This window comes from Mucilaginibacter sp. PPCGB 2223, from assembly GCF_001705515.1.
Taxonomy (GTDB): domain Bacteria; phylum Bacteroidota; class Bacteroidia; order Sphingobacteriales; family Sphingobacteriaceae; genus Mucilaginibacter.
On sequence record NZ_MDJS01000003.1, the window covers coordinates 461,371 to 519,041 of the forward strand.

Below are 57,671 nucleotides of genomic sequence, written 5' to 3' on the forward strand. Positions count from 1 at the left end.
ACCAAGATGATGAAATGCCTGTGCAATTTCGGGCCTGGCGATATATGCGTAGGCAGAATAGCACATCATAATCGCCACGATAGTTGTCGTTGTCCAATAAGTTATTTTTATCGGTTTCATTTTATTTATTGTGATTTTGATGTAAAACTATCTACATTTACTATCAAAAGGATACTACTATACTTTTAAATACCAGTATCCTTTTTAATACCAGCTAACTTTAAGATACCTTGTTATGCCTGTCATATTCGAAAAAGTAAGTCCGCCCGCCGAGACAAAACCAGTGGCATGCAACCCTGAAAACTGTGCAGAAAGTCTCAGGGCTGTGAAAGACGCTTTATATGTATTGAGCGGCAAATGGAAATTCCCGCTGATCATCGCGTTATCCGAAGGCCCGCAACGCTTCAAGGATATACAGCGTGCCCTGGGCGACATCACCCCCAAGATACTTGCTAAAGAATTGAAAGAGCTCGAAATGAACGAGTTTGTTGAGCGAAAAGTGGTTTCGACGCGCCCGGTTGTTGTTACCTATGAGTTAACCACCTACAGCCGCACTTTGGATAGTGTACTGAACGAATTGAAAAAATGGGGGCAGCAGCACCGCGGACGCATTGTTGCCGGTATGCGAAAAAAATAGCACAACACAACGATTTGCTGCTCATGCCAGTATCCTGATCGGCTGCCCTGCGACAGCACAATTATGCCGGGGCATTAGGTTAAGCACTCGGAAACATAGGCCCGCTGCAAAGCGGGTATATCAGGCTAAAGACGGGTGTCCTGTCAAGTTTGGGTTAAGGCAACACTTTCTCGCCGAAGTTGTCTTCAAGGTCCTTATCTACCTTTTTAAGGTTTGTTGAAACTATTTTAAAGCCAATGATAAAAATCAAAGCCAGCACAACGGCAATGGTAATACCCGACGATGAACTAAGTGTATCGCCGGTTGAAGCGTTGGCATTAATGGTGTACAAGCAACCAATAATGGCCAGGCCCGCTATTAATCGTATGGTAAAGTTTTTTGTCATATACTGCGTATACGGCATATTTTGAGCATTGTTTCATTAATTTTCAAATAATCATACCAGTGAAATTAATGTTGTAAAGATTAAATATATGCGATTATTTTATAGATATTTATCATGTCCGAAGTCATATAAAATAATATGCATTTCAGCCGGTCGGAAATAAAAACCTCGCAAAACACCTCTAAAGCAGTTGCTAATAACAGCGGAAGTGCAGGTAGAAGTATGCCTGCCGTACCGGTATTGCAGCAAAAACCTGCGCAAAAAACTGAAGGTGAACAGCAGGAAAATCAGGCAGAAACTGAAGGGCAGCCTTTGCAATTGAAAGAAGACTCTTTTGCAGGGGAGGGCGTAGTACAACGGGAAGTGGTTAACAAAAAGAATGATGGTACTGAGTTAGGCGCTGTTGCGGAAGAGTTTTTTAACCATGTTAACGAACTGGCGCAAAATGCTTACAAATTTGCAGTGAATGCCCCGGGTCTTGGCCCTTATGCAGGGTTAGATGGCTACACTGAACTGTGGAAAGAAAAATGGGACATGCATCTGGCTGGCTTACCGGTACCATTAATGGCTGCTACATTCGGTTACGTGGTCGAATCGCTGGTGAGCAATGTCCTGGGGCCGTTCAGACCAACTCCACCCGGCGGATATACTATCTATTACCAGGTTGTTGTAGGTGGCACAAGACCCGATCTTGTGTTGAGGAAATCGGATACCGGGGAAGACGTAGCCTGGATAGACCTGACCGCTGCCGAAAGCGGCGGGCATATATTTGATAAAGATAACTGGGATAAAAAAGTACCGCGTTATGCCGAGGTTGTTTACCCGTCACTATCCCCGGGGACGCTAATGCTCATGCGCGCAAACCGGGACAACGTATCGGCGGGATTAACGCAGGAAGAGTTTGAGGAACAAAAGAAACAAGTTGAAGAGGCTTATGCATTAAAGAAGGCGCAATGGATGGAAATGGGAAAAAATTATCAGTATGGCGTATTAAAAAATCAAATCCCGGCGGCCCCGATGCTGCTCGAAATCAGGCCCGATCTTAAACAAAATTTTATAAAAGATAGGTTACAGCAGGATTTTGGCGTGGAGGAAATCAATATCGGTCTAATCCCAAGTATCCTTTCGGCAATGGGTGTTCTTTCGGGCCCCTGGGGTTTTGGCCTCGGCACAAGTTCGAGCAGAGCTGCAGGCGAGGTATGGCTAACCGAACATGACCCCGCTCCGCCAACAATACCGGAAAATGAAACAGGTATCGTAGAAGAAAATATAAACTGATTATCTACGATGCCCTGCGCTTGTTCAGCTCATCGCGTATTTTGGCTGCTTTTTCGTACGATTCTTCGGCCAGGGCCTCGTTCAGTTTCGTTTTCAGTTCCTCGTTACTCAACGATGCATAATTGTTTCCCTGCTGGACGGTAGCTTTATCGTCGCCGGGCTCATTCAGGTTTTCAAGGTAAACAAAATCGTTCCCTTCTATCACGATACCAGCGCTCGACAGGATAAACTCATAGGTATAGATCGGGCACTCAAACCGCACGGCCATCGCAATGGCATCGGATGTGCGGGCATCTATCTCAACCACTTTTTTACCATCTGAACATACCAGCTTGGCATAAAAAATACCGTCGACAAGGTTATAGATGATGATCTCCTGGATATTGATATGATAAGCCTGGGCAAAGCTTTTGAACAGATCGTGCGTGAGGGGGCGGCTCGGGGTCATCTTCTCTATCTCGATAGCGATGGCCTGGGCCTCAAAACTGCCGATGATGATGGGTAAGCGCCTGCGCCCGTTAACCTCGCCCAACACCAGGGCATAAGCGCCCGATTGTGTCTGGCTGTATGACAAACCTACAATATCGAGCTTGATCTTTTTCATATTATTACCCATCTCGTCGAAGCGAATTTACGGTTTTAAGCCGATGCTTTATAACTTTTTACTGCTTCAATTAATTTAGGTACCACTTCAAAAGCATCGCCCACAATACCATAATCGGCTACTTTAAAGAACGGCGCTTCGGGGTCTTTGTTGATCACCACGATCACTTTCGATGAACTGATGCCCGCCAGGTGCTGTATAGCACCCGAAATACCTATTGCAATATATAAATTAGGGCTCACCGCAATACCGGTTTGGCCAACGTGCTCACTGTGTGGGCGCCACCCGGCATCCGATACCGGTTTTGAACAAGCTGTAGCGGCGCCCAACAGGCCGGCCAGTTCTTCTATCATCCCCCAGTTCTCGGGGCCCTTCAGGCCGCGGCCACCCGATACCACGATCTCGGCATCCGGTAATGAAACCTTATCGGTAGCTTTTACGATATCTTTGATGATGGTTTTCAGATCGCTGCTTTTTACTTCGGGCTTAAAATCTTCAACCGTTCCGGCAGCGGCAGTTTCAGCCACTTTGTATGAGTTCGGCGTAAGCGAGATCACTTTATTATCCGATGTCAACTCCACAACGGCAAATGCCTTGCCCGAAAAAGCTGTTTTCTTTACCGTGAACTTACCGCCGTTTTGCTCAGGCAGGCTGACAGCGCCATCGGCAACGCCGGCGTTTAATTTAACGCCAATGCGCGGCGCCAGGCCTTTTCCCGAAAAAGAGTTCGAAAGCACCACAACATTCGCGCTTTCCTTTTTAGCAGCCTCGGCAATTACCGAAGCGTAGGCCTGGTTAACAAATGCTTTCAACTGATCGCTGCTTACGTTTAAAACTTTATCGGCGCCGTATTTGCCTAAGGCAGCTAATTCGTCATTAGCTACATTACCAATAGATAAAGCAACAAGGCTGGTGTTATTTTGAGCAGCTATGGCTTTGGCGTACGAAACCGCTTCGAAAGTTGATTTCTTGAATTTGCCGTCGGCATTCTCAGCATATATTAAAACTGACATGTGTTTAGTATTGAGATTTGCGTATTGAGTATTGCGACCCTCTACTGTTTTGTATCTATGTTAATAAATCGCAGGTATTAGACTGTGCCGGTATCGCATTACGCAATACGCACATCGCTATACCCTATATCACCCTCGCTTCGCTGTGTAGCAATTCTACCAGCCTGCCTTCCTCACCGGCAGGCACCAGTTTTACCTGGCCGCGGGGGGCGGGTGTTTCGTAACTTATAATTTCGGATAACGGTTTTACATCGGCAGGCTCAACCACTTTTAATGGTTTGGTACGTGCCGACATAATACCGCGCATGTTTTGTATTTTGGGCTCGGCTGCACCTTCGGCAGTGCCTGCCACCAGCGGAAACGGAATCGTCAGCACTTCTTTGCCGCCTTCTATCTCACGCTCAACAGTTGCGGTTGTGCCATCAACATCCAGTTTTTTGATGATCGAAACCGATGGGATATCCAAAAATTCGCCCACCATACCGGCAACCTTCGCGCCGTTATAGTCTATCGATTCGCGACCTGTCAGTATCAGGTCGAACACGTTTTCTTTAACGTATTGGGCTACCTGGTAAGCCACAAAATAAGCGTCGTGAGGTTTGGCGTTAACACGAACGGCATCATCGGCACCGATGGCCAGCGCCTTGCGGATGGTAGGCTCGGTAGCGGCTTCGCCAACGTTTATTACAGTAACGGTACCCTTACCGCCATCGGCGAGCTCAACGGCTCGTGCCAAAGCAATTTCATCGTAAGGATTGAGTATAAACTGAACTCCGGCTGTATTAAATTGCGTGTTATTATCGGTAAAAGTTATTTTTGTCGTCGTATCGGGTACGTTACTAATACAAACTAATATCTTCATGAGCTATAAATTGGTTTTATCAAAACGAAAAAATCCCGATAAGGTTTATCAGCTATTGCGGGGAGAAAAGCGACGGGCCTTATCAAAATTTAACGTGCCACAAATTTAGATTAAAAAGTACAGAGATTAAAATGCAGAATACACGATTAGAAAAGCTTTTGGAGTTTTTTAAGAACGAGCCTGATGATGAGTTTTTAAAATATGCGCTCGCCACCGAATATCTGCGCATCAATGATACCGAAAAAGCCCTTTTTTATTATGAGGACCTTTACCATAACCACCCGAAATATGTAGGCAACTACTACCACCTGGGTAAATTGTACGAGGCATTAAACCGCGCCGATGATGCGATTACCGTTTACGAAAAGGGTATGCTGGCCGCCAAAGAAGCCCGCGACAACCATGCCCTGGGCGAATTGCAAGCTGTGTATATGGAACTGAAGGGTTTTGATGATGATGACGATGATTATTAAATGTGCAGATATGTGAATGTGCAGATGGGCAAATGACAAATAACTACATAGCGATAGGTTTGAAATCCATCGCTATAGCAAAAATGATACGATGACGGATCAACATATTGCCTCTCAAAAAACGCCTCCTTCAGTGGGGGTGGGGGCTCGTCGGTTTTTGTTTCTTCGCGATGTGATACTCTATACGCTCACCTCTTTTGGCGGGCCACAGGCGCATATTGCCGTTTTGATGCGCGAGTTTGTGGAGAAACGCGGCTATATCAAGGAAGACGAACTGATGGAACTTAATGCGCTTACGCAGATATTACCCGGCCCGTCATCTACCCAAACGCTGGTGGGCATTGCCTGGAAGGTGGGCGGCCTGTGGCTGGCCATCATCACTTTTTTGATCTGGCTGCTGCCTTCAGCAACCATCATGTGCATGGCGGCCATCAGCTTTAAAATGTTTGCCGCCCGCGAACGATTTGTCGAAATATTACGCTTTATACAACCCATGGCCATTGGCATTGTAGCCTACGCTACCTATACCTTTGCCTATAAATTTTTAAAAACCAGGGTAAGCAGTATGCTGGCCATCGGCTCGCTCATCACTACGCTTATCCTGCAAAACCCTTACGCCTTCCCTATTTTGATCATGATGGGCGGCATCATTTCATCGGCAATGGAAACCCAGCCGCAGGAAAACGAGATCCGCGTAAGCCTCTTCGCCAACGTGAACCCTAAAAAGGTAGGCTACTTTATCGGTATCCTGTTATTTTTCGCTGCATTGGGCGCTTTAATCAACCGCACTTCTCCTTTCAGTTTGCCTATCCGGCTATTCGAAAACTTTTACCGAAACGGCATCCTCATTTTTGGCGGCGGGCAGGTATTGGTACCGCTCATGTACACCGAGTTTGTCGAGGTAAAACATTACCTGGGCGCATCCGAGTTCCTTTCGGGATATGCTTTGCAGCAAGCCCTGCCCGGACCGACCTTTTCGTTCACCTCGTTTGTAGGCGGCATGAGTATGGGCAACCAGGGCTACGGCATAGGCGGGCAAATTGCAGGGGCCATTGTGGCCGTTATCGGGATCAACCTGCCGGGTTTGATCCTCATCCTGTTCATCGTCCCTTTCTGGAACGATCTGCGCAAGATAACCCGTATTAAAAACTCGTTCAGCGGTATTAATGCGGTGGCAGTTGGTTTTATGGCCACGGCCCTCATCCTGCTTACCCGCCCAATGGGCTTTAACTTGTTGGCTATAGGTGTAGCTATAAGCACATTCCTGCTCCTCAAATTCACCAAAATAAAAACGCCTTTTATAATTATTATCGGTGTTGTGTTGGGGTTGATATTTTAACGCTCTCTAAACTAACTACATAATATTTTTTATAGCTTTATATAAGTTATGAAAAGCAGCATCCAGCGCCGGCTACCTGATCATCAGCAAATTGATCCGGGCAACACCCGTTCAAAGGGTATAAGCCTCCCCGCCGTTCCGGCGCTCCAAAGGGCTGCTGCTGCCGAGGAAGTACCCCTGCAAAAAAAATCCAAACCTGTTGTGCAGCGGGTAAAGGTTGGTGATCCGAGTCATAGTTCGATATTTTTAGCAGTAACACACTTCCCTACCGATATTTATCACACAGCCAAAGCTGTACTCGACGAATTAAAAGCAGCCGGTACCGATTTTACCGATGCCACCGCCATAGTAGCTGCCGTTAATGCCGATGCTCGGGTTGTGGCAGCGAGGGCCGGATCGGTTGAGATCAGTACCCTAAGCGATGGCAAAAAATTACGACAGCGACATATAGACGCAGGCACCTGGGCCGAGATCACTCCCGCAAGGGATGATCACGCTTATGAATTAACCACGGTAATTGATGAAATTACTTACAAATTCCATGTCCACCCGCCGCCGTTTCCCGGCCGCGATGGAATACCGGGCCAGATCATGAAAGCCGGCAGAATGACGAATACACAAACATCATCAGCCACCATTACAGCGATATTTACCAAACATGGCCGACCGGCTGGTTGGTAATTGCGCAAAACCGGTTCGCAATAATATGGCAATACCAATAACCCGCACTGCATTTATTTTAGTTTGCAGCGTGTTTTAAAGATTTTTTTGCACAATAGTTTCTTTTTCCCAAAAAATCTTTACTTTCCGTTTTCAATAGCAAACATTTAAAACCAGATATTGTATGAACATCAAGCTTCGCCTTATAGTAATGAACTTTCTTCAATTTTTTATATGGGGAGCCTGGCTGCTTACTGTTGGGGCATACTGGTTTCAGAATAAAGGATGGTCGGGAGCGCAATTCGGGGCAATATTCTCAACCATGGGTATCTCGGCTATTTTTATGCCCGCTTTAACCGGCATTATTGCCGATAAATATATTAATGCCGAAAAGCTTTATGGCATTATGCACATTTTGGGTGCAATAACCCTGGCGTGCATACCGATGGTCACTAATCCTTCGGCATTTTTCTGGGTAATATTGCTTAATATGATCTTCTACATGCCAACCTTGTCGCTTTCGATAACAGTTGGATACTCGGCTCTAAAAAGTGCCGGCGGCGACGTGGTTAAAGATTATCCGCCTATCCGTACGTTCGGAACTATAGGCTTTATTGCTGCCTTATGGACGGTGAGCCTTACCCATAATGAGACTTCGGCAAACCAGTTTTACATTGCATCGGCCGTAGCTTTGCTGCTCGGCATATTCGCGTTCGGTTTACCAAAATGCCCGCCAATGTTAACAGGAGGCCAAAACAAATCGTTTGCCGAAAAATTTGGCTTAAACGCCTTCTCGTTATTTAAGAGTTCCCGCTTTGCTATATTTTTTATGTTCTCGTTGCTTTTGGGTGCCGCACTGCAGCTAACCAATGCTTATGGCGATACCTTTCTGCACGATTTTCAAAACGTACCGGCCTATAAAAACCTGATAGCGGTAAAATATCCGGCCATTATTATGTCCATCTCACAGGTATCCGAAACCTTGTTCATTTTGGCCATACCTTTCTTTTTACGCAGGTTCGGTATCAAATATGTCATGCTGTTCAGTATGCTGGCATGGGTGCTGCGCTTTGGGCTGTTTGCCTTTGGTAACCCCGACGATGGCTTATGGATGATCATCGCATCGTGTATAGTTTACGGCATGGCGTTCGATTTCTTCAATATTTCGGGCTCGCTGTTTGTCGAAACCCAGGCAGCTCCCGAAATACGAGGAAGCGCACAAGGTATGTTTATGATGATGGTAAACGGCTTTGGCGCATTTTTCGGTAGCATAGGCAGCGGCTTGCTGATCGACAATTTTTTTACCCACAACGGACAAAAAGACTGGCACGGCATCTGGCTGGCATTTGCGGCCTATGCTTTAACAATTGCCATAATATTCCCTTTTGCTTTTAAATACAAACACAATTTAGCATTGGCTCACACTATACGGGATGCACACCCGCCGATGAAGGGCGGTCTTGATTCGCCGCTACCCTAATAAAAAAGCCAGTAAACTGGCTTTTTTATTTATGACAGAGCCGTCCGCAAAAAAACTATCTCTTTATCAAACTACCCTTGCCGGTTGAGGCATTTTTATTATTTTAGGCCAGTACAACTACCTGACCGAAAGCTCTATCACACGCCGATGAAACACCATCACCGACATGAAAACGATTGCCTGAACTGCGGCGCCGAACTGCAGGGACATTATTGCCACGATTGCGGGCAGGAAAACCTGACCCTCAAAGAGCCTTTCTGGCATTTCCTGGGGCATAGCATCAGCCATTATTTTCATTTCGACGAAAAATTTTTCAATACCCTGGTGCCCCTGCTCACCAAACCCGGCCAGCTTACCCTGGCTTACCTGGATGGCAAACGTACCAAGTACCTGCAGCCGGTTAGCATGTATATCTTCGTATCAATTTTTTATTTCCTCGTGGTACCTCACCTGCAGCATAAAGCAGATAAGGACGAAGATGATGATCAAATTGTAGCCACCGCAAAAGTAACCCCGGGAAAAGCAGACTCATTAAAGAAAGCCAAAGATGCGATTATGCAAGCTCCCATGCCCGAAATCGCCCGAAAAGAAGCGCTTAAAGGCATGGACAGGGCCATAGCCAAAGCCCGGAACAAAAGCTTTGAGGCGTTGCCTTTTGCCCGTCAAACAGTGGTGCTTGATAGTTTAAAAGCCGTTAATAAAGCCCACCCAAGCGATAGTTTGCAGGAAGCCGTCGACGATCATACCGAAACTTATATTGCCCGCGAGGACAGCACTTATGCATCGTACCTGAAAAGGCAGGCAAAATTACCCGAAGATGAACGCGACGGCTTTTGGGACCGTTACAAAAAACGCCGCGATATCGATATCAAACAACGTACAGGTAAAGACTGGAGCCTGGATAAAGAGATTGAGCATTACCAGCCGAAGCTCTATTTTATCCTGATGCCTTTATTCGCATTTTTTATTATGCTCAACTTCCGTAAAAATCACCGGTATTATGTGGAGCATATTGTTTTCACCATTCATTTTTTTACGGCCTTCTTTATCTTCGAAATTGTAGCAGTACCCATCAACCATTTTATTTTTAACGACTCGGAGTTATTTAGCCTTTTATCTTATGCTGTAGTTATTTGGTACGCATATACTGCCTTACGAACATTTTACCAACGACCACCATGGCTCACCATCCGCAAAATGGTTACATTGGGTATTTGCCTTTCTATCGCTTTCGGAATCAGCTACGAGATCATTCGCCAAGTTGTTTATATGCTTGCTTAATTCCTTTTCGAAAAATTAAATGTAAATTGAACTGCCATTAACGTTTAATGAAAAAGCACTATCGCACCGAAAACAACTGCCTCAATTGCGGCAACACCTTCGAAGGGCATTTCTGCAACAACTGCGGGCAGGAGAACCTGGAGTTAAAGGAAGATTTCGGCCACCTGATGGTGCATGCTGTTGGCGATTATTTTCATTTCGACGAGAAGTTTTTTCATACCCTTAAACCACTGCTTTTTGAGCCGGGCAAGCTCACCGTTGACTACATGGCCGGTAAACGTACCCAGTACCTGCACCCCATCCGCATGTATATCTTCATCAGCCTGGTTTATTTTATCCTGCTGTTTAACAACAACAGTAAGGAAAACCGGGTCGAGCAAAAACATGCCACAACCGAGCATGTGGTCGATAGTGTAAACCGGGCCATTAACGATTATCATGGCTTAACACCTGCACAGAAAAAAGCCTTACAACAAAAAACAAGCGGGTTTAATATCAATAAAAAAATACGGGCAAACGATAAAAACACTGCATCGATAGGCTCGTTCGGGAGTATTGTATTCGACGACGACAGTACCGCTACTTATGAGCAATACCTGCAAAAGCAACAAAAATTACCCGTAAATAAACGCGACGGTTTTATCGACCGTTATCTCAATAAAAAATACTACGAATGGAAAGCACGGGGCCAAACGCCCAACGAGGCCATTTTGGAAGGTTTTAAGCATAATTTTCCGAAAATGATGTTTCTGCTGTTGCCGCTCTTTGCATGGTTTTTAAAGGTCACGTTCCGTAAAAACCACAAATACTACGTGGAACATCTCATCTATTCGTTCCACCTGCATTGTTTCGTATTCCTGTTTCTGATATTTATTATGCTTATTAAGATGCTGCTGCCCGATAGCTGGCTTTCGGTAAGGGGCCTCCTGGATCTGTTTTCATTTGTTACCATCATCTGGTATGTTTACCGCTCGCTGCGTATCATTTACCAGCGCAGCCGGTTCCGCACCATTACCAAGATCATCAGCATATCCATTGCCTACTGGGCAAGCTTCATGGTGTGTATAGTTTTTGTGTTTATACTATCGGCTATGCTTGCCTGATATCTTCCGGCCTGACACTGTAATTTTTCCGACAGCCACTTTTGCCCGTCGAATCTCGTGGATATACTCCGGCAATTGTTCTTTGAGAAGCATATTCCAATCAGTTTGTTTCACGTCTTGATTCTCGCTTCCTGATTCATGCTTCTATTTCAAAGCAGCCAGTTCTTCCCGTGTGATCTTAAAAACCGAACCATGCCTGATGCCTTTCGGCAGACTGATCTGATCGCTGATATCGGTCCAGTTCTTCAGGTCGGTCGAGATAATTGCGCCGTATTTATGCTGGGTATATTTATCAAAGTATACTATCCATTGGTTGCCGATCTTTAGCGTGGTCGGCCCTTCGGCCCAGTAATTACCGGTAATGGCGGCGCTGGGTTTACTGTACGGTCCGGTCAGTTTATCAGCATAGGCAATGCGCAAGTTTTTCTCTACGGGCAGCTTGGTCTCGTTCTTAAAAAACATCACAAACCGTTTGCCATCTTTAACTATCGTGGCGTCGATACAGTTAAAACCCGGGTCGTACAGCACTTTGGTATCGGTAAAGGTTTTAAAGTTTTTAGTGAGCTGATAATAAATGCGGTGATTGTATTTTTTGCCTTCGGCGGATGTATCAGCCTGCGGGAAACGGCCGGGTATCGTAGTCGACCAGTAGATCATATACTCCTTACTTCCAGGATCATAGGTAATTTCGGGCGCCCAGCAGTTTTGCGCTGTAGGTTCTTTATCCATCACCATCAGTTGCTGCTGCTCGCTCCAATGAACCAGATCCTTTGAACTTGCATAGCCAATCCCGCGATCGGTCCAACTATCCGTCCACACCATATGAAACAGACTATCGGCACCGCGGATGATACATGGGTCACGCATGATCTTATCCCTGGACACCATCGGCTTCAGGAAAGAACTATCGCCTTTTAGCGCCTGCCATTTATACCCATCCTCGCTGTAGGCTAAATGCAAACCGTCCTGCCCGTTATTTTTAAAGTAGCAAAACAGGTATACATCTTTTTGCTGCGCATAAGTGCTTATCGCGATAAGCAGAGCAGCGATGGTTAGAAGTGCTCGTTTCATTATTAATATTTCATGTCATTGCGAGGCACGAAGCAACCGCACACAGGCGGGTTCGATCTGCACAGCAAGAGATTGCTTCGTACCCCGCAATGACATATTTTATAAATTATTTCTTTCGGACTTTCTGACTTCGGACTCACGACTACAACTTTGTCAACTCACTCCCGGCCAGCAAAAAGCACCCCAAACCATAATCCTCAAAATCGGGGATATTGGTATAACTCACCGGCTGGCTGTCTTTAGGCTCTTTACCTGTGCCCTGCACAAAGCCCAAAAAGCCCTCCGGGTGCAGCGAGTTGGCAATCATCGCGTTCCAGGCTTTGGTTACGATGGGTTTGTAGGTCTTTTTATCCAGCAAGCCGTTATTCATGCCCCAGGCCATACCGTACACAAACAACGAAGTACCGGTCAACTCCTTGCCACCAAAATGGGTCGGGTCCTTTAAGCTCACATTCCAGTAGCCGTCTTCGCGTTGCAGCGGAGCAATGGCTTTGGTCATTTCCATATAGGTTTTCAGATACTCATCGCGATGCGGTGCGTTTTTCGGGATGATCGACAGCACGCGCACTAAAGCAGCATAAACCCAGCCATTACCACGGCTCCAATAGCAATTGGCACCATTCGGCTCTTTATACGGCGGCACGAAGGCTTTGTCCCTCCACCACAAATGCTCGGTAGTATTATATAAGCCACCGCCTTCAACCGTTTTGGTATGGTTGTACATGGCGTACATTTTTTCGAAATATTTCGGGTCGTCCTTATAGATCACACCCAACTTGGCAAAAACCGGCATACCCATTTGTATCGCATCTATCCATGTCCAGGCACCGTCGCCATCGTTAGCGATGATCAGGTCCATACATTTTTTAATGCTTTCAATGCGGTCAGGTTTTGGGTCCAGGTTGTACAGATCAATATAGGTCTGCCCGCAGCAGTAGTTATCGGCATCCTTGGTATCGATGCTGCCGCGCGGGCGCCAGTTATGTTTTTCGCCCCAGTCTATCGCGTAATCCAAAAATTTCTTTTGCGGATCTACACCGTACAGCGCCATCAAACCTTCGTAATAAACAGCGCGCGTCCACAGTTCGCTGGTACGGGTAACCGGCACCCCTGCAGGGTTTTTAACGGTCACAGTAGCTCCCGGGTCGGGCCATTTATTCATAAAATAAGCGTTGGCCAGCTCCATATCGGCAATGATCTTTTTTTTGGCAGGCAGTTGCTGCGCTTTCGCGGACAACCCTGCCACGATCATCAAAACGGCTAATGCTAACGCGTTTAATTTTAAGGCATATCTGTTCATTGTTCTTTTTGTTTGGTTATTAATCGGCTCATGCTGTAGGGCAGCAAATCTGGTTACGATTTTAGGTCTAATTATCCATATCTGCGTCCTGTAGCATCCTGCAATTTACGGCATTTTTTGCAGACCCTCCCACTTAACTTTCCACTGCCCGTTTTTGGGGAAGCCCGGATTTTTTACCTGACAGCCATCCCAGCCGGCGCACATCATGGCTACAGCCGCCAGCAAACCACCATTCCCCGGTAAATATAAAGTCAGCCGTTTATCCTGGTAATTGTGCCCGTTGGATAGATAGGTATTGGTCATGATTGGCATAAACAAGGCGTCGATCGCTTTTTCGGGCATGTTTAAACGTGTGGCCGTCATCGCCGTCATCGGGAAATCCCAGCCCCAGGTTTTCGGCCAGTCCCACACCTTCCATATCAGGTTTAAAGTATTGCGCATCACGGTAGTATCCATCATCGGCGTATAAGGCAGCATGCCGTAGGCAGCCAGGGTCGACGGATGATCAGTAATATCCTTGGGATTAGTGTACGAATCAGGCGCACTCTCGGCCTCCAGGTAAACACCATCCTTCTGCGGCAGCGGCGACAGCTTATTAATCACATCATCCCATTGCTTATCGCGACCCATTTTCAGCCTTTCGCGCCATTGCTGGGCCACATTCAGCGCCCAATGCCAATAGGTCAATTCATAAGGAGGATTAAAAGTAGTAGCCTGGTTATGTACCTCCTGCGATGGTATCATCCCCGGCCCTAAAACATACCGTCCTTTGGCTTTATCAAAATAAGCGTACGATGCCATAAACTCCGCAGTAGCAAAAACCTGCTCCTTATATTTCCGCAAGGTCTCCAGGGTGGGGTGCGCACGGTAATCCAGCTCGGCAAAATAAATAAAATGCGGCTGCTGCCAGATGAGAAACGCTCCGACAGATGAGGGACTTTCGTTACCGTCCGGGTCCGTCATTTTTTGCCAGCGGGCGCCTTTAAAACCCTGCCTTTGCGCAATGCCTTTAGCCCTTTCCTCAACCCTGCCGCTATACCATCTCATACTGTTTTCCAGCAAGTCTGGCCTGCCCCACAGCGCGAAGTGGATGCCATGCCACCAATGCATTTCCAAATGCGGTTTGCCATACCAGCTGTTATAGGTCAAACCGGTTTCCTGCGGTGGATAGTTACCTGAGCATTGTATTTTGGTGAGATATTGCGAGGTAACGATCCTTCGTTCCAGTTCACCGGCACGTTTATCCTTACTTCCCGAAAGGTCGACCGCTCCGCCGCGCATCCAGAATTTCGGCCATTCGGCAATGCTGTTGCTTTGCGTTTCCGAAAAACCCGGTTCGATAAGCAGCTTTTTTATCGGGTAACGCTGCTTAAACATGCAGCTGAATTGAAAAGTGGTTGCTTCCTTACCGGGAGATAAGATAAACTCATGGGATGCTTTACCTTTTTGCATAATTGCCTTGTCATCCCATTTAAAATGAGTTTCATACACTTCCGAATCTAACTGATGTATAACATTGGCATTATGGTTATCGGTATATTCAATTTCCGATCTATGCTTTTCTGGATGGTGGTAATCCACGCCCATATCGGCAAACTCATTGGTCGGGAAGGGAAACTTCAGCCTGATCTTTAACCTGCCCTCGCTAAGTAATGGCGAACTTACTTTTACAGCGATAACATCCTTTTGCTGATGACAATAGGTCAATACCTTTACAGGGACACCCTCCACCGTAAAATTGCTGACAATTTCCCCCCGCCACATGTTCAGCTCCTGATGGATGTTTTTAATATCGGATATTGCAGCTATCGAACAATCTTTTTTAATGATCTCGAACCCCAAATTGCTCAATTGCAGGCGGTGCGCATTCTGGCGGAACCAATCCGATGCTTCTTTATTTCGCTTAGGCGTATTAACCTGCACCGAATAACTGATCGGCCTGCCATTGATATTATAAGTTTTTAAGCTTTCTTCAAACTTATAACCAACTGTATCGATAAAGCTATGCCAGCCCCATTCGCTCTGCGTACCCAGCGGTACGCCCTTGGCATAATATTCCGGGAAAGTTTGCAAACCGGTAATATCCACCGTAAAGGCAAACCTGCCGTTACCTACAGATAACGAACCCAGCGAATCGGCTTGGGTATTGATAATGGTATGTCTTTCAACTAAAGCCTTACGGTCAATTTTTTGTGCCTGGCTTGTAAAATGCAAAAGCCCCGCTATCATTGCCAGGCAAAGTTTTTGATATTTCATTTAAGATATGATGGTGATGACATCCGTGTGAGTTAATGAGTCGATGGCTCATAGTCGATAGACCATAGTTATCAGCATTGCTTCTATGGTCTATCGGCTATGGACTACTTCAGGTATTTCTTCAAATCACTGTCCGTCAAACTCTTAATCCCCTGCACAACCGCAAAAGCATTAAATTTGGCGCCGCCTTCGTTGGTATGCAGCGTTTCGGGAGCGGTAAAGTATTTGGCCGTTACCGCTTCCGGACCTTCCTTATCATAATCATCGGCAATGATATCATTCAGCGGTAAAAACGATGCGCCGCCTTGCACGGCAGCCTGTTTAGCCAGCGTACCATAATCACTGGCACCATTAGCGCGTCGTACTTTACCGTCTTTAAAATTGTTTCGTGGTATCAGCGAGCAAACAATGGCTGTTCCGCCCTTGGCTTTGGTATCGCTAATGAATTTGCGGATATACCAGCCATAGCTGTGCACCACTTCGTCCTGGTGGGTTAACATGTTATGGATGCTTACGCTGGTATCGCTGTTATTTCTAAACGTTCCGCGGGCGCGGGCCGTATCGTTTATCGCGCTGCCATCATTAGCACCAAATTGCATCATTACATAATCGCCAGGTTTAATTTTAGCTAAAACTACAGGCCATAGCTTAGGGTTAGTCATAAAAGTGCGGCTGCTGGTACCACCCAGCGCATCGTCTTCAACAACTATGCGTGTGGTATCAAAATAATCGCCCAAAAAGTGCCCCCAGCCCCACTGACCCAAAGCGCCTTTGTGCTGCCCGTCATCACGGCCGTTCTTCACCGTCGAATCGCCGATCAAAAACAAGGTCGGCTTATTTTGCGGCTTAAAAGCGACTGCCAGCAGTGCAATTGCCGTTACTGATAAAATGTATTTTTTCATTGCTTAATATTTATGTCATTGCGAGGTACGAAGCAATCGCACAGAAGCAGCGGACATACATCATCGGCCCTGTAAGGTTCGCGATTGCTTCGTACCTCGCAATGACATGATTTTCTATTCTCTTGATTCCTGACTCTTGATTCTTGACGCTATTTTTTAATGTAGTTATTCAACGTGATATCCGGCTGCATCTTCAGGCCTTCGATAACCGATTGGGCGTTGATATCCGCTCCCTTTTTATTGGTATGCGTATGCTCATGCGGGAAAAGCGCATAAACAGAGTCGTGAGGCATCTGATCATATTTCGCCGCTGTAATGCTGTTCATGTCAATAAAAGCCACGCCTTCCTGGTCGGCAATTTGTTTGGCCCATAAGCCATAATCTTTATCCGCACGGATAATTTTGCCATCCTTGTCCCACTCGCGGCGCGGTATCATCGATAAGATGATCGGCGTAGCGCCTTTAGCCTTGGTATCGCGCACAAACTTGCGCAGGTACCAGCCATAGCTGTGCACAACTTCCTGTGTGCCGTCCTTCCAGGTTAATACTACCGAATCCTGACCTGTACCTTTAAACACGCCACGGTACCCTGCTCTGGTCGTATCCGGTTTTGCACCTTCGTTGTGCCCAAATACCATAATCACGTAATCGCCGGGCTTAAGGCTGCTGTTAACTTTATCCCAACGGCCCTCTTTCACAAAAGTGCGTGTGCTGCGGCCGGCAGTGGCGGCATTAACCAGGCTGATCCTGTCCAGGTCGAGATATTGCCCGATCAGCGAACCCCAGCCCCACATATCCTTATCGTTATTATGCGTCGTCGAATCGCCGATCAGGTAAAGCGTCGGCTTTTGCTGATACCTGAAGGCCATCGCTATCACTGCAATGGTGCAGATGGAAATAATGTACTTTTTCATTGTTCTTTTTTCTTGACTCTTGATTCTATCTGCTTCCCACTTCAACCTCAACCGTACCATCCCCTAATCCCGGCGATGTAGCTTTGACTGTTATTTTGCCCGAACGTGCATTGCCTTTTATAATAGCAATACATTTGCCTTTATAGCTATGCCTTACCGGCGATGTATATACATCCTGGTTGCCCAGGTCGGCATTGTCGGTAACTGCAATTACACCGGCACCATCAGCGCTGAAAGTGATGATCTTATCTGCCTGCGGGCAGGGCACGCCGTTGGCATCAACCACGGTGGCGGTTATATAGCTGAGATCGTCCCAACTGTTGGCAATTTTTGCTTTATCAGCAGTTAATATGATCTTAGCCGGTTCGCCTGCGGTTTTCAGCTCTTCGCTGGTAACCTCTCTGCCTTTATTGCGGCCAACAACTTTGATGATTCCCTTAGCAAAGGTCAGCCCGAAATCAACAGGCGCATCGTTCGCATTTTTAGGTTTCACGCCAATCGATTTTCCATTTAAAAACAGCTCCACCTCGTCGCAGTTGGTATAAATCTGTACACGGGCATCGTCGTAAGTATCAAAGTCGGTCGGCGTCCAGTCGGCTACCATAGGACCAACGCCGGCATTTTCCTGGTGGCGGACAATGTGCACCACCGGTTTATCGCTCCACCAGCTTTCGCGCTGTAAGGATAGCGGCCTCGTGCCCATTGTACGGTCGAACACGCCTTGCCCGTTCACCACGTTCGGCCAGTCGGCTTCGCCCAGGTAATCCACGCCTACCCATAAAAATTGTCCGGCCATATACGGGTTATCGCGCAAAGCCAGCCAGGCTTGTTGCGTATGCCCATTCTCTGTACCTATAACTTTCAGGTTAGGATGTGCGGTATGCTCGGCAACCAACTCGTTTTCGCGATAGTTCTGGCCAACCACATCCATCTTCTCAACAAAACCATTGCTGTAAACTTTCGACACATTCGGACGGAACAAGGCCATAGTCACTTCGCGTGTGCCATCGTATTTATGCACGGTATTTTGCAGGTCGGCATATTTTCTAAAACCTGTCGAATCGTTCAGGTTATCATGTATTTCGTTACCCACGCTGTAAATCACAATCGACGGGTGGTTGCGGTCGCGCATTACCTGGTCGCGGGTATCGATCAAACCCCACTCCTTAAAAAAGCGGTTGTATCCGCCTTCACCGTGCTGCTTATTGGCTTCCCAGGTGTCCAGGTTCTCGTCCATCACCAAAAAGCCCATTTTATCGCAAAGGTCCAAAAACTCAGGCGCGACCGGGTTGTGTGAGGTACGGATACCGTTCACGCCGATATTCTTTAATATTTCCAAACGGCGCTCCCAGGCACGCAGCGGTACTGCCGCACCCAAAGCGCCCGCATCATGGTGCAAACAAACACCTTTGATCATTACTTTTTTACCGTTCAGCAAAAAGCCCTGGTCGGCGGTGAATCTGATATCGCGAATGCCGAATGGAGTCGATTGTTTATCGATGGTATTGTAATTGACATTAACAAACGTTTGAGCTTTATATAAAAACGGCTTATTTACATCCCAAAGCGTAGGTTTAGGTACGACAATATCCTGCTCAAAAGTGAAGCTCTTGCCTGCGGCAATTTGCTGCGTACTTTCGGCCGAAAACCCCGACGAACCGTCCTGGCCAACCACACTGGTTTGCAAAACCACTTTTTGTGTTTTATTATCCGAGTTTACCACCGTAGTTTTTACATGTACTGTCGCTTTCGCGGATGATACCTGCGGCGTGGTAACGAATACGCCCCAATTGTCCACATGTACCAGATCGGTTAAAATTAAATGCACATGGCGGTAAATACCTGCGCCGGTATAATAGCGTGATGCAGGTTGAGTGGCATTATCCGCACGAACGGCGATCACGTTGCCTTCTTTACCAAAATTTACATGCCCGGTCATATCATACTCAAAACTGATATAGCCATACGGGCGCTTACCCAGGTGATAGCCATTGATCCACACATCACTATTGGCCATTACGCCATCAAACTCAATGTAAACTTTCTTTTTGGCGTCGGCCTCGTTAAGGGTAAAGTGCTTGCGGTACCAGCCTATGCCCGAAGGCATATAACCACCGCCACGGCCGGTTGGGTTATTTTGGTTGGCACTGCCTAAAATGCTCCAATCGTGCGGCACATCCACCGCTTTCCATTTCGAGTCATCGAAACCGGTTTTATCCGCGCCGCTGGCATCGCTCTGTTCGAAGACCCAGCCCCTGTCGAATAACTGGGTTTGTCGTTGTGCACGGGCGGTATTCAACGCTAAGGCTGCTGTAATTAATAATAGTATTTGTTTGGTCTTCATATCTTATAAAACTATGTCATTTGCACATCTGCACATTTACGCATTTGCACATTCATTATGGCTTCCTCGGCTTAGGTTTCAACTCATCCGGGCTATCCTTAGTATAAGTATTGAACGGCTCCTTAGTCGGCGTCTCAAAAATATCTTTTACCACGGCCAGGTCAACGCTATACGCCGGGTTGAACTTGTCGCTTGCCATATAATTCTGCAAACTCGCAAACAACTGTTTAGCGGCCGGATGGTTACCCTCAATAGCTGGCGACAGATCAGCGCTCGAAACTATCAGCTTACCCTTGCCTACTTTAGCCTCAAACACCAAAGCCAAACGCCGGTTCAAAAACCAGGTATCGATCGGCTGGATGATCGGCTTAAATCCTTTCGGGAAATCTTCGAGCAGCATCACCTGCGCTTTATTCACGATATCGAACCATTGCAGATCGCTGTGGTAATCGGTCGGGAAATCGGCAAAGGCGGCACTCTTCGGGTCGCACAAAATACCCAGCGTATGCGGCGGGCGCATTTTAAACCACGATGTGTTCCAAAAAACCGGTGTAAAATATTCAACCACTTCTTTGCCTTTAACAACTTTTCCCGCTGCGTTCAAAAACACTTTACCGCCATTGTTCAGCACATCTTCGGCTTGTTTATCCAGCGTAGTGGTATAATAAACGTCTGTTTTAGGTGTGGCCTGCGCCGATGGGTACACCCAGAAATCCCAGTCGTTGGCATATTTGGTACCGTCAACGGTTACTTCAAGGTTCAGTTTGGATGCTTTGGTAACCCCGCTTAGCGCGAAACTGATATTACTTACCGGCAGGCAATTGCCAATCGGGTACTCTTTGTTATCCGTTTTTCCATCGGCCAGTACTTTGCCTTGTTCATCACGTATCTTCCAACTGATTTGCGCTTTCAGTGGAGCCGCTCCGTAATTATATAATTCAGTGCTTGCAGTAAAAGTCTCGTTATTATTGTAAACAAACTTAGGTATCCGCGCCAACGGTACCACCGAGTTACAAAAGCGGCTGAACTGCTGCGGCGTGATATAACCCTTCTCATCCCAAAAGGCACTCAATACGCCTACCAGCGCCGTTCCCTGGCCAGGATAATCATTCAGCGACAACATCTGGAAACCGCCCATACCCGGTGTGCGCAATTCTTTTTCAATCTCCATCTTATAGCACAAAGCCTGCAATTTGCCCGACGCCATCAAAAACTGTTCTCCCTGGTCGGCCATGCTATGGTCGGCCAGGTCTTCCTGGAATAATTCAAAGTTTTTGGCTTTATAAACGCCGGTGTATTTTTTGATCTCCTTAAAATCCGGGAATACACACCACTGCCCCATCTCGTGCACCACAAAAGGTACATTGAAAGCTTCTATCCCGCTGCGAAAGTCATCCATCGATTCGGGCAGCCCTTTCCAGCTTAAACCGCGCACCGCGCCGGCACGGACCATATACTCATTCTCTTTAATCACCGGCCAACTGCCGCCAACAGCAGCGCCAGTATATATCCGGCGGCTATCTTTAGCCTTCCAATAATTTACAAACTTGCCCAAATACTCTTCCTGCCTGCCGCGGGGTTCGTTACCGTAAGCCATCATACAAAACGAGGCATAATTACCGTAAGCCTTGGCCATGCGGTTGGTCTCATCGTAAATAAACTGATCGATCGGTTTTTTATCGCCGATAGACGTACCGTGATTGGCCCAGCTCGGCCCTTCAACATGCAGGTAAAAACCGGCTTTATCGGCCGCAATAAAAGCGGCTTCGGGCGGGCACCACGAGTGGAAACGCATGTGGTTTAAGCCGTGCTCCTTACATATTCTGAAAATCCTGTCCCAGGCTGCAACATCCATGGCAGGATATCCTGTTAGCGGGAACTCGCAGTTGTTTACCGTGCCGCGTAAAAACACCGGCCGGCCATTTATCTGCAATTGCTTGCCCACGGCTTTAAACTCACGCATGCCAAACTGCACCTGCTTTACCGCATTGCTGCCTTTGGTACTTATTTTTACGGTGAGCATGTATAAGGCCGGGTTAAACTCGTCCCACGTTAAAATTTTATTACCCATCGGCAGGTCGACATCCAGTTCAGCACGCCCTTCGGCAATCAGCAGGTTTTTGGTTACCGGTGCAATCTGGATAAGCTCGCTTGTATTGAAGCTTTTTGCCGATAAGGTTACCGTGCTCACTACCGGCTTATTGATGTTCTGGTAACCTATGGAGAGTTTGATATGTGCAACCTTCTTTTTGAGATCAGGATAAACCTGCAAATCGTTAAAATAGATATCCGATTCTTTAGTAAGCGTTATTTTGCCCACCACCCCATTCCAGTTGCCCTGGGTATGATCCGTCAAACTATGCGAGTCCTGCCCAACGTTGATATCCTTTATCCGGTTATCGATGCGTAAAGTGATGGTATGTTTCCCCGGAACAATACCTGCACCAAGGTAAAAATTCTGGGAAACAACCATCGTGTTCTGAATATCCATCTGTATACCGTCGAACCAAACCGTAGTCTCCGTATGCGGGCGCTCCAGATTAAGCATCAGGGTGCACCCTTTCCAGTTTGCCGGGATGATCACATCTTTTTGATACCATGCCGCGCCCACGTAATGTTTGGGCGGCGTTAGCCAGAAAGGTATTTTGATATTGCCCGGTTGCCGGTATTTAGCCAGGCGCGGATTGTAATACCACGAACTATCATAAATGCTGCCCGTCCATTTGGTTTTGAGTGTAATGTCGTTCCCTTTCAGGTTCCCGGCCATTGAGCCGGGCAGGTGTATATGATCGTTGAGCGTTTTACCAAACCATTTTTCGGCCACGCCTTTATCCAGTGAGTCGATCTGGAAGCGCCACTCACCGGCCAGCGATATCTGGTTCGGATCGTCTTTTTGAAAACCGGATAACAAAATTGTTACGCCGAAGGCCAGTAATACGGTACTTATTATCCGTGCTAAATGAGCACTAAATTTCGGGTTCCGATGTTTCATTAGCCTCTGTTTGTTTTAAACAAGTTATGGTAATTAAACCGCAGGCCGGGTATATTCAATAAAAAAGTGCTAAAACGATCTGATACAGGTTTTTTACAGGGCATAATTTATAATTGGTTTGTTGGCAGCAGCGCGGGGCCTGCTAAATATTCAACTATTTTAGTACTTCTATTTTTGATGGGCAACCTGTGGTGTCCTGCTTTTGGGTTAAAAAATTGCCTATATTCACCATTTCAAAAATAGCGATGCACCAACCCACCACACAACCCACTGAGCCACAATTTAAAGCAAAATATGGTATTGATGCCCCCGGCGTGATCCGTAACCTATTTTTTGGTGGAATTGCTTTTGCGGCGATCCCGATTTTCTTTCCGCTGGTTAAAATAGGCAATGTGGACATTGATACCCATGGTTTGTACTGGAGTGCCGGTGGCTGTGCGCTGGGCGGCGTGCTCATGTTACTGTATTCCCTGTTTGGTAAATTTAAACACCGCGACCGTATGCTGCGCCTTGCGGGCGAATGGGCGGGCGACGAGCAGGTTTTGGATGTGGGTACCGGTCGGGGTTTGTTGATGATAGGCGCGGCAAAAAAGTTGACCACCGGCAAAGCTACAGGAATCGACATTTGGAATGCTGAGGACCTGAGCGGCAACAACGTACAACATGCCATGAACAACATCATTGCCGAAGGCGTTTACGCAAAGACCGAGATATTAAACGAGAATGCAATGAATATGAGCTTCGCAGATAATTCGTTCGATGTGATACTCACCAACCAGGTCATCCACAATATTTATAATAAAGAAGGCCGCAAAAAAGCCTGCCTCGAAATTGCCCGCGTTTTAAAACCCGGTGGCGTTGCCGTGATATCCGATTTCAGGCACATGAAGGAGTATAAAAAAACCTTTGATGAACTTGGCCTCGAAACCAGAATGCACCCGGCCGATTATTTAACTACTTTTCCGGCGCTGGATATCCTGCTAGTACACAAGTAGTTATTCGCGTGCCAGCGTTATGCTCATTAAGCCTATCACCACATCGTTGGCAATGGTTTTCAGGGTGATACTTTTTAAGGTTTTCGATGGATTTAACGGCATATCCAGCACCGTTGCGGCACCGCCGTCGATATACTGTATCTTACCATTAAACCGGGCTTTCGATTGTTCGGCAGAAAATATCTCCCCGGTTTTAAGGTGAATACGTATAGGCCGCACCTGCTTCAACGAGAATGCAAATCCGTCGTCATAATAATCTTTCTCTATCGGCCACCAGGTTTCGGGGTTGCGCAGTTGCAGTATATCCCGGGTGCCGTCGGTATAGTTAACCACTAAAGCGCCGTTTTCCATCTGGCTCTGCATCGGGTTGGTCGATCCCGCCATCAAAAACCAGGCGTGGCTGGCCTTGTCTTGCAGTGGTATTGATTTTTCGTGCGGGTAATTATCCCATTGCGAGGTGAACATAATATTGTTTGCCGTGGTGGTTCCCGGCGTGGCGAAGGTGATACCTTGCGGTAACGTAATCACGTTTTTATCCCCGGCAAGTTTTCGTAACCCGCTATCATCAATCACATGTGTTTCGTTATAACCAGTCCACTCGCCCACGCCCTGCCACGGTAGCTGCAAGGTAGTCGCCTGTGGCCTCGGGCTTAAATACCTGTTCTTAAATATCTGGGTAACCTTATCGTTAAAGAATGCGGACAGGTCAATATTCTCCAGTTTGCCATGCGTTGTAACATCCCAGTCAGCAATAGCCCCGGTTTCCGTTTTACCGTCCGGCAGAGTGATATTTACCGCGTTGGTCCCGGTTACCAGTTTACCTTTAGGAATGATTATCAGATCTGATGTTTTGCCTTGCGGGATATTTACAGTAGGGGTAAAACCATTCACATCAACTGTAACCTGTAGTTCTGCATCGGTATTATTGCGTAACCTGAAAGCATCATTGTTTTCCTTAGGTCCGTTGGCCGGTATTATCGTCATCGGCTCTTCAACCTTAAAACACAGTGGCATCCACCAGTTTAACGCACCCTGGCTTAATTGCACAAAAGCAGTATGTTCGCCTTCACTATTATTTATTTTTGCTGTGACGGTACCCTTGGTGGTTTTGACATTGCTTAACACCTGTTGCGGGTCGTATACGCTAATTACAGTTGCTCCTTTAATATTTTCGTTCAGCACACCGCCAATGGCATAAGTTTTTTCGGCCGATGGCAACGCCGGTTTCTCGCCCTGCCATTCTATCATAATGACATACTTTTCGGCGGCAGGAGCATCAATTTCAATTACCGGTTTCCCGACAGCTTGCGGCAGGTTTTTCCATACTACCGGTTTACCGTTTACAGTTGCGTTTTTAGGTTGCCCCTGTGCAAGCGTTTCAAATTTGAGGTTCAGCCTTTTCGGGAAGCTTTGCACCAGCGTATAGGTATCCACCCATCCGTTTCGTTTAAAATCGAAGCTGATGTCAGGCGTACTGAACGAGGCATAATTCCATTCGCCCGGTAATCCCGGCCGTATAGTGAAGCTGTTATGCAAAGCATCAGGCACAACACCGAACAACCCTTCAACCAAAGCCCTCGAGAACATACCTATCCCGTCGGCAAAATCGCGGTAACGCTCCCTATCGCTGTAATACGATATCTGCACAAAATTACCCGGACTGCCACCCAGATACATCGAGGCCAGTATTTCGCTCTTGAACAGTTTAAAAGCCTCGTCGGTGCGGCCGGCCTGGTAGTTAGCCAGTATTGCGTGCATCGATTCGCCTAAAGCCACATCATTCAGCGACCAGGTATAAGGCATCCAGTTCGTGGTCGAAATGGTATAATAACCCTTATCATCCAGCCCTTTCGCCCTTACGGGGATATGCGGTATCTCGTTATCAATGTAGCGCACACTTTGATACGCCTGGAAAAGGTTCATCGTTTCCGAATCCATACTGTGGTAGATGGTCCATATCCCGGGCTGTGTATGCAGCAGCCGATTACCGAGGGCATCCTTAAATTCGGCAAAAACACCTTTATCCTGCATCCATAAAACCTTGTTCATGGCAGTCAGTATTTTCTCTGCTTCCGCACGATATGGCTTCGGGTCTTCGTCTAAAACCGAAGCTATCTCAGCTGCCTGTTTAAATGCGTAGTAATTATATGCCGATGAATGCGCCACCCCGCCGCCGCTGTACTGCAAGGCATCGCTGGCCCAGATGGCAGCGTAGGCATCATAAAGGCCGTCGCGATCGGGATCAAAATTGCGGGTTTCCCACGCCAGATGGCGTTTAACCACCGGCCAGGTTTGTTTCAGGAAATCGACGTCGCCCGTCCAGTTGTAGTGTCTCAGCAGCTCATCGATATAAGGCATGTTCATATCATAATGATGGGCCGAAGGTTTCTCGCCATTGGGGTTGCGGGTGATATAACCGCTGGTGAACATGCCCACACCTATCTTTTCGAGGCTACGGGCCAGATGCGTGGCCGAATCGGCAACAACCGGGCCGGTGGCTGGTTCGGTGAGTTGCGATTTGGCATAAGCTTCAAAATGTGTCTTTGCCCTGTCGTGCCAGCCCAGTTCGTCGCCCGCGTAAGGGCCGCGCCAGCCGTTAAGCCGCATGCGCCAGCCTATCGAACCATGTAAAAAAGTAGGCGACTCCCATATCGCATCGGCAGCAATGCCCAGGGCACCGCCAACGGTGTTGATGTAAGGATCGGGAGTTTTTATTTTTATGCGGCTGGCTAATTTCAACCTTGCCGTTTCGGCCAGTTCAAACGCTTTAGGCAGATCGCTATAAGCCATAGCCGGTTTTGTCGCCGGGTTATGTATCGCAAAATAATAGTCGTTATTATCGATAATTTTCAATGCTCCGCCAAGCACCGGGGCTTTATCGGGTACAGAGTTATACAATTCCGATGGCGAACCCAGCTTGCCTGCATCGCCAATTTTCAATACCATTCCGGCAGGCAAAACGCCAAGCAGCATTTGCACTTTTGATACCTTCGACGTTTGTTTCGCATCTTCAACAAAGTAGCGCCCATCCTGTCCAGCCTGTACCCCGGCCCCGTATCTTAAGGTAAAGTTACTACCATCAATAGTATACATATTCCCCGTACAATAGGCGGGTTTTAAATCAAAAACATCAGGCGGATCGGCGCCCATATCGCCATCGCGGCTAAATTTTTTGCCGCTCGCACCACCAAATGCAAACATCAGGTTAACCGGCCTGGTCGTCCCTTCAAATCGCGCCCTGAGCACAATTCCCTCTGCGTTACCCATCGCCAGCACGTAAATATTGAGGCTGCCGTTGCCCAACAGCGGATCGGTAACGGTATAGATCATGGCTCCGGGTCTGTAACGGGCTACAATAGTTTGGGCATTAGTAAGCCATTTGCTTTGGCCCCCGGCAGCGATACCCAATTTTAAATTGCCGCCCATGCCGGGCATATACAAACCAAACTCGGGTTTGTCGCCGGTCTCAACTCTAAAAGCGGTATTGGTGCCATACAAAGCGCGGGTAAACAAGCGGTTGCCATTGGTGATTACAAAATCGCTGCCTTCGGGATGATAACGCAACTCGCGCTGCTCATTGTGCCAAAAACTGTCGCTTAATTTTATGGGATAAAGCTCCTGCCCATTTACAACAGACAGGCATCTCAGTAAAATACAGAGTGTCAGTAAAATATGCTTTTTCTTAGATCTCAGACTGGCCATTTGCTATTATTGAGCGGTATTAAATACAATAACCGGGCGATACTGCCCGGTTATTGTACAATGTAATATAAACTCTTTTGTAATATTTAGTTACCTACGCTTCCGTCTCTCCTGAAATACCTTGGGCTTTCCTGATCCTGATCAACGGGTATAAACTGTACCATATCAAACACCTGAATACCAGCCTTGGCAGTTCCTATAGCAACCATGCTGAACTGGTGGTGATCAGTAGTAGGTACGGTAACCACACCGCACAAAAAGCCGATATTAGTATTATAAGCTACATTAGTAGTTAGGGAATAGGGTGCTTCGGTATAACGTTTAAAACCTTTCGACTCCATCACCGGCCCCGAATCTGCAGGCGTTTGGTAATTAGCGGTATTAAAGTTCGGAATAACATTTTGCAGTGGAGCGCCATCAAAAAAGAATTGGGCACCGGCCACACATACACCACGCTGATACATAAACCATACTTTATATTTACCTTTAATGATGGTAGGTGTGGTAAAGGTTATATCGGTTATTTGTGAAGATGGGCTGTTTCTCCACGAATCGAGCTGAATGCAGTCATTCCACCAGTAATAATTACCCGAGGTAGTCGAGTTACAAATATAGGTAACCCCACCGGCCGGATTGTTCCAGCTCATGTTTTGCATCGGGCTGGTTAACGGATTGCTCGACTGCCCCGCCCTACGGAATACTGAGGTGAGTTTACGGAACTCCGGCTGATCGGCCAGGTCCCAGTCAACACGGGTTGGCGGGAAGATTTTGATGTACAGGTCGCCCAGGATACGGTGTAAAACACCATTGGTTGATGGGATATTACTGTTCGCCCTATCAACGGAGACGCCAGGATACTGCACACCGTTGATCAGATCATAATCCAACTGGATGTTCTGCACCTGCAAAACATCGGTTATCACATCCTGGTTTGGCGATAGGGTTGAGTGTGATGGCTTGCTTAATATATCAGTCAGATACGAATTCTCAGGCACAATATGGTACGACATGTACAGGTAAAAACCATCAGTGGGGTTACGCAATGAGTTTGTACTGGTTGCGTACTTAGCCTGTAACTGTGCTACAGTAGTTATACCCATAACTGCATAAACGGAGTCGGTTTGTGCGAAGACCGTAAAATAATTTCGCGCTTTGTTAGGATTTACCACACCCGACACATTCAGCGTATCGTAAAATCCGGTGGCCTTTAGGGCTGCCGAGAATATTTTGTATTTCGGATTAGCATCGATTATCTGTGCCAGGGTTTGTGTGGCAGGGCTCAACACATGATCGATCACATGCATAATACCGTTCCCAAGTATAATGTTGGTTTGCAGCACCTTAGCTTGCTTGTTGATAAAAAAGCTTGATGTACCTCCATCATTAACTACCGAAGAACTTAAATACTGCTGTAAAAAAGTTGGTGAGCGCAACTTTCCATCTACAAAATAAGTTGATGTAATTGTGTCGCCCAATATGACATGGAACTTGACAAGGTCTTTCAATGTATCCACATTGATATCGTTGACAGAGGTTTTGCCCTTACTTTTCAGATATAAATTCACGGCATCATTATTAGGTACAAACACCGTGTATGAGCCGTAAGCATTTAAAAAACCATCGTAGCCGGTGCGTTGTAATATCTGATCGAACAACGAAAACTGCGTAGGGTTAGCTTCCAGGTAACTGGTTATGTTAAGTGTTTTATTGATAGGCACCAGCGGATATTGCATTTTTTTGCAACCAGCCAGCCCGGCAATTATGCTAAAACAAAATGCTGTTATAAACAGCCCCCTGTTTTTGCATGCCAATTGTGTAAAGTTTTTCATAGTTTGGTTAGTTTATCAGTTTTTTTAAGGTATTACAAGTAAGCAATTAAGTAATTATCATAAATACACTTAGTATATCAAACTTGGTGCTATTTCGGCAGCAAAAAACACCATATCATGCTGTATAACAGCAAATTAAAGCACTACCCTTTCAGAGTTTTTCACAACTACTCTGCTCCCGTCCCGGGCAGTTATATTTATCTTTTCGGTCATCCAGTTACCGGCAAAACCCACTTCGCCTGCAGTAGCAGTATGTATGTTAAAATTATCCAAGCGAAAATCGTTTAAAATGCTCCCTGTTATTCCTTCTGCACCGATTGCTTTTTTCACATCGTTAGCTATAATGCCAGACAGATATACATCGTGCAGATGTGGCAAACTCTTATCTGGTTCAACCCTGGTGAGCAGCTTTTTCCAATGCGGCGGTATATTTGATTGATAGCCATCCGGCAATTTAGGATCGCTATCTGCCGGATCGGGATGCAAACTGATTTGAATGACTGTTCCTCCGCCGTTCATAGTAATATTCTGAAAATGGATATCTTCTATGGTTCCTCCACTAATTATACCAGGTTTGATATTAAGCCCGTTATCCGTCTCATTACCTACCAGGTTGGTGACCAATATATGCCTTATGCTGCCCGATGTTTCGCTGCCAATAGTTAACAAGCCTGTACCCGCTTTAATAACCGAGTTACGTATTACTATATATTCCGTTGGCCTGTTCACCTTTAAACCGTCGGCTCCTCGTCCGGCTTTAAGGCAAAAATTATCGCTGTTACTATCAACATTGCAATTTTGAACCAATACGTAAGATGATGAATCGATATCGATCCCGCTACCGGCTGCGTTGTCATCCCCGGTATTGTTGCGTATGATTATTGCATCAATCGTTACAAACCTCGAATAAAGTACCTGTACCGTTTCATAAGCAGCTTGCTGAAAGGTGACGCCCCGCACACTCACATTTGTCGACTCTGATATCAGTAAAGTACGCGGGCGCTTTGCATCATAGTTAGCCGCCCACCGTAAACCTTTGGCCCCGTACTCTTTGCTTATACTGCCGTATTTATCCCTGAATATTTTACCTTGTGCATCGATAACTCCCTGCCCTGTTATGGCAACGCTGCCTTTATTGATCACATTGATCAGTGCCGCCGGCCACTTCATTTCGATACCGGCCACACGGGTATCAATCTCGGGGTAGTCCTCTATACGCTGGCTACCCAATATCTCAACTCCGGGCCCTATGTCCATACGGACGTTCTCTTTTAAGAATAACGAACCGGTTAAATATTTTCCCGTATCAAAAATCACTATTCCCCCACCTTTTGATGAGCAGGCATCGATAGCCTTTTGTATAGCTTTGGTATTGAGCGTAGTGCCATCGTTAACCGCTCCATAATCCGATACTTTGAAAACCGTCTTTTTATAAGGGGCATCGTGTGCGCCTGCCAATCTTGCCCATTCGGGCTCGGGGTCGAAAGCCTTCGCGACTGGGCTACTACCAAACCACAACATCAATACAAAGTAAAAAAGGGTCTTTTTCTTCATGGCAATTTATTATATCCGGATACAAACGTAAAAAAAGCCATTCGCGTTTTTGAATGGCTTTTTTTACTGCTTATTATCTTCTACCAGTTAAACGGCAGGTAATAATCACCACCCGCCAGTTTGGCCTGAGCAGTACCTGCACCGGCGTACCCGTCTTTACTTAATTTATCGTATATCTTGTTCGATAAGAAAGTGGGATCGTTCCTGCGGATCGCAATACGTAAAAGATCCGGCCAACGGTAACCCTCATAGGCCAGCTCAAGGCCGTCCTCCAATATCAGGGCATCTTCAAGCGTCTGCATATTGGCAGGATCGGCATAACTGATAGGATATGATACCAGATTAGCAACCGAACGCGGACCAACCTGCTGATAATATACCCCTCTGTAATAAGGCGTTGCGCCGTTACGGGCATCGAAATCGTAAGGAGGGGTATCAAAAGTTTGCTCAATATTGGTTACATCGCCTCCCGGAATAGTGCCCAATGCAGTAGTCGGCGGCAAAGACGGGCCATTACCGTAGTTAGTTGGTGTAAGCGAATAGTTATATGGGTTAAACACATTTACTATACCAGTATTTAATAAAGCATAAGCCAGGCGGGTACGCCCGTCGCGGTTTGCAGCCTCGGCAAAGCGAAGATGTAAAGCTGCCGCCCTGAATAAAAACCAGCGGCCGTATTTGTTGGATTGCGCTACCGTCGGATCTTCGTAGGTATACAAGTATTTCTCGATCTCGTTTTGATTATTAAAGATGCTATAGCTATTGGTAGGATCAGAATAGGATAACCTTCCGCGTGCATCCTGGTAAAAAGTGGTGGTAAAGCCCGAACTGGTTTGTATACTTTGCACCTGCGAGTTCCAGTTATTGATTGCTGTCTGCGAGGGCTGCACCAGGTAACGTCCGCCTGCTGATGAAAACAAGTCGACAAATGGGTCAACCGGTAATGTATTTTGCGGAAAGTTGATCTGCCATATCCATTGCGTATCTAAAAACTGGTCGTAAGTTGGATACATCGGCCTTCCAAACATCGACCTCCAGCCTAACGAGTTACTGCTTACCAGCGAGTTGATATCCTGATCGCGATAGCGGGTATAGCCTACTGCAAAATCTTTGTGGGTTACCACATCGGCATAAGGCTCGGTCCAAAACTGGTATACAGCGTTATTACCAGTTAACACGCCTGGTATATTCGAAGGGGCCGTTAACTGCGATTTATAGGCCTTGGCAGCCTTTACATAATCACCCGGATCGTAAGCTGCATGCCACAGATAAAGGTCGCCCAATAAAACATATTTACTGATAAAGTAATTGGTAAAATTAAACCCACCGATGGTAGCCGGCGTTGCAGGCGTGGTGGTTGTCGATCCGTTGATCAGTGAAATAACGCTTGGGTAAGGTTGCTGCCACGGTAAAGTCGATACAAAACTGATCAGGTTTGCAAGCAGATCTTTAAATGCCAGTTTGGGGTACTTGCTTGCATCTTTCAGGTCGTTGATATTAGCAATAGGGTCGGTAACGTAAGGCACCGATCCAAAATGGATACCTAATTGCAGGTATAAAAACGAGCGCAATGCACCGACATCCGAGTAACGGTATGAATAGTCGGCCGGAGTGATGCGATTAGCAGCCAGCATAATATTTAAATTGGCTAAAACGTCGTTACAGTCGTTAATAACTGCGTAGAACGGACGCGGATCGGCCCATGGGTTGCCAATAGTTACATGGTGCTGGCTTATTTCTTTCAGGTATTTATCAGCATTCGGTGTAACATCCATCAAGTCGGCCCTGAGCTCATTTAATACTACATACTGCTCCGCAAGGCCGATAAACTTACCGTAAACACCTAATACGGCCGCGTTTGCATCGGTTACGTTACGGTAGTTATTGCTCACATCAACTACCGATTTTGGTTGCAGATCAAATGTCTTTTTACACGAAAACAATACGCATAAGCCTGCCGTTGCCAGCATTACACTTACTTTGCCTGTTAAATTATTTCTCATCACTTTATGTAAATTAAAATAGTATTCAAAAAATTATAAGCCTATACGCACGCCCAGTTGCACCGACTTAAACAGAGGTTCCAAACCGGTATCAATACCTTGTGTAAAAACACTCTCGGTGGCGCTAAATTCCGGATCGTACCCCAGGTACTTGGTCAGGGTAAACAGGTTATTGCCGGTTGCATATATTTTTATCGATTTTAATGCCCTTTGTTTGATCGGCACATTGTAAACTACCGATAGGGTTCTCAGTCGCAGGTACGAACCGTCCTCTATCCAACGATCCGAAAAACGCGAGTTTGCAATAGGGTCGCCATAAGTTGCCTTGGGCACATCTGTAACCTGGCCGTTAACTCTCCATCTGTTCAATACGGCCAAGGTTTGGTTCTGGAAACCGCTTTCGGCTTCAAGCTGCTGCCTTACATAGTTAAATATCTGATTGCCTTTACTAAAGGTAAATAAAGCGCTCAATGATATTCTTTTGTAGGTCAGTGTCGAACTGATTGCTCCGGTAAAGTCGGGGTTAGGGTTGCCGATAACCTGGGCATCTTTCGAGTCTATCACACCATCATGGTTCACATCAACAAACCTTACATCGCCGCCGTGGGGTTGCAGCAGGTTGCCATTCGCCTGCGCCTCTTTTATACCCGAGCTTGCTGCCTCATCATCTGTGCGATAAACGCCGTTAGTTTTATAACCGTAGAAGAGATTAGCAGGCGAACCTACCTGGGTTAATACAGTAGCGCCGGCATAGCTGGTCGTCATGCTGCCATTCGGTATCTGGGTAACTTTGTTACGATATTTAGAAATATTGAAACCAGCGTCCCATTTCCATTTGGTACCATTGATGATACGGCCGTTTGCCGATAGCTCGATGCCCTGGGTCTGCATGCCACCATCATTCGCAACAACATAAGTAAAGCCCGAAGCAGCGTAAGCCGGTTCGTTAATCAACATGTGCGAGGTTGTGTTTTGATAAATATCGAAACTTAAGCCCAAACGCTCTTTAAGCAGCGATACATCTAAACCGATGTTTGCTTTCTTAACAGTTTCCCATTGTAATTGCGGGTTACCTATATTGCCCCTAACCAGGCCTTCGGCCGATAAGAAGTTTTGAGATACATAATATTGCCTTGCTGCATAATTACCAATATCATCGTTACCGCTCAGGCCAAAACTCGCCCTTAGTTTAAGTAAAGTAATAAAGTTAATGTTGGCCATAAAAGGTTCTGATGAGATCAGCCAGCCTGCCGAAACGGATGGCAATACGGCATAATCCAACCCTCCTATCGATAACGCGCCAGGTATCTGCGAGCCGAAGCGTGATGACGCGTCGATACCCATATTGTACGACAGAAAATATTTATTCTTCAATGAGTAATCTACTCCCAGGTAATTATTCCACCACAGCCAGTCGCCAAGTTCGCCGCCGGTGCTTATACCTGTGTTGCCCGTTCCAACACTTAAAAACTGATCGGTGGGCGAGTTATAGCTTCTTGCATAATCATCCTGGCTTTCGCCGCTGATCAGCCTGGATCCGATATTAACCACTACGTGGTGAATACGGCCAAACACCCTATCGTAATTTAAATGTGTGTCTTCGGTTAAACTATACAACCTTTGCACCTGGCTGCCTAACCTGCTATAGGCAATAGCATTGGTACTGCCGATAATGTAGGGGTTACCCAAAGTATCGGGTTGCGTACCCGAACGTGGCACAAAGTAGCTTTCGCGAACTTTATCGTACGTTACGCCGAGCAAAGTTTGTAAATTAATATACTTATTAAACTGATATTTAAAGTTCACCGAGCCTGCAAACCTGTAGCTTTTGGCAACTTCTTTTGCGGTATCAATAATGGTAACCGGGTTACCTACTGCAAAAATATCGAGACCCTCAAGGTTAGGCGACTCTGCACCCGCGGCATTTACCTGGTGCAAACGCAGGAACGGTGATTTTACCTGTGCTAAAAATATTGGATTGGTTTTTGGCGACACCCCCTGGTTGAACATATTCTGTTCATTGTAATCGAACGAAAGGTTAGCGTCGAGGCTTAGCTTAGGCGTTAAACGCAGGTCGGCATTAAAGCGCGTATTGTATTTATTAACATTGGTATTGTCGGTTATTGAGCCATTGTTGCCATAACCCATAGAGAGGGTGTATTTAGCAATATTATCACCACCCGAAACCCTTAAATAATAATCCTGGTTAAAACTGTTATGAAATACCTGGTTTTGCCAGTTGGTATTATTGTGATATGCATAGTAAGTTCCGCTATTTACATTATCGTTCATGTAAGGTTTGGCCTGAATCTGTGCATCGGTCAATCCGCTCGATTTAAGCATTTCGCTCAGGTAAACCCTAAAATCGCCAGCCTGCATTACCGGAATGTTGGTCGGCTTAAAATTATAACCACTGTATGCACCAAAGTCGATTTTTGTAGCCAGATCGTTAGTGTGGCCGGTACTGATTAAAACCACCCCGTTTGCGCCTTTTGTACCATACATTGAAGTTCCGTCTTTAATTACGGTGATATTATCAATATCATTCATCGCAATATGCGACAGCGGATTGTTGAAATGCCCGCCAACAAGCGAATTGCCATAGTGTGCGTTATCGTATATCATGCCATCCACAACAATAAGCGGTTTGTTGGTAGCGTATAATGACGAGTATCCACGCAAAAATAAATCGGCACCTTCTAACGGCGTACCCGATCTCCTGATTGCGTTTAACCCGACAACTTTACCCTGCAAATAGGTATCGGGCGTTTCGTTGCTGGTTTCCCATGCACCCTGAACATTAATAGTTGTTACAGCATTTGATACCGTATTTAATGCCTGCGAACCAAAAGGTAGTTTTGCTACATTATATACCGAGGTGTAGCCATCTTCGTATAACAAAGCCGAAACACTTTTACGTCCCTTCAGCGGCACTTCCTTAGTCTGATAGCCTTGCGCGGAGATCAACAATACGTCCAGGTACGATGGCACTTCGATAGAAAACGAACCTTTATCATCGGTTATCGCTGCCGAATACTCGAAAACGCTGACATTTATACCCGACAGCGGTTTGCCCGTAGCCGCGTCCAGTATCGTTCCGGTAGCATAAATACCGCTTTTGCTTTTATTTTTTACAACAACAGTGGTATCGGTCTTCTTTGCTGCCGATGTATCACTTTGCTGTGCAAAACCCGCAACCGACGCCAGTAAAAAGGCCCCCGTAAAGGATATTGCTTTAAATGATTTAGTAAAATTATGCATGGTTTAGTTTTATATCGTTATTGTAAAATAGGAACCAGTTTAACATAATCCATCGTCATACTATTCGCACCGCTGGTTGTACTGTTGGCATTGACCAGAAACATAGAATTGTATCCGTACTTGTTTACAGTATATGTACCCAGGTATACCTCGGCATAGTTATTCAACGATACCGTTGTGTATGGCAATGAATTCGCATTAGGTGCACCAAAATTGATTTGCTGGCTATAGAGCGTTTTGGTATCGTTAATAGCACGTATATAAACTTTATAGGTGCCGCTATACATATTCTGAATCGGATAACCGGCGTAGAATAATGCAGTTAACGTTTGCGTGCCATTGCCTTCAACATAGATATCTTTAAATTGTACGCCATTCGGATCATTTTTTATGCGGTAGTAGGTGTTTGATCCCCTGTCGGAACGACCAAACCAACTGCCGGGAGTACCCACGGGCGGATCGCTTTCTCCCTCAATTTTTATTGGAGTAATCTTATCAACCAATCTGAAGTTGATATTTTTCATAATGTATACCCGACCATTGCTCGCGTTATACGAGCGTATGGTATCGGCCATATTAACAGGCACCTTTACACCCAGTGGCGATACGATGGTGTCGGGCATAGCAATGGTACCCGGTTCACCGTTCTTCGAATAAACTCCCGGAACTGCAAGATCCTTCAGTACATTAAAAGCAGTGAATTTGTAAGTACTGTCGGCACTGCTGGTGGCAAAATATTTATTCTCGGCATTAATTTGTGTATTTAAACCGGCATCGGCCAATACAAAGAAGGTGTACTGGTTGTCTTCGTTCGACAGGTCGGCTGCATTATCCTTATAATGGTTTTTGTTAACAATACCTGTACCCGGTTTCAGTATTGGCTTCCCGGTGAGCGGGTCGATAGATATGACGGTAGCCAATGAAGTATCCTGATATGAATAATTCTGCGATACAAGATAAGCCCGCTCGGCAAGAGCATCGGTTGTAATACCTTTACCGTTTGCTGCCCCGGTATTTGTTACGTAATCCCATATATTCAGCTTTACCGTTATTGCCCGGTTAATGATATGAAAAACGCCATTCGAAGCATACAGATCGCCTTGCACAATACTTGCCTGCTCTATGCTCGTTTTGGTAAAGGTTTCATTTTTACCATTAAGCATCTTAACGCGCAAAGTTGGCTGGGGGATGTTAGTAGTATATAATTGGTAAGATATGTGGTTGCTTACAAACTGGCTTAAGCGGGCCGAATCGGTTAAGATTGTCGGATCAACATTCTTCATAGCCGCATTGTTGGGCGCCCAAACAGTAAATTGCTTTGAGGATGCCAAAACTTTATCATAGCCGCTTTTAGCTAAATACTGGCTGAAGGTTGATAAATCGGCATTACTGTTAATTTGCTGGAGCAAATTAACAGTCAATGACGGATCCGTAATCTGATCATGTTGGTCCCACTGTTTTTTGCAAGCTGCAAAAATTCCGGCCACCAGCATAAGCACAATGAGATATTTAGTTGATTTGGCTTTCATTACCATATTATATTTATTAAATACTGCTTTACTCAGGCTTTACCGGGGAGTTATTTGGTAAAGCCTGCTGTTAGTTTAATTTATTAGTTACCTATGCTACCGTCTCTCCTGAAATATCTCGGGCTTTCCTGATCCTGGTCATACGGTATAAACTGTACCATATCAAATACCTGTACAGCGGCCACAGCACTGCCAATAGCTACGATCTTGAAGGTGTGGTGATCTGTAGTGGGTACTGTAACCACACCAGCCAGGAAGCCGATATTAGTGTTATAGATATTATTGAATGTTAACGAAGATGGTGCCTCAGTGTAACGCTTAAAGCCCTTCGATTCCATTACCGGTCCCGAATCGGCCGGGGTAGCATAATATGCCGTGTTCAGGTTCGGGATAACATTTTGCATCGGTGCGCCATCAAAGAAGAACTGCACACCTGAGTTTGCAGATCCACGCTGATACATGAACCATATCTTGTATTTGCCTTTGATGATAGTTGGGGTGGTAAAGGTCATATCGTTGATCTGTGACGTAGGTGTCGACCTCCACGACGACAACGATATGCAGTCATTCCACCAGTAGTAAGTACCCGATGTGGTTGATTGACAGATATATTGTACCGTACCGGCCGAGTTATTCCAGCTCATGTTAGTAAGCGGACTGGTCAGCGCTGTACTTGACTGCCCTGCCCTGCGGAATACCGAGGTCAGTTTACGGAACTCCGGCTGGTCGGCCAGATCCCAGTCAACCCTGGTTGGAGGGAAAATTTTGATATACAGGTCGCCTAATATTCTGTGCAATACCCCATTGGTTGATGGGACGTTACTGTTTGGCCTGTCGACCGATACGCCCGGATATTGTACACCGTTGATCAGATCGTAATCCAGTTGGATATTCTGCACCTGCAAAACATCGGTTATCACGTCCTGATTTGGCGATAAGGTAGCGTGCGATGGCTTGCTCAGGATATCCGTCAGGTACGAGTTTTCGGGCATAATGTGGTACGACATGTACAGGTAAAAGCCATCTGCCGGGTTACGCAGCGAATTGGTGGTAGTTGCGTATTTTGCCTGTAACTGTGCCAGTGTGGTGATACCCATGGTTGCATAAACCGAATCTGTTTGTGCAAACACGGTAAAATAGTTGCGTGCTTTATTAGTATTTACATTAGCCGCAACGTTTATCGTATCGTAAAAACCTGTCGCCTTTAATGCTGCCGAAAATATCTTGTATTTAGGGTTGGCATCGATGACCTGGGCCAGGGTTTGTGTGGCAGGGCTTAGTACGTGGTCAATAACATGCATAATACCGTTACCCAGAATAATATTGGTTTGCAGCACTTTGGCCTGCTTGTTAATGTAGTAGCTTGATGTGCTGCCGTCGTTAATTACCGAGCTGGTAAGGTACTGCCCCAAAAACGTAGGAGAGCGCAGCTTGCCATCAACAAAGTAGGTCGAAGTTATGGTATCGCCTAAGATGACATGAAAACGAACCAGGTCCTTCAGTGTATCTACGTTGATATCATTAACGGATGTTTTACCACGGCTTTTTAAATACAGGTTCACCGCATCATTATTGGGGGCAAATACGGTATAGGCACCATATGCATTTAAAAAACCATCGTATCCGGTACGCTGAAGTATCTGGTCGAACAACGAGAACTGCGAAGGGTTAGCTTCCAGGTAACTGGTTATGTTAAGTGTTTGGTTAATCGGAACGAGCGGGTACTCCGTTTTTTTACAACCCGGGAAAAAAGCTGTAATAGCGCAGCTTAGGGCTATAACCCATATTAAACTGCTTTTTGTTAAACTCTTCTTCATAATTAAGTTATTAATACCCTATACTGTAATAATTTATTTATAAAATGGATTCTGAACCAGATTAGGATCAAGCAAAATATCCGAATTTGGTATTGGCATATATAACGCATTAACATCCCTGAATTTAGCCAGTGTAGTTTGCTGGAATGCGGGCTGTAATACTAATGCCAGGGCATTGGTCAGTATGCTGATATTGTTCGGGAAGTTACGCTTAGCATTCCTCAATAAATCATACCATCTTTTGCCTTCATAAATAAACTCGCGGTTTTTTTCATCTAAGATATAATTGGTTACAGCCAGGGCATCTGTCGGATCGGTGGGATAATCGAGGGATAGGCCCTGAACATAAATACTGTTCGCCCTGGCCTTGATCTGCAACACGATCTGCAACGCCTCGGTACCCCTGCCCCCTATCCATGCACAGGCTTCGGCTTTCATAAATAATATCTCGGCATAGCGATACACTATCCAGTGCCGGTATGAGGTTGTTGTTGTTAGCTGTGCGCTCGAGTTAGGTGTACCTACATATTTCCAGATGGCCTGTAAGCCGCTGTTTACAGCTATTGATGAACGAATGTCGACGTTTTTATCATCATTCGGATCAACAGGGAACAAACCACCTATTACGTTGGCCTGTGCTATTAGCTGCGCCGCCGGAGCACCGCCTGTAAGGCCATAAAAAGGATTTACCTGTGTGGTCGATCCATCGTACTGGAACTCAAAAATGCTCTCGTTACAGTTACCATTAGCGTACATGGTATTGAAAAAACTCGAATTGCCCGATATTAGACCAAAATTATTCGAACCGATAATCTTATCGCAGGCTGCAATACAATTTGCATAGTCATAAGTCCACAAATAAGTATCGGCTTCAATGGCGTAGATAGTATATAAGGTAATCCGCCCTTTGTCTGATGCCTGGTCGCCGTAGGTACGTAAAGCGGTTCCCTCGGCAGTTTTCAAATCGGCAAGTATTTGTGTTACTACATCTTTTTGCGGGGATTTCGCCAACAGTACCAGGTCGTTATCAGTAGCAGTTGGGGTTAGCTTCAGCGGTACATCGCCAAAGGTTTTAACCAGGTAAAGATACATTAAGGCCCTTACGCCAAGCGCTTCGGCCATGTAGCTATCGAGCTTTGCTTTTGTTAAGGTCGGGTCGAGCGATAAAACATCCGGCGCATACTTCAGAAAGTTATTGCAGTAGTTAATGGTACGGTACAACGAGGTCCAGTTTGCATAAACATTTGTCGATAAAATGTTCTCGTTCATTAGGTTCACCTCATCGGCGGTTGCATTGCTACCTGCCGAAACATTGTCGGCCCGCAGTTCGCCCCAGATAAACAATGTTTCTGCCATTTCTGGCGATGAACTGGCTTTGTTTGAAGTTGAAGCGGTACCCTGAATAAGCGATGAGTATATACCGATAATAGCCGATTGCAACTGCTCTTTGTTTTGCCAATATGCCTGCCTGGTGGTACCATCTTGCGGGTAAAGCGTTAAATACTTATTGCAAGAGCAGCTAAGTACCAGGGTGAGTACCAAAACAGATTTATAAATAACTTTCTTATGCATCTTTATTTATTTTTATCGTTTGCAATATTTTAAAAGCTGGCTGTTAAACCCAGCGTATAGGTTTTTGAAGCCGGCGTTGTCGACTGATCAACAGGTAACTGGTAGATGTCGCCGGCCCTTGGCGATATCTCCGGATCCTGGCCCAGGTATTTTGTCCAGGTATACAGGTTTTGGCCTGTCACGTAAACCGAAGCGCTTTTTATGCCTAATTTTTTAGCCAGTAACTGGTCGATATTATAACGCAAGGTCAAGGAGGTCCAGCGCAGGTATGAACCATCTGATACATAACGCGATGAACCTAAAGAGTTATAACCCTGGCGATATAAAGCGCGGGGTATATCGGTTACATCACCGGGTTTTTCCCATCTTCTTAATACCGCAGTACTTTGGTTATTGAAGCCGATAAGGTTGGTGGTGTTAAGTTCGGTCATGTTGATCAACTGGAAACCTGTGCGATAGCTAAAGAAAGCATTAAGTTTCCAGTTTCTTTTAAATGTGATAGTGGGGCCAAAACCACCGGTAAATGTGGGGTTACCATTACCCAGGTAAACAATATCGCGTGCATCAATCACACCATCGTGATTGATATCAGCGTATTTGGCATCGCCCGCCTGGAACGGATAACTAACGCTCGGATAATTGAAGAGCATGTGTACGGGGGTACCGTTCGGGTCCTTAATCGGGTTCCCGTTCCTGTCGGTAGCTACTGTTGCTGCATAGGTTGAATAAACTCCCTGATAAATATAGCCATAAAACGAGCCCAGCGGATTACCAACCTGCAACGTTTGTATATAATTACCGTTAGCCAGGCCGGTACCGGTTTGGGCCGATACATAAGGCGACAGGGCCCTGATCACGTTTTCGTTGTGCGCAATGTTAAAGTCGAAATCGATGATCCAGTTTCTTGATTTAAGCGGTGTTGTATTTAAACTGATCTCGAAGCCCTGGTTATCCAGCGTGCCTACGTTAAGGTTTACGCTGCTATAACCGCTATATGCAGGCAAATTGGTGTTAAAGAACAGGTCTGTAGTACGGTTGCGGTATATTTCCAGGTCGAAGTTTACCCGGTAGTTGAACATGATCAGGTTCATACCTAAGTTTTGGCCGGTAACTTTTTCGAAACGCAGGTTATCCAGTTCAATGTTAGATGGATAAACACCGGTTTGGCCAAGATAGGAGTACTTGTAGCCCAGGTAATTGGCATAAAAGCTATAGTCGGTAGTTGGGGCATTACCGCTTACGCCGTAGCTGCCTCGGAAGCTCAGGTCGTTAATAAAATTAAACTTCTTCATAAACGGCTCGCCCGACATCCGGTAACGTGCCGATGCAGATGGGAACAGGCCGTAACGGTGGCCCGGGCCGAACCTCGAATTGCCGTCGCCGCGTAAATCCACATGTATGATATACCTGTCTAACAGCTTATATTGGGCGCTCAGCAGAGCTGCCACTGTACGTCTTTCGTTTAAACCCGAAGCAACACCTAACTGAGTGGTGCTCGAAGTATAGATCGATTGTGCCGATGGATCCTGCAACACATCGGATGCAGTATTTGCGGTGTTTAACGATTGGTTTACCGACCTGGTATCATCAGTCTGGATAGATAATAAACCTTGAAAATCCTGGTTATCGCCTATGTGCGGCGTATACACCAGGTTAGTTTTGGTGAATACGTCAAATGCATCGGTATCAAACTCATAAGCACGGTTGGCGGTACCTAAGCTCGAAGCCTGACCTGTGGCGCTGGCCGGTAAAAACGTGCGCTGGCGGTTGGTATTAATATCAAACTGGATATCCGATGTTGCGGTTAACAACTCCGGCATAATTGTGTAGGTAAGGTTAAAATGCGGGGTAATACGATCGCCATAGCTGTTGTTGATGCCTAATTTAGCCAGTGCTACAGGGTTATAGGTGCTCGACGAATTGTTTGCAACATACTGACCCTGCACATTGGATGCAGGGGTAAAATAATTTGGTGTTTGCTGGCCGTATTCGTTATACTCATAAATACTCATGTTAGGCATTTTATTCTGCGCCACGGCCCTGATGGTGGGGCTACCCGAATCGGTATAGTCGCCAATGGTAACACTATGGGTATAAGCTATATCTGTTCTGAAGTGTATTTTGGTCGATACGATATAATCCAGGTTTAAACGTGCATTTAAACGGTTCAGGCCTGTTCCTAAAGTGGTACCTACCTGGTTGGTATAGCCAACCGAAGCAAAATATCTCGCCTTTTCGCCGCCGCCCGTTATCGACAGGTTATTATCGAAGCTGTAACCGGTGCGTGTGATAGCTTTCAGCCAGTCGGTGTTCTGGCCATAGTTATAATAATAATATGGGTTAGATGGGTCGTGCTGGAATTCCGGATAAGTGTAGGTATTCAACGGCGATCCTGTACCGTTTTGATATTCTTCGGGGATCAGTTCCGAATACTGATTACCATTCAGCATAGGTATTGCCGATGGCTGCTGAAATAATGACCCCTTAAAGGTATAACTCACTACCGGCGCACTAACAGTACCCCGTTTGGTATTAATAATTAATACACCGTTCGATGCACGGGGCCCCCAAACAGCAGTTGCTGCCGCATCCTTTAATACGGTGATATCTTTAATGTCTGACGGCGCAATACTTAATAAACTGGCGTAGCCTTGCTCATCGGCAGTTGCAAAGTTAAAGTCGGTTGGGATGGCAGTTTCGTAAGGCATACCATCGACCACAATTAAAGGGTTGGTAGCGCCATTAATACTCGAGGTACCTCGGATACGGATAGCCATACCTGCGCCCGGATCGCCCGAACTTGCTACGATATCAACACCTGGCAAACGGCCCTGTAAAGCCTGATCAATTGAAGTGGCCTGCAGCTCTTCCAGATCTTTGGCCTGGATGGTTGCGTTAGCAGTTGTCTGATCCCGGACATCGATATTTAAACCTGTACCGTTGTTGGTTGTTTTTTGGCTGGTGATCTGCACTTCACTTATCACATTGTTCGACACCAATTGTATCAGGAAAGTACGCTGTGCACCTATTGGCTTGATCTGAGTTTTGTACCCGATATATGAAAACGATATCTTGTTGTTTACAGATTTGATCGGCAAAGCAAAGTTACCGTCAATATCTGTAGCTACACCGGTTACAGTACGTTTATCATTATCCTGCTCAATAACAGATGCACCAATAATGCCCTGTTTATTTTCATCAATTACCTTGCCTTTGATCAGGATTTTTTCCTGCGCCCGAACTGATTTGCCGAAGCAAACTGACAATGCAACGATGCAGCATATATGTGTAAGTATTTTTCTCATATACAACGGTTTATGATAGGTTTATTAGTATTTTGTTGGGTTAGGGTTAGCTGCCGATACTGATGTATAATCAAGGTATTGCAGGTAGGTATCTATGGTTTGGATCACTACGTGATCGGCAAGCGTTGCAGTTGCCGGCTGCCCTACATTAGCAATACGGCCTTGTCCGTCGGTTATGGTGGTGCTGGTTACGCCGGTAGTAGCATTTGGCGCCGGGTTATTTATAGAAAGCGATACGCCGCTACCGTCAGAGTTGAACAATTCTGTCGCAAACGAGCCTGTTTTCTTGCCATCAGGCACCACCTGTACACCTTTCAGAATGTGATATTTTATAAAGTTTACCACCAGGTTAACATCGGCTGTTGACGTAGGCGCAAAGTTTGGCGTCTTAACCGCACCGCTGCCGGTGCCAGGTAACCAGCCGTTATTTACCGCATCCAGAATAGCAGCATTACTTGGTATAAATATGGTGTAATCGGTGCCTACATCAATACCCTGTATAGCTTTGGTCGTAGCGTTCCATAGCAGGCTCCCGCTCAGGAACTTGTAAAAATAATAGTATGGGTCGCCGCCAACACCATTTACCGGAGCTACCTGGCCTTTATTAAATATGTCCTGACCGACACTGTTGGTTACCGATGTATACGCGAGGGTAGTGTTATTGCTGGCTGCCGGATAGTATACAATACCATTGCTGGTAGTAACATAGCTTGGGTTCACTACAAACGAACCACCATAATCCTGGTTACCTGCAGCAATAAACTGGTTATTTGCAAATTTAACATACTCGGGCACCATACCGCCAAGGCCGGCTGTTGCATATATACCGCTTATGGCTACGTTGTTAAGCTCATTGTTAGGTGTATAGTAAATACCCAGGTTCAATACACGCAACAACGTGTTATCAGCAGTTGAGCCCGACGAACCGTTATAAGTAATACCCGATTGCGCAGGGTTGGCGCTTTGCAAAGTTGGGTTCACTGCAAAACCCATTCTCATGAGCGTAACATCGGGAACCATCAGCATGGTAAATTTAAACGATGGGTTGGCCAGGTTGATCTTATAGTTAAAGAAGCTCAACTCGCGCGTCATCATGCTGTAAGCAGGATCAAGGTATGGACGGCCAAAAACGGTGCTGAACACATTGGTAGCCTGCACCTTGCTTGTTCCGTAAAATAAACCGTTACTGCAAACACTTTTGTCTACAACATCGGCGTTCGCGTCTATACGCATATTCTCTTTATTAAAATTGAGGTTGGTCGACAAGCCAAACTTACTTGGCCAGATGGTTGATTGGGCCAGGTGCGCATTAATAAAATCGGCAATGACTGATTGCGGCAGCACCGATACTGAGCTATAATGCTCCAACAGAACATTTTTTACGTAAGCATCAAAAGCCGTATTATTCGGTGCAAACATGGTCCAGCCGTTGCCTTGCGGGTCGAGGGTGCCTCCACCCTGTGTTAAAAAGTTTTCGTTAGCCAGGTTATAGGCAAGCAGGGTCGAATACAACCGTACATATACCGGATCGGCTGAACCGGTAGCTACTGTATTAAGATGTGTTGCATTTGCATCCTGAGAATAGCTTACCAAACTACCCCAGCGTTGTATAAACTGGTAGAAATGACTGTAATTAGCGTGTGTATATAGGTATTTTTCGAGACTTGGCAATGGTACCGGAACTGTGTTAATCTCGTGCATCACGCCGTTTTCGCATACGATATTAGCATTAACCACATTTCCATCCAACACGTTAAACTTATCTTCGCTATTGGTAAAAGTTGAACCAGGGTAGAAATAGTTATAATCATAAGCCGACAGGCCCAAGGCATTAAAATAGTACTGAGTAAAGTAGGGTATATACTTGTTGTTAAAGTCTTTATAATCGTACGCCCCGTTGCGGTTGTTGGTTATCATGTTTACCTTTTTGCCGGCCAGTGTACCGTAATTGGCAAAGTTTGGTACGGTGTCCTGATACACACCCTCATGGTATACAGTCTTTCTTTTAAATGCAGGCCCGCTTGTAACAAACACGCTGCCCCCGGTAGTGGTAACAGCACTTTGTACTGGCTGTATAACATCAAGTGTTGCGCCGGATACGTTACCGTTTGCTAATGAAGTATAACCACTATATACTAATGAGTACGTTACAATAGCTGTGGCTGTTGGCACATCGATCTGATCAACGCTGCTGATATTGTGAGCAGTAAAATACTTTTTAAAAGCGTCGTCGTTTGGGGCAAACAGTGTCCAGTAACCGGCTGTGCTCAATGTATTGGTGTAACCAGCCTTATCAACACAAGCTAAAAAATTGGTGAAGTTTCCGCGCGATTGCATCACCTGGTACAATGGCTGGGCAAGCGAAGCCGGGCGGCCATAAAAATCATCAAGTGCTTTTTTTCTGCATGCCGAAAAAGCAAGTACTATCAGCGATAAGCACAATAAATTTTTTAGGGATTTATACATGGTCTAAAAGTTTATATTCTTTCAATAATTGTGTATACTCGGGTAAATAACTTAATACAAACCAGCGGGACTTTTTTTAGTGGAATTATTTTTCCCGATAAAAAAACCTGCAACTAAACTTTGTGGAAACTTTAAAGTCTGAGAAAAGGATTGCCGTGCTACTTTGAACAAGGTAATGACTGTTGCGACTTAAAATAATTCTGATACGACGATAGCGTACGTGAAATACGTAAAGGTTTCTTCATAATTTATTTAGTTTTTTTTGGTTAGTTATAATTGGTGCCCATTAGCATAAGCACCGCGTTATTACATTGTTAAAAGTATACACAATAATCTCAACAACTATCCTGTCCCATCCTGAATTTAGAATTTGATGGCTTTTTAATACTTGCGTTAAAAAAATTTCAGTCAAATAAACCTTTGGCTATAATTAATGTAAATATTACACTTAAAAACGTGGACGAACTTTCCGGCTTAGTAACCATCTGTACTTCGTAGGGTATGTACTATAACAGGAAAAACGACGCAATGCGTCGTTTTTCCTGTTATAGCCTCTATTGGTTAATTAATTTTCTCTCTTAAAAACCATCAGGTTGTGAACTTCTATTTATTTAAAGTGATCTGTATCGATGCCGCCTGCAAGCCATTTGAGGTAGCTGTAAGCTTTACAAAACCCGCTTTTTGTTTAGCTTGTATAATGGCCAATGCGAGCCCGTTATAAGCCTTGCGGAAATCAGCTTTAAAAGGATCGTGATTAATGGGGTCGCCGTTATCGACGCCTGCAATTGAAGCATCGCCCTCCAATTTAAAGTTGATAGTATTGGCCGCATCGGGTACAAGGTTACCATCTTTATCTAAAACCTTTACGGTGATAAATGACAGGTCGGCACCATTCGCAGTGATCGTTCTCCGGTCGGCACTTAGTTCTATCTTGGCTGCCGGCCCGGCTGTTTTAACTTCGGTTGTTAAAACCGTGGTGCCTTTCTTTCGCGATACAGCTTTTAAGGTACCAGGCTGATAGTTAACGCGCCACATCACGTGCAGATCGTCGCCGGTTTTCTTTTTTACGCCCAGGGATTTCCCGTTAAGATACAGTTCAACTTCGTCGGCATTGTTATAATACGCCCAAACGTCGACTGTTTTGCCGGGTTGCCAGTTCCAGTGTGGCAACAGGTGCAATACCGGTGTGTTGGTCCATTCGCTTTGGTACATATAGTAAACATCTTTCGGGAAGCCTGCCAGATCGATGATACCGAAATATGAGCTGCGCGCAGGCCAACTGTACGGCGTAGGTTCGCCCAGGTAATCGAAACCTGTCCAGATGAACATCCCCGAAAGGAAATCATATTTTTTGATGATCTTCCAGGTTTCTTCGTGTGTCGAACCCCATCTGGCCGATACGTTATCATAAGCCGATACTGTAAAGTCATCGTTCATTTTCCCGCCTTTGGGAACAGGCCAGCGGCGTATGCTATCTGACGGCATGTCGTAGATACCACGGGTTTCTAATGCGGAAGTAGTTTCGGTACCTAAAAACTTCTTACCCGGGTAGCGCTCATGAAATGCGGGCAGATCGTTGTGGTGATAGTTATATCCCACCAGGTCGACGGCGCCTGACTTGATAATCTGATTACGAGTCCCCGGATCATTATTGGCAGCGGTTATGGGCCGGGTAACGTCTAAACTATGCACAATACCAGCAAGTTCAAGCGCCAGGCGGTAACCACTGGTGTCGGCTTGCTGAGGTATTTCGTTACCGATGCTCCACATAATTACCGACGGGTGGTTACGGTCGCGTAATATCTGGTCTTCCAGGTCGCGCTTGTGCCATTCTTTAAAAAACAGGTGATAATCATATTTCACTTTACCTTTTTCCCAGCAATCAAAAGCTTCGTCCATCACAATAAAACCCATTTTATCGGTCAGGTCAAGCAGTTCGGGAGCAGGCGGGTTATGCGATGTGCGGATAGCGTTGCAACCCATCGCTTTCAGCATTTCGAGCTGGCGCTCCAATGCCCGCACATTGACAGCTGCCCCCAAGCTGCCAAGGTCGTGATGATCGCAAACGCCTAATATTTTAAGCGGCTTACCATTTAACGAAAAGCCCTTATCCACATCAAAATTAAAATACCTCACACCAAGGGGCGTTGTATATTCGTCGGCAAGTTTGTGATTGTTCAATATTTTAGTAACCACCTTATACAAATATGGCCTGTCGACCGACCATAGTACAGGCTTGGCCAGTTTAAGCTCCTGGTGTATGGTAGCCACAGTATCCTGTAAAGTGATATCGGTATTTACCTGGGTAGTAACTTCAATGCCTGCTGCATTAAATATACTGGTAACCACTTTTACCTGTTGTGGTTTGCCGGTATAATTTTTTATGCTGGTTTGCAGTTTTACCGTTGCCTCTGCTTTATCGATAACCGGTGTTGTAACAAAAGTCCCCCAATGGTCAACTGCTATTTTATTAACGGTGGTTAACCACACATTGCGGTATATACCAGAGCCCGAATACCAGCGCGAATTGGGCTGGGCAGAGTTATCAACTTTTACGGCAATGATATTTTTCTGAGCGCCAAAATTGAGATATGGCGTCAGATCGTATTGAAAGGAGATATAGCCGTTCGGCCTGAAACCAAGGTGATGCCCGTTTATCCAGACATCGCTTTTTTGATAAACCCCATCAAAAGCAATGTAAACCCGCTTACCTTTGTCCGCAGCAGGCAAAGCAAATGTTTTACGGTACCAGCCAATCCCGCCTGGCAGGGCTCCACCTTCGGGTGTAGCGGGGTTATCCTTACTAAATTCGCCTTCGATGCTCCAATCGTGAGGCAGATCGAGTTTGCGCCATTTCGAATCGTCGACGCCGGCCGCCTGCCCATTGTTTATATCGCCAAGGTTAAATACCCAGTTGGCATCAAAATTTAAAACTGTATGCCCTTGTTGGGCAGACGCATTGAGCATGATGCCCGTTAGGAAGCATAAAAGCAGGTATCTTTTTTTCATGACAGGAAAATAATTGTGTTTATAAGTTAGCCCTGCTAAATTATCAAATAAACAAACAAGTGTTACCTTAACAATAAAAAAAGAAGGGGGAATGCATTCAAAAAAACAGCAACCGTTAGTTACCCATAACCTGTATGAGTATGTATTAATGTACTAAAGGCGCAAAATGCAGCAGCGAGGGCCAGCATTGACTTATGACAGTATCCGTAAGCTGGCCGCCATTATCGCTGTTGGTTAATATTACAACTGCTTGTTTGGTACGGGGAAACAGCAACAGGGAATGACTGGCTCCGTTACCAACGGCAGAATGCGTAATGCCCTGATAGCCACCCGGTGTGCTGTACAATGCCCGCCAGCCATATTCTTCGGCAGTTGTGCCAGCCATAGCAATATCATTAACCTTTTTGCCGATGTGGATAAGCAGTTTGCAAAGATCGCTGAGCGTAGTAAACAGATGGCTATCCGTATCGTAAGGTTTAAACACATAAATACCTTCGCGGTTATTGTGCGGCCTGGCCATGCGGTTTAATACTTTAACAGGATCACCAAAGCTGGTATCCGGCATATTCAGTCCTGTAAAAAAATCAGTCTGCGGCAAGTTATCCGGTTCTCCATCTCCTGTGTTGTTTAAGATGGCTGTAGCATCCGTCAAAGCTTTACTGCCCCACACCGTATTTTGAGGCGCGGGTATGCCTTTGCTCAACTCGCCATAAACCTTAAACGCCACCTTACCCCCGGTAGCTATTGCAACGCCCACAGCAGGCACACGATATTGTGCCAGCCATTGTCGCATCAATGCCGGCCGTGGCAATGTAATAACAGGTACTGAAGTACTGGCCATATTAAAAAATCTGATGATCTGTTATTTTTCCAGGGGAAGGAAAGAAACGCGGCCCATGCGGACGGCACGGGCCGCGTCAAAAAAAACACTAACAAAAATTTTAAATTTAGTAGCCTGGGTTTTGTGTGTATAAACCCGGCGCTGCATCTAATTGCGACTGTGGCACAGGGTACACAATATAATTAGCCACCACATTAGCGATACGATGTTGCGTATCTTCCACGGATATCCAGGCATTCATGGTAGTGAGCGCATTACCGCTGCGCACCAGGTCAAACCAGCGCGAACCTTCATCAGCAAACTCATGCCTGCGTTCATCAAACAACTGAGCCAGCGTAACATTGGCTTTGGGAGCTAAACCCGCTCTTGTACGCACCTGGTTAACTATTGCATCAACATCGGCCTGGGTACCTCCGGTTGCCCCGTTTAAAATACATTCGGCCTTCATCATTAAGATGTCGGTATAACGTATGGCGATAAAATTGATACCCCAGTCGAACCGGCTGGCTGCCGGTATCTTTGTGATATCGAGGTATTTTTTAAAGAACGGGCGCGACTCGGTACTGCCGCTATACGTATAGCCGGCAGTATAGATGGTGGCAGCTTTACGCACATCCCCAGACTCGTACGAGTTTACCAGGTTATTAGATACCGGGATGATCTCCAAACTACCATTAGCATTTGTGTTGGTACCCAACGAGCTGAAGTAAGTATTAGGTGTTAACTGCCATACAAAATCGGCACCTAAAACAGGGTTTTGCCCGCTAACATACATCACATCAAAAACAGCTTCCTTGTTAACCGTCGGGTTTTGGTTGGCGTAAGAAAAAATGCTTGTATAGCTGGTATTAAACACAAAGCCGCCATTGGTGATGATGTCCTGCAAAAGCGGCATCGCCAGGCTCCACTCGTTGCTGGCCATGCCAGGGCCCTCAACTCCGTAGGTTGGCCCCGAACGTGTCATATACACTAAAGCAAGTTCGCCTTCGGCAGCATATTTTGTGGCACGGCCAACATCGGTCGCCGTGTACAACGGGTAAGCACCGCTATAATTTGCCGGCAGATTGGCTATCGCGAATTGCAGGTCGGATATGATCTGCTTATAAACATCGGATACCGGGCTGCGTGGTATGGAGTTTGCCTCGAGCGCCGTTACGGTATGACTGATCAGAGGCAACTTCCCATAGTACCGTACCAGATCAAAATAATAAAACGCGCGTAAAAAGCGGGCCTCCGCAGTTAAACGTGTAGCCAACGCTGCCGAGCCAATAAAGCTGCCGTTTTTATCGATCTGCTCTAAAATGGTATTTGCCTTAAATATGCCGTTGAAATCGGCATTCCAGGCCTCCTCCACATAAGTATTCGGAGCAAGGTTGTTAGAAAAATCGTTGACCGGGTCCCAGTCGCGCCCTGATACCGACACGCCATAAATATTATCCGAACGTATTTCACTCAGGTTTAACAACCTGTCGGGATAATTACGCAGTACGTTATATACAGCGTTAACGCCCTGTATAAAATCGCTGGGTTGCTGGTAAAATGTAGCCGTTGTAGCTGATGATAACGGCAACTGATTAAGATCCTTTTTGCAGGATGATAGGGATACCACCAATGCTATTGTTGTTATAAAGAATATCTTTTTCATGTCCGTTCTGTATTAAAATGTAAAATTTATACCAAAAATTAATGATTTAGCCAGTGGCAAGCCACCGTAATCGCCGGCTTCGGGGTAGTTACCGTTTGAGCTGACCGTAGTATTGGCTGCATCGGGGTTTAAACCGTTGGTATATTTATCGGCACCAAAAAAGTTTTCGGCAGTTATGTAAACACGGGCATTTTTAATAACCGGAGTTTTGATCAGCCTTTTCAGATTATAGCCTAAGGTGATATCTCTTACCCTGATGTAATTTGTTGAGTAAACTGCATCGGCTGTAGCTGCAATCGGCGAATTATAGGTTGAATAGGCCTTACCAAAACGGCCATCGCCGGTATTGCTTTCAGAGCGCCACCTGTTGTTAAAGGTTTCCGGTTCGTTATCAGTAAAGCCCTGACCCGGACGTGATAGTGCACGTGCCAGCTCGGAGTAGATGGTACCGCCGGTTTGCCCTTGAACCAAAATACTCAGATCAAACCCTTTGAAACGGAAAGTGTTAGTTAAACCGAAAGTATAATCGGGATTAGGGTGACCAACAATTTGTTTGTCGGCCTCGGTGATGCTGCCATCCCCATTGGTATCCTCAAATTTAGGGTCGCCTGGCTGCTCGGCGCCGGCAGGGCCATACGTTGGATAATGCGCCGCAATATCAGCCGCGGTTAAAAAGCCATTATACTTTAATACATAAATGCTGTTCAAAGGCTGCCCGACACGTAATATCTGGTCGGACACGTTAAAGCCGTTCGGAACGATGATCTGTGTTTGACCGGGAGCCAGTGCCAATATCTTATTGGTATTATGGCTTACATTAAAAGTAGTATTCCATCCAAAACTTCCAACCGTATTACGGGTAGTAATTTCCAGTTCTTCGCCTATATTACGTACCGAACCTACGTTGGTTAAATAGCTTTGGAAACCGGTAACTTCTAATGTTTGTACGTTAAGCAACAGTTGTGTACTCAGTTTGTTATAATAATCTATCGACCCGGTGATACGGTTATTAAAGATACCAAAGTCTAAACCGCCGTCGTAAGTTTGCGAACGCTCCCACTTCAGATCGGGATTATAAATATTGGCAGGTGTTTGGCCGATAACGGCTGCCTGTGTACTGCCGAACACGTATCCGGCCGAAGCCAGGGTCGGCAAATCGTAATCGCCGATATTATTGTTACCGTTTACACCATATGAAAAGCGCAATTTCAGATCACTGATATTGGGCACGCTTTTCATAAAAGATTCCTGGATAACACGCCAGGCCACAGACGCCGACGGGAACACACCAAACTGGTTATTTACACCAAAACGCGACGAACCGTCGGAGCGTATACTTGCCGATAGCAGGTATTTGTCTTTAAAACCATACTGCACACGTGCAAAGTACGATTCTAAAACGCTTTGGGTTGAGGTTGTGCTGCCTGTGATAGCAGCGGCAGCGTTCAGTGTCTGGATAACAGCACTTGTATAACCACCGCTCGACTTAAGCGACGACTGATCGAAACGATCTAAATTGTAAGATTGCCCCAGCAACACATTCAAGCTATGATTTTTGGCAATAGTTGTGGAATAGTTAAGGGTGTTTTCGTTAACGAAGGTTTGTCTTGTGTAATTACTGTACGAACCCGAGTTTGCCGAAAGCAGGTTGTTCGATCCGGTAAACGTGCGGCTGGCCTGCGAACCTGTAGTGATATAAGGCACGTAGGAGTTTGAACTGCTGCTGGTATAATCCAGATTGACAGAACTTCTGAAAACTAATCCTTTTGCAATTTCATACTCACCATAAACGGTACCGAGCGTGCGGTATCTTTTAGTTGTGCCAACATTGTACATGAGTTTGCCTACGGGCGAGTTAGTAGTATTACTCCACACATATTGTGCATTTTTGCCGATGTTAGCTAAAACACCTACGGTATCCTCCTGCACCGGGCTCATGCTTAGGGCCTGGTGAAAAATGTTATCCTTGCCCTCAACGCCCGGATCCTGGGTAATAGAGTAAGTCGGCGCCAGATTTAAACCAAACTTCAATTTTTTGCTGGCATTGATCTCGACGTTTGCACGTGCGCTGTATTGCTTATAACCAAGGGCCATAACAAAACCATCCTGGTTTGCATAGTTACCCGATACAAAATAAGTTACGTTTTCGGTACCGCCCTGTGCCGATATCTCCGAGTTTTGCATAAAGCCGTTACGCTCTATGGCTTTTTGCCAGTCAACATATTCCAAACCGGGGTGGCCGGGTATCGACCAACGCGGATCGGGCATGTAACCTGCGCTTACCTGTGTACCTGATAAAGGCACTCCGGCCAGCGTTAGTTTTGCCCTGCGTGTATTGGCGTCATCATTAGCAGTAGCGCCAAAAGCACCTGCTTTAGCCACATAGGTAGCGTTGATTATTTCGGTAGCACGGTCTATCCACTCATCGCCGTTAAGCATGTTTAAGTGCTTTGCCGCAGCATTGTAACCGACATAGTTATTAAAGCTGATTTGCGGTTTACCCGTTTTGCCACGTTTGGTAGTGATCAGAACAACTCCGTTTGAAGCACGTGAGCCATAAATAGCAGCGGCAGCGGCATCCTTTAAAACTTCGATATTTTCGATATCGTTGGGGTTTATGTTATCCAGCGGGTTACCGGTTGAAAAACTGCCGCTCGACACGTTACTTGAGTTGGTAGTTAGCGGAAAACCATCGATAACATATAAAGGCTCATTACCCGCACTGATCGAACCCGAGCCGCGTACCTGTACGCTAAACGCTTTTCCGGGTACGCCTGTAGTTTGTTTAACTGTGACACCCGCCAGTTGCCCAACCAGCGCCTGATCAACACGGGTTATCGCTCGTTCGTCGAGGTTTTCGTTTTTCATTGTTGCTACAGCGCCGGTCACGTTCGATGCTTTTTGCGTACCATAACCAATTACCACAACTTCGTTCAGCGATTTGGCATTGGGCTCGAGCCTTACATTCACAACGCTGCGGCCACCCACGGCAACTTCCTGATCTGCATAGCCAACAAAGCTAAAAACAAGCGTACCGGTACCATCGGGTATGGCAATAGTATAGTTACCGTTAATATCGGTAACAGCGCCCGTTGCCTGCGAACCTTTCAATCGCACATTTACTCCGGGTAAGCCACCGTTATCATCGGTTACCTGCCCCTTAACGGTAAATACATTAATTGCCGCCTCCGCTTTGGCTATATTCTCGGCTTCTATGCGTTTAGCCTCGAGGTATTGCGGGTTAACGTTCAGCACTATCCGGTCGCTTATCACACGGTATAAAATCCCTTGTGGGGTAAGCAGCTTGTCTAATACTTCTTTTAAATCCAAACCTGTGGCGGCAAAGCTTACCTTCTGCTCGGTACGTACAACGCTTTTGCTGTACACAAATTTGATGTTCGCATCTTTTTCGAGTTTTTTTAAGGTGTTCTCTAAAGTGGAATTAGCCACCGTTAAATTTACCGGTCGCCTCAACACGTCCTGGGCGGCCAGGTTTTTAGCAAAAGAGACGCCACTTAATATTAGTGCTATTAACAGCTGACTAAACGTGATTCTCATAATTTTCCACCAGTATTTTGAGGAGAGTAAATAAAAATTCATAAATTCGTTTGTTTTATTTTGCTTAAAAATGAGACAATTAATCCCCTATCGCCTTGTAAAAGGCGTCACTCCGACGGGGCTTGAGTTCTAAAGCCGGGAGTGGTGATGACACTTCCGGTTTTTACTTGATCTTGCTTTTTATCTTTGCATATCTTCTCTGGGTTTAGCGTTTATTTATTAATTGGTTGCGGGTTTATTTCGGTATAGTATGATATTGGTATCCTCCATGGTATACGATACATTCAGCGAATTTTCGAGCATATCCAGTATTGCCGGCAAGCTTTGCCCTGTAAAATCAGCTTTAAGCAAATACTTGCCCAGTTCTTTGTCATCAGTATAAATGTGCATGCCGTATTGTTTATCCAACGTGCCCAAAACGCTCGAAAGCGGTACATTATCAAATGATATTGTTGATTTTTGCCATATCCGCATAGCCGACCTCGTTGTTTCACTATCCTTTTTTAGCAAATTGTTTTGTTGCTGATAGGTAACTTTTTGCGCCGGCAACAACATAACTTCCGATTCATCGTGATCGGGTATCTTAACCGAAACCTTCCCGGTAACTACCGAAACTTCCGTCGCGGCGTTTTGTACACCTTTAATCCTAAAGCTTGTGCCCCACACGCGGGTAATAACCCCGCCGCTGTAAATAATAAAAGGGTGTGCATGGTCTTTGGTCACTTCAAAAAAAGCTTCACCGGTCATTTTTACCTGCCTGTAAGCGCCTGCAAACTTTTTAGGGAAACGCAATTTACTTTGAGGGCTGAGCCAAACTACGCTGCCATCGCTTAATACCTGCTTGTAAATGCTGTTGGTTAAGTTACTCACCTCCATCTGCTCGGTGGCTGTTGTAAAAACACCGCCAGGGTCTTTCCCGCTTTTGCGAAACAGGTTTGCCCCTGCCCAAACCAGCAGCAGCATGGCAGCTATACCGCCCACTGTATATAATAGTTTAAGCGTTCCCCTATTTCTTACGGGTTCTTCATCAATAGTGTCGGTAATTAAAACTTTGTTTTTAAAGTTGTGCAGCATCAGCATTTTTAATGCCTCCTGTTCAACCGGGCTCATCGCTTCGAGCGGGTCATCCTGCTGTTCAAAAGCATCATACCATTGATAAAGCATAAAGGCTTCTTCGGGCGTGCATCCCCCATCAAGATATTTATGCAATAGCTCAGGTGTTATCCGGTATTTCATCTAAGTATTATATAGTAAGGTTTGATTTAAGGCTTATAATAGTAATGACATACAACCCAGGCATTACCCTAACTCTGATTTAAAATATTTTTTTCAAATAAATTTTGCGCAACCGATTAATTGCATTTATATTTGCAATCAAACGGTTGCAAGTTAAGATATGAGACGAGACATTTTCCAGGCCATTGCCGACCCAACCCGCAGAGCTATTATAGGTTTACTGGCCCTACAGGCCATGACACCCAATGCCATTGCCGAGCATTTTGACAGTACCCGCCAGGCGATATCAAAACACATACAGATACTGGCCGAGTGCGATGTGCTAACCCAGCAACAAAGCGGGAGAGAAATTTACTATCACTTTAATGCCAAAAAAATGAAAGAAGTAGACCAGTGGATAGAACAGTTCCGCCAGATGTGGGACGACCGCTTTAACCAGTTAGATAATTTATTAC

The 57,671-nt window shown here is 45.8% G+C and carries 37 protein-coding genes (2 of these 37 only partly in view); 10 read left to right on the forward strand and 27 right to left on the reverse strand.

The genetic code is table 11. From position 1 onward, the window contains the following. Positions 1 to 120, reverse strand: partial view of a DoxX family protein gene (locus BEL04_RS16795; protein ID WP_066005942.1) — the 5' portion only. Its footprint begins 261 nt before the window's first position; the window shows 120 of its 381 coding nt (coding positions 1-120); the start codon lies at positions 118 to 120; its stop codon lies beyond the left edge, outside the window. Positions 121 to 235: 115 nt separating this feature from the next. On the opposite strand from BEL04_RS16795, the gene BEL04_RS16800 reads away from it, so the two are divergent. Beyond that, the gene (locus BEL04_RS16800; RefSeq protein WP_066005943.1) at positions 236 to 637 is read left to right on the forward strand and encodes a helix-turn-helix domain-containing protein; all 402 of its coding nucleotides are present in this window, start codon (positions 236 to 238) and stop codon (positions 635 to 637) included. 154 nt (positions 638 to 791) lie between these two features. Here the strand turns inward: BEL04_RS16800 and BEL04_RS16805 are convergent, their stop codons facing one another. Beyond that, on the reverse strand, positions 792 to 1,022 hold the full coding sequence (locus BEL04_RS16805) for a hypothetical protein (protein WP_139113081.1): 231 nt from the start codon (positions 1,020 to 1,022) through the stop codon (positions 792 to 794). 138 nt (positions 1,023 to 1,160) lie between these two features. Between BEL04_RS16805 and BEL04_RS16810 the strand changes: the two genes are divergently transcribed. Beyond that, positions 1,161 to 2,300, forward strand: a complete 1,140-nt coding sequence (locus tag BEL04_RS16810) for a hypothetical protein (protein ID WP_066005945.1) — start codon at positions 1,161 to 1,163, stop codon at positions 2,298 to 2,300. A 4-nt stretch (positions 2,301 to 2,304) separates the two neighbouring features. Here BEL04_RS16810 and BEL04_RS16815 read toward each other — a convergent pair whose 3' ends face one another. The 3 genes from BEL04_RS16815 to BEL04_RS16825 all read right to left on the reverse strand — a co-directional run bounded on the left by BEL04_RS16815 (position 2,305) and on the right by BEL04_RS16825 (position 4,779). Next, complete coding sequence (locus tag BEL04_RS16815) at positions 2,305 to 2,904, reverse strand: bifunctional nuclease family protein (protein WP_066006250.1); 600 nt, start codon at positions 2,902 to 2,904, stop codon at positions 2,305 to 2,307. Positions 2,905 to 2,939: 35 nt separating this feature from the next. Then, positions 2,940 to 3,917, reverse strand: coding sequence for an electron transfer flavoprotein subunit alpha/FixB family protein (locus BEL04_RS16820; RefSeq protein WP_066005946.1), 978 nt, complete (start codon positions 3,915 to 3,917; stop codon positions 2,940 to 2,942). A 124-nt stretch (positions 3,918 to 4,041) separates the two neighbouring features. Next, positions 4,042 to 4,779 (reverse strand): electron transfer flavoprotein subunit beta/FixA family protein, encoded by a 738-nt coding sequence (locus BEL04_RS16825; RefSeq protein ID WP_066005947.1) that lies wholly within the window; start codon positions 4,777 to 4,779, stop codon positions 4,042 to 4,044. Positions 4,780 to 4,910: 131 nt separating this feature from the next. Between BEL04_RS16825 and BEL04_RS16830 the strand changes: the two genes are divergently transcribed. From BEL04_RS16830 to BEL04_RS16855, 6 genes are all read left to right on the forward strand, one after another. Further along, positions 4,911 to 5,252, forward strand: coding sequence for a lipopolysaccharide assembly protein LapB (locus BEL04_RS16830; protein WP_066005948.1), 342 nt, complete (start codon positions 4,911 to 4,913; stop codon positions 5,250 to 5,252). Between the two features lie 91 nt (positions 5,253 to 5,343). Further along, positions 5,344 to 6,591, forward strand: coding sequence for a chromate efflux transporter (gene chrA, locus BEL04_RS16835; protein ID WP_066005949.1), 1,248 nt, complete (start codon positions 5,344 to 5,346; stop codon positions 6,589 to 6,591). A gap of 48 nt (positions 6,592 to 6,639) precedes the next feature. Beyond that, positions 6,640 to 7,272, forward strand: a complete 633-nt coding sequence (locus BEL04_RS16840) for a hypothetical protein (RefSeq protein WP_066005950.1) — start codon at positions 6,640 to 6,642, stop codon at positions 7,270 to 7,272. Between the two features lie 163 nt (positions 7,273 to 7,435). Beyond that, a complete protein-coding gene (locus BEL04_RS16845) occupies positions 7,436 to 8,731 on the forward strand; it encodes a nucleoside permease (protein ID WP_066005951.1) in 1,296 nt (431 codons plus the stop codon). Positions 8,732 to 8,878: 147 nt separating this feature from the next. Next, on the forward strand, positions 8,879 to 10,012 hold the full coding sequence (locus tag BEL04_RS16850; protein WP_066005952.1) for a DUF3667 domain-containing protein: 1,134 nt from the start codon (positions 8,879 to 8,881) through the stop codon (positions 10,010 to 10,012). Positions 10,013 to 10,059: 47 nt separating this feature from the next. Continuing rightward, positions 10,060 to 11,115, forward strand: coding sequence for a DUF3667 domain-containing protein (locus BEL04_RS16855; RefSeq protein WP_066005953.1), 1,056 nt, complete (start codon positions 10,060 to 10,062; stop codon positions 11,113 to 11,115). 144 nt (positions 11,116 to 11,259) lie between these two features. Here BEL04_RS16855 and BEL04_RS16860 read toward each other — a convergent pair whose 3' ends face one another. The 7 genes from BEL04_RS16860 to BEL04_RS16890 form a co-directional block, all read right to left on the reverse strand. Beyond that, complete coding sequence (locus BEL04_RS16860; RefSeq protein ID WP_066005954.1) at positions 11,260 to 12,186, reverse strand: glycoside hydrolase family 43 protein; 927 nt, start codon at positions 12,184 to 12,186, stop codon at positions 11,260 to 11,262. Positions 12,187 to 12,328: 142 nt separating this feature from the next. Further along, the gene (locus BEL04_RS16865; protein WP_066005955.1) at positions 12,329 to 13,486 is read right to left on the reverse strand and encodes a glycoside hydrolase family 88 protein; all 1,158 of its coding nucleotides are present in this window, start codon (positions 13,484 to 13,486) and stop codon (positions 12,329 to 12,331) included. Between the two features lie 105 nt (positions 13,487 to 13,591). After that, positions 13,592 to 15,742 carry a hypothetical protein gene (locus BEL04_RS16870; RefSeq protein WP_066005956.1) on the reverse strand — a complete coding sequence of 717 codons (2,151 nt, stop codon included), beginning with the start codon at positions 15,740 to 15,742 and terminating at the stop codon, positions 13,592 to 13,594. 104 nt (positions 15,743 to 15,846) lie between these two features. After that, positions 15,847 to 16,644: a GDSL-type esterase/lipase family protein gene (locus BEL04_RS16875; protein WP_066005957.1), complete on the reverse strand. Its 798-nt coding sequence runs from the start codon at positions 16,642 to 16,644 to the stop codon at positions 15,847 to 15,849. A gap of 149 nt (positions 16,645 to 16,793) precedes the next feature. After that, complete coding sequence (locus BEL04_RS16880) at positions 16,794 to 17,558, reverse strand: rhamnogalacturonan acetylesterase (protein WP_066005958.1); 765 nt, start codon at positions 17,556 to 17,558, stop codon at positions 16,794 to 16,796. Between the two features lie 25 nt (positions 17,559 to 17,583). After that, a complete protein-coding gene (locus BEL04_RS16885) occupies positions 17,584 to 19,902 on the reverse strand; it encodes a glycoside hydrolase family 2 TIM barrel-domain containing protein (RefSeq protein WP_066005959.1) in 2,319 nt (772 codons plus the stop codon). Between the two features lie 55 nt (positions 19,903 to 19,957). Then, entirely contained in the window at positions 19,958 to 22,894 is a 2,937-nt protein-coding gene (locus BEL04_RS16890) for a sugar-binding domain-containing protein (RefSeq protein ID WP_066005960.1), read from the reverse strand. 245 nt (positions 22,895 to 23,139) lie between these two features. On the opposite strand from BEL04_RS16890, the gene BEL04_RS16895 reads away from it, so the two are divergent. Beyond that, positions 23,140 to 23,889, forward strand: coding sequence for a class I SAM-dependent methyltransferase (locus BEL04_RS16895; protein WP_066005961.1), 750 nt, complete (start codon positions 23,140 to 23,142; stop codon positions 23,887 to 23,889). Here the strand turns inward: BEL04_RS16895 and BEL04_RS16900 are convergent, their stop codons facing one another. From BEL04_RS16900 to BEL04_RS16970, 15 genes are all read right to left on the reverse strand, one after another. Further along, the gene (locus BEL04_RS16900) at positions 23,890 to 27,591 is read right to left on the reverse strand and encodes a DUF4450 domain-containing protein (RefSeq protein WP_083227964.1); all 3,702 of its coding nucleotides are present in this window, start codon (positions 27,589 to 27,591) and stop codon (positions 23,890 to 23,892) included. A gap of 86 nt (positions 27,592 to 27,677) precedes the next feature. Then, positions 27,678 to 29,420 (reverse strand): fasciclin domain-containing protein, encoded by a 1,743-nt coding sequence (locus BEL04_RS16905; protein ID WP_066005962.1) that lies wholly within the window; start codon positions 29,418 to 29,420, stop codon positions 27,678 to 27,680. Positions 29,421 to 29,555: 135 nt separating this feature from the next. Further along, on the reverse strand, positions 29,556 to 30,974 hold the full coding sequence (locus tag BEL04_RS16910) for a glycoside hydrolase family 28 protein (protein ID WP_066005963.1): 1,419 nt from the start codon (positions 30,972 to 30,974) through the stop codon (positions 29,556 to 29,558). 80 nt (positions 30,975 to 31,054) lie between these two features. Beyond that, entirely contained in the window at positions 31,055 to 32,977 is a 1,923-nt protein-coding gene (locus tag BEL04_RS16915) for a RagB/SusD family nutrient uptake outer membrane protein (protein WP_066005964.1), read from the reverse strand. Between the two features lie 33 nt (positions 32,978 to 33,010). After that, complete coding sequence (locus BEL04_RS16920) at positions 33,011 to 36,238, reverse strand: SusC/RagA family TonB-linked outer membrane protein (protein ID WP_066005965.1); 3,228 nt, start codon at positions 36,236 to 36,238, stop codon at positions 33,011 to 33,013. 17 nt (positions 36,239 to 36,255) lie between these two features. After that, positions 36,256 to 37,767 carry a fasciclin domain-containing protein gene (locus tag BEL04_RS16925; protein ID WP_066005966.1) on the reverse strand — a complete coding sequence of 504 codons (1,512 nt, stop codon included), beginning with the start codon at positions 37,765 to 37,767 and terminating at the stop codon, positions 36,256 to 36,258. Positions 37,768 to 37,850: 83 nt separating this feature from the next. Continuing rightward, the gene (locus tag BEL04_RS16930; protein WP_066005967.1) at positions 37,851 to 39,584 is read right to left on the reverse strand and encodes a fasciclin domain-containing protein; all 1,734 of its coding nucleotides are present in this window, start codon (positions 39,582 to 39,584) and stop codon (positions 37,851 to 37,853) included. 33 nt (positions 39,585 to 39,617) lie between these two features. After that, complete coding sequence (locus BEL04_RS16935; protein ID WP_066005968.1) at positions 39,618 to 41,156, reverse strand: RagB/SusD family nutrient uptake outer membrane protein; 1,539 nt, start codon at positions 41,154 to 41,156, stop codon at positions 39,618 to 39,620. Between the two features lie 29 nt (positions 41,157 to 41,185). Next, the gene (locus BEL04_RS16940; RefSeq protein WP_066005969.1) at positions 41,186 to 44,461 is read right to left on the reverse strand and encodes a SusC/RagA family TonB-linked outer membrane protein; all 3,276 of its coding nucleotides are present in this window, start codon (positions 44,459 to 44,461) and stop codon (positions 41,186 to 41,188) included. A gap of 24 nt (positions 44,462 to 44,485) precedes the next feature. Continuing rightward, positions 44,486 to 46,927, reverse strand: coding sequence for a fasciclin domain-containing protein (locus tag BEL04_RS16945; RefSeq protein WP_066005970.1), 2,442 nt, complete (start codon positions 46,925 to 46,927; stop codon positions 44,486 to 44,488). 603 nt (positions 46,928 to 47,530) lie between these two features. Continuing rightward, positions 47,531 to 49,936, reverse strand: coding sequence for a beta-galactosidase GalB (gene galB, locus BEL04_RS16950; protein ID WP_066005971.1), 2,406 nt, complete (start codon positions 49,934 to 49,936; stop codon positions 47,531 to 47,533). 145 nt (positions 49,937 to 50,081) lie between these two features. After that, a complete protein-coding gene (locus tag BEL04_RS16955) occupies positions 50,082 to 50,777 on the reverse strand; it encodes a serine hydrolase (protein ID WP_066005972.1) in 696 nt (231 codons plus the stop codon). A 106-nt stretch (positions 50,778 to 50,883) separates the two neighbouring features. Beyond that, positions 50,884 to 52,422, reverse strand: a complete 1,539-nt coding sequence (locus BEL04_RS16960) for a RagB/SusD family nutrient uptake outer membrane protein (RefSeq protein WP_066005973.1) — start codon at positions 52,420 to 52,422, stop codon at positions 50,884 to 50,886. A 12-nt stretch (positions 52,423 to 52,434) separates the two neighbouring features. After that, positions 52,435 to 55,980 (reverse strand): TonB-dependent receptor, encoded by a 3,546-nt coding sequence (locus BEL04_RS16965; RefSeq protein ID WP_083227966.1) that lies wholly within the window; start codon positions 55,978 to 55,980, stop codon positions 52,435 to 52,437. Positions 55,981 to 56,199: 219 nt separating this feature from the next. Then, complete coding sequence (locus BEL04_RS16970) at positions 56,200 to 57,216, reverse strand: FecR family protein (protein WP_066005974.1); 1,017 nt, start codon at positions 57,214 to 57,216, stop codon at positions 56,200 to 56,202. A gap of 160 nt (positions 57,217 to 57,376) precedes the next feature. Between BEL04_RS16970 and BEL04_RS16975 the strand changes: the two genes are divergently transcribed. Continuing rightward, positions 57,377 to 57,671, forward strand: the 5' portion of a protein-coding gene (locus BEL04_RS16975; protein WP_066005975.1) for a helix-turn-helix transcriptional regulator. 11 nt of this gene lie beyond the right edge of the window; 295 of the gene's 306 nt are visible here — the first part of the coding sequence; its start codon is at positions 57,377 to 57,379; the stop codon falls past the right edge of the window.

What these genes read in the sequence shown, in the direction of transcription:
- BEL04_RS16890 (WP_066005960.1), bottom strand. Translation starts at nt 22,894, where the DNA reads ATGAAACATCGGAACCCGAAATTTAGTGCTCATTTAGCACGGATAATA.
- BEL04_RS16955 (WP_066005972.1), bottom strand. Translation starts at nt 50,777, where the DNA reads ATGGCCAGTACTTCAGTACCTGTTATTACATTGCCACGGCCGGCATTG.
- BEL04_RS16870 (WP_066005956.1), bottom strand. Translation starts at nt 15,742, where the DNA reads ATGAAATATCAAAAACTTTGCCTGGCAATGATAGCGGGGCTTTTGCAT.
- BEL04_RS16875 (WP_066005957.1), bottom strand. Translation starts at nt 16,644, where the DNA reads ATGAAAAAATACATTTTATCAGTAACGGCAATTGCACTGCTGGCAGTC.
- BEL04_RS16900 (WP_083227964.1), bottom strand. Translation starts at nt 27,591, where the DNA reads ATGGCCAGTCTGAGATCTAAGAAAAAGCATATTTTACTGACACTCTGT.
- BEL04_RS16805 (WP_139113081.1), bottom strand. Translation starts at nt 1,022, where the DNA reads ATGACAAAAAACTTTACCATACGATTAATAGCGGGCCTGGCCATTATT.
- BEL04_RS16830 (WP_066005948.1), top strand. Translation starts at nt 4,911, where the DNA reads ATGCAGAATACACGATTAGAAAAGCTTTTGGAGTTTTTTAAGAACGAG.
- BEL04_RS16850 (WP_066005952.1), top strand. Translation starts at nt 8,879, where the DNA reads ATGAAACACCATCACCGACATGAAAACGATTGCCTGAACTGCGGCGCC.
- BEL04_RS16970 (WP_066005974.1), bottom strand. Translation starts at nt 57,216, where the DNA reads ATGAAATACCGGATAACACCTGAGCTATTGCATAAATATCTTGATGGG.
- BEL04_RS16885 (WP_066005959.1), bottom strand. Translation starts at nt 19,902, where the DNA reads ATGAAGACCAAACAAATACTATTATTAATTACAGCAGCCTTAGCGTTG.
- BEL04_RS16940 (WP_066005969.1), bottom strand. Translation starts at nt 44,461, where the DNA reads ATGAGAAAAATACTTACACATATATGCTGCATCGTTGCATTGTCAGTT.
- BEL04_RS16865 (WP_066005955.1), bottom strand. Translation starts at nt 13,486, where the DNA reads ATGAACAGATATGCCTTAAAATTAAACGCGTTAGCATTAGCCGTTTTG.
- BEL04_RS16910 (WP_066005963.1), bottom strand. Translation starts at nt 30,974, where the DNA reads ATGAAGAAAAAGACCCTTTTTTACTTTGTATTGATGTTGTGGTTTGGT.
- BEL04_RS16935 (WP_066005968.1), bottom strand. Translation starts at nt 41,156, where the DNA reads ATGCATAAGAAAGTTATTTATAAATCTGTTTTGGTACTCACCCTGGTA.
- BEL04_RS16895 (WP_066005961.1), top strand. Translation starts at nt 23,140, where the DNA reads ATGCACCAACCCACCACACAACCCACTGAGCCACAATTTAAAGCAAAA.
- BEL04_RS16860 (WP_066005954.1), bottom strand. Translation starts at nt 12,186, where the DNA reads ATGAAACGAGCACTTCTAACCATCGCTGCTCTGCTTATCGCGATAAGC.
- BEL04_RS16925 (WP_066005966.1), bottom strand. Translation starts at nt 37,767, where the DNA reads ATGAAAGCCAAATCAACTAAATATCTCATTGTGCTTATGCTGGTGGCC.
- galB (WP_066005971.1), bottom strand. Translation starts at nt 49,936, where the DNA reads ATGAAAAAAAGATACCTGCTTTTATGCTTCCTAACGGGCATCATGCTC.
- BEL04_RS16820 (WP_066005946.1), bottom strand. Translation starts at nt 3,917, where the DNA reads ATGTCAGTTTTAATATATGCTGAGAATGCCGACGGCAAATTCAAGAAA.
- BEL04_RS16920 (WP_066005965.1), bottom strand. Translation starts at nt 36,238, where the DNA reads ATGCATAATTTTACTAAATCATTTAAAGCAATATCCTTTACGGGGGCC.
- BEL04_RS16810 (WP_066005945.1), top strand. Translation starts at nt 1,161, where the DNA reads ATGCATTTCAGCCGGTCGGAAATAAAAACCTCGCAAAACACCTCTAAA.
- BEL04_RS16930 (WP_066005967.1), bottom strand. Translation starts at nt 39,584, where the DNA reads ATGAAGAAGAGTTTAACAAAAAGCAGTTTAATATGGGTTATAGCCCTA.
- BEL04_RS16880 (WP_066005958.1), bottom strand. Translation starts at nt 17,558, where the DNA reads ATGAAAAAGTACATTATTTCCATCTGCACCATTGCAGTGATAGCGATG.
- BEL04_RS16915 (WP_066005964.1), bottom strand. Translation starts at nt 32,977, where the DNA reads ATGAGAAATAATTTAACAGGCAAAGTAAGTGTAATGCTGGCAACGGCA.
- BEL04_RS16840 (WP_066005950.1), top strand. Translation starts at nt 6,640, where the DNA reads ATGAAAAGCAGCATCCAGCGCCGGCTACCTGATCATCAGCAAATTGAT.
- BEL04_RS16800 (WP_066005943.1), top strand. Translation starts at nt 236, where the DNA reads ATGCCTGTCATATTCGAAAAAGTAAGTCCGCCCGCCGAGACAAAACCA.
- BEL04_RS16825 (WP_066005947.1), bottom strand. Translation starts at nt 4,779, where the DNA reads ATGAAGATATTAGTTTGTATTAGTAACGTACCCGATACGACGACAAAA.
- BEL04_RS16960 (WP_066005973.1), bottom strand. Translation starts at nt 52,422, where the DNA reads ATGAAAAAGATATTCTTTATAACAACAATAGCATTGGTGGTATCCCTA.
- chrA (WP_066005949.1), top strand. Translation starts at nt 5,344, where the DNA reads ATGACGGATCAACATATTGCCTCTCAAAAAACGCCTCCTTCAGTGGGG.
- BEL04_RS16845 (WP_066005951.1), top strand. Translation starts at nt 7,436, where the DNA reads ATGAACATCAAGCTTCGCCTTATAGTAATGAACTTTCTTCAATTTTTT.
- BEL04_RS16815 (WP_066006250.1), bottom strand. Translation starts at nt 2,904, where the DNA reads ATGAAAAAGATCAAGCTCGATATTGTAGGTTTGTCATACAGCCAGACA.
- BEL04_RS16945 (WP_066005970.1), bottom strand. Translation starts at nt 46,927, where the DNA reads ATGTATAAATCCCTAAAAAATTTATTGTGCTTATCGCTGATAGTACTT.
- BEL04_RS16965 (WP_083227966.1), bottom strand. Translation starts at nt 55,980, where the DNA reads ATGAGAATCACGTTTAGTCAGCTGTTAATAGCACTAATATTAAGTGGC.
- BEL04_RS16905 (WP_066005962.1), bottom strand. Translation starts at nt 29,420, where the DNA reads ATGAAAAACTTTACACAATTGGCATGCAAAAACAGGGGGCTGTTTATA.
- BEL04_RS16855 (WP_066005953.1), top strand. Translation starts at nt 10,060, where the DNA reads ATGAAAAAGCACTATCGCACCGAAAACAACTGCCTCAATTGCGGCAAC.